Annotated in this window: 39 protein-coding genes (1 of these 39 running past the window's edge); 18 read left to right on the top strand and 21 right to left on the bottom strand. The window is 45.6% G+C overall.

What is annotated here, in order from left to right; all coding sequences use genetic code 11:
* From katG to ABDW33_RS27320, 6 genes are all read right to left on the bottom strand, one after another.
* Positions 1-1,868, bottom strand: the 5' portion of a protein-coding gene (katG, locus tag ABDW33_RS27345) for a catalase/peroxidase HPI (RefSeq protein WP_343693289.1). It extends 391 nt beyond the left edge of the window; only the first 1,868 of its 2,259 coding nucleotides appear in the window; it begins with the start codon at positions 1,866-1,868; the stop codon falls past the left edge of the window.
* Positions 1,869-2,297: 429 nt separating this feature from the next.
* Positions 2,298-3,569, bottom strand: a complete 1,272-nt coding sequence (locus ABDW33_RS27340; protein WP_343693288.1) for a vWA domain-containing protein — start codon at positions 3,567-3,569, stop codon at positions 2,298-2,300.
* Between the two features lie 57 nt (positions 3,570-3,626).
* Positions 3,627-4,658, bottom strand: coding sequence for a fatty acid desaturase (locus ABDW33_RS27335; RefSeq protein WP_343693287.1), 1,032 nt, complete (start codon positions 4,656-4,658; stop codon positions 3,627-3,629).
* A 41-nt stretch (positions 4,659-4,699) separates the two neighbouring features.
* The gene (locus ABDW33_RS27330; protein WP_343693286.1) at positions 4,700-5,602 is read right to left on the bottom strand and encodes a lysophospholipid acyltransferase family protein; all 903 of its coding nucleotides are present in this window, start codon (positions 5,600-5,602) and stop codon (positions 4,700-4,702) included.
* Between the two features lie 95 nt (positions 5,603-5,697).
* Positions 5,698-6,243: a YdeI/OmpD-associated family protein gene (locus ABDW33_RS27325; RefSeq protein ID WP_343693285.1), complete on the bottom strand. Its 546-nt coding sequence runs from the start codon at positions 6,241-6,243 to the stop codon at positions 5,698-5,700.
* Positions 6,243-6,440 (bottom strand): hypothetical protein, encoded by a 198-nt coding sequence (locus ABDW33_RS27320; RefSeq protein WP_343693284.1) that lies wholly within the window; start codon positions 6,438-6,440, stop codon positions 6,243-6,245. Before ABDW33_RS27320 ends, ABDW33_RS27325 begins: the two co-directional genes overlap by 1 nt.
* 302 nt (positions 6,441-6,742) lie before the next feature.
* Here ABDW33_RS27320 and ABDW33_RS27315 point away from each other — a divergent pair, with 302 nt between their 5' ends.
* Positions 6,743-7,783, top strand: coding sequence for an NAD(P)-dependent alcohol dehydrogenase (locus tag ABDW33_RS27315; protein WP_343693283.1), 1,041 nt, complete (start codon positions 6,743-6,745; stop codon positions 7,781-7,783).
* A gap of 61 nt (positions 7,784-7,844) precedes the next feature.
* Here the strand turns inward: ABDW33_RS27315 and ABDW33_RS27310 are convergent, their stop codons facing one another.
* Positions 7,845-9,296, bottom strand: coding sequence for an alpha/beta hydrolase-fold protein (locus ABDW33_RS27310; protein ID WP_343693282.1), 1,452 nt, complete (start codon positions 9,294-9,296; stop codon positions 7,845-7,847).
* A 71-nt stretch (positions 9,297-9,367) separates the two neighbouring features.
* On the opposite strand from ABDW33_RS27310, the gene ABDW33_RS27305 reads away from it, so the two are divergent.
* Positions 9,368-11,329, top strand: coding sequence for a hypothetical protein (locus tag ABDW33_RS27305; protein ID WP_343693281.1), 1,962 nt, complete (start codon positions 9,368-9,370; stop codon positions 11,327-11,329).
* Between the two features lie 120 nt (positions 11,330-11,449).
* On the opposite strand, the gene ABDW33_RS27300 is transcribed toward ABDW33_RS27305, so the two are convergent.
* A complete protein-coding gene (locus ABDW33_RS27300) occupies positions 11,450-12,460 on the bottom strand; it encodes an RNA ligase (ATP) (RefSeq protein WP_343693280.1) in 1,011 nt (336 codons plus the stop codon).
* A gap of 374 nt (positions 12,461-12,834) precedes the next feature.
* A complete protein-coding gene (locus ABDW33_RS27295) occupies positions 12,835-14,106 on the bottom strand; it encodes a hypothetical protein (RefSeq protein ID WP_343693279.1) in 1,272 nt (423 codons plus the stop codon).
* A 49-nt stretch (positions 14,107-14,155) separates the two neighbouring features.
* On the opposite strand from ABDW33_RS27295, the gene ABDW33_RS27290 reads away from it, so the two are divergent.
* Positions 14,156-16,606 (top strand): hypothetical protein, encoded by a 2,451-nt coding sequence (locus tag ABDW33_RS27290; protein ID WP_343693278.1) that lies wholly within the window; start codon positions 14,156-14,158, stop codon positions 16,604-16,606.
* A 108-nt stretch (positions 16,607-16,714) separates the two neighbouring features.
* On the opposite strand, the gene ABDW33_RS27285 is transcribed toward ABDW33_RS27290, so the two are convergent.
* The 5 genes from ABDW33_RS27285 to ABDW33_RS27265 all read right to left on the bottom strand — a co-directional run bounded on the left by ABDW33_RS27285 (position 16,715) and on the right by ABDW33_RS27265 (position 23,273).
* On the bottom strand, positions 16,715-17,092 hold the full coding sequence (locus tag ABDW33_RS27285) for a DoxX family protein (protein ID WP_343693277.1): 378 nt from the start codon (positions 17,090-17,092) through the stop codon (positions 16,715-16,717).
* Complete coding sequence (locus ABDW33_RS27280; RefSeq protein ID WP_343693276.1) at positions 17,089-18,045, bottom strand: SRPBCC domain-containing protein; 957 nt, start codon at positions 18,043-18,045, stop codon at positions 17,089-17,091. Before ABDW33_RS27280 ends, ABDW33_RS27285 begins: the two co-directional genes overlap by 4 nt.
* Complete coding sequence (locus tag ABDW33_RS27275) at positions 18,045-18,362, bottom strand: metalloregulator ArsR/SmtB family transcription factor (RefSeq protein ID WP_343693275.1); 318 nt, start codon at positions 18,360-18,362, stop codon at positions 18,045-18,047. The genes ABDW33_RS27280 and ABDW33_RS27275 overlap by 1 nt, the downstream gene beginning before the upstream one ends.
* Before the next feature lie 130 nt (positions 18,363-18,492).
* On the bottom strand, positions 18,493-20,253 hold the full coding sequence (locus tag ABDW33_RS27270; protein WP_343693274.1) for a RagB/SusD family nutrient uptake outer membrane protein: 1,761 nt from the start codon (positions 20,251-20,253) through the stop codon (positions 18,493-18,495).
* A 5-nt stretch (positions 20,254-20,258) separates the two neighbouring features.
* Complete coding sequence (locus ABDW33_RS27265; RefSeq protein ID WP_343693273.1) at positions 20,259-23,273, bottom strand: TonB-dependent receptor; 3,015 nt, start codon at positions 23,271-23,273, stop codon at positions 20,259-20,261.
* 834 nt (positions 23,274-24,107) lie between these two features.
* Here ABDW33_RS27265 and ABDW33_RS27260 point away from each other — a divergent pair.
* Positions 24,108-24,533 carry a hypothetical protein gene (locus ABDW33_RS27260; RefSeq protein WP_343693272.1) on the top strand — a complete coding sequence of 142 codons (426 nt, stop codon included), beginning with the start codon at positions 24,108-24,110 and terminating at the stop codon, positions 24,531-24,533.
* A 262-nt stretch (positions 24,534-24,795) separates the two neighbouring features.
* Here ABDW33_RS27260 and ABDW33_RS27255 read toward each other — a convergent pair whose 3' ends face one another.
* The 4 genes from ABDW33_RS27255 to ABDW33_RS27240 form a co-directional block, all read right to left on the bottom strand.
* The gene (locus ABDW33_RS27255) at positions 24,796-26,286 is read right to left on the bottom strand and encodes an RICIN domain-containing protein (RefSeq protein ID WP_343693271.1); all 1,491 of its coding nucleotides are present in this window, start codon (positions 26,284-26,286) and stop codon (positions 24,796-24,798) included.
* Between the two features lie 90 nt (positions 26,287-26,376).
* Complete coding sequence (locus ABDW33_RS27250) at positions 26,377-28,071, bottom strand: RICIN domain-containing protein (protein ID WP_343693270.1); 1,695 nt, start codon at positions 28,069-28,071, stop codon at positions 26,377-26,379.
* A 238-nt stretch (positions 28,072-28,309) separates the two neighbouring features.
* Entirely contained in the window at positions 28,310-28,894 is a 585-nt protein-coding gene (locus ABDW33_RS27245) for a Crp/Fnr family transcriptional regulator (protein WP_343693269.1), read from the bottom strand.
* Between the two features lie 8 nt (positions 28,895-28,902).
* Positions 28,903-29,913, bottom strand: a complete 1,011-nt coding sequence (locus tag ABDW33_RS27240; protein WP_343693268.1) for an NAD-dependent epimerase/dehydratase family protein — start codon at positions 29,911-29,913, stop codon at positions 28,903-28,905.
* A gap of 176 nt (positions 29,914-30,089) precedes the next feature.
* Here ABDW33_RS27240 and ABDW33_RS27235 point away from each other — a divergent pair, with 176 nt between their 5' ends.
* Genes ABDW33_RS27235 through ABDW33_RS27225 form a run of 3 tightly spaced genes read left to right on the top strand, consistent with a single transcriptional unit; the run spans position 30,090 to position 37,578 of the window.
* Positions 30,090-34,103: a hypothetical protein gene (locus ABDW33_RS27235; RefSeq protein WP_343693267.1), complete on the top strand. Its 4,014-nt coding sequence runs from the start codon at positions 30,090-30,092 to the stop codon at positions 34,101-34,103.
* 6 nt (positions 34,104-34,109) lie between these two features.
* The gene (locus ABDW33_RS27230; protein WP_343693266.1) at positions 34,110-36,101 is read left to right on the top strand and encodes a hypothetical protein; all 1,992 of its coding nucleotides are present in this window, start codon (positions 34,110-34,112) and stop codon (positions 36,099-36,101) included.
* Positions 36,102-36,105: 4 nt separating this feature from the next.
* The gene (locus ABDW33_RS27225) at positions 36,106-37,578 is read left to right on the top strand and encodes a hypothetical protein (RefSeq protein WP_343693265.1); all 1,473 of its coding nucleotides are present in this window, start codon (positions 36,106-36,108) and stop codon (positions 37,576-37,578) included.
* A gap of 29 nt (positions 37,579-37,607) precedes the next feature.
* Here the strand turns inward: ABDW33_RS27225 and ABDW33_RS27220 are convergent, their stop codons facing one another.
* On the bottom strand, positions 37,608-38,678 hold the full coding sequence (locus ABDW33_RS27220; RefSeq protein WP_343693264.1) for an acyltransferase: 1,071 nt from the start codon (positions 38,676-38,678) through the stop codon (positions 37,608-37,610).
* A 124-nt stretch (positions 38,679-38,802) separates the two neighbouring features.
* On the opposite strand from ABDW33_RS27220, the gene ABDW33_RS27215 reads away from it, so the two are divergent.
* The 9 genes from ABDW33_RS27215 to ABDW33_RS27175 all read left to right on the top strand — a co-directional run bounded on the left by ABDW33_RS27215 (position 38,803) and on the right by ABDW33_RS27175 (position 48,503).
* Positions 38,803-39,921: an acyltransferase gene (locus ABDW33_RS27215; protein WP_343693263.1), complete on the top strand. Its 1,119-nt coding sequence runs from the start codon at positions 38,803-38,805 to the stop codon at positions 39,919-39,921.
* Positions 39,921-40,760 carry a TIGR02452 family protein gene (locus ABDW33_RS27210; RefSeq protein WP_343693262.1) on the top strand — a complete coding sequence of 280 codons (840 nt, stop codon included), beginning with the start codon at positions 39,921-39,923 and terminating at the stop codon, positions 40,758-40,760. Before ABDW33_RS27215 ends, ABDW33_RS27210 begins: the two co-directional genes overlap by 1 nt.
* A gap of 96 nt (positions 40,761-40,856) precedes the next feature.
* Positions 40,857-43,931 carry an AsmA-like C-terminal region-containing protein gene (locus ABDW33_RS27205; RefSeq protein WP_343693261.1) on the top strand — a complete coding sequence of 1,025 codons (3,075 nt, stop codon included), beginning with the start codon at positions 40,857-40,859 and terminating at the stop codon, positions 43,929-43,931.
* Positions 43,932-44,015: 84 nt separating this feature from the next.
* On the top strand, positions 44,016-44,588 hold the full coding sequence (locus ABDW33_RS27200) for a TetR/AcrR family transcriptional regulator (protein ID WP_343693260.1): 573 nt from the start codon (positions 44,016-44,018) through the stop codon (positions 44,586-44,588).
* 64 nt (positions 44,589-44,652) lie between these two features.
* A complete protein-coding gene (locus tag ABDW33_RS27195; RefSeq protein WP_343693259.1) occupies positions 44,653-45,870 on the top strand; it encodes an MFS transporter in 1,218 nt (405 codons plus the stop codon).
* Complete coding sequence (locus ABDW33_RS27190; protein ID WP_343693258.1) at positions 45,867-46,415, top strand: isochorismatase family cysteine hydrolase; 549 nt, start codon at positions 45,867-45,869, stop codon at positions 46,413-46,415. The genes ABDW33_RS27195 and ABDW33_RS27190 overlap by 4 nt, the downstream gene beginning before the upstream one ends.
* Before the next feature lie 52 nt (positions 46,416-46,467).
* Positions 46,468-47,190 carry an AraC family transcriptional regulator gene (locus tag ABDW33_RS27185; protein ID WP_343693257.1) on the top strand — a complete coding sequence of 241 codons (723 nt, stop codon included), beginning with the start codon at positions 46,468-46,470 and terminating at the stop codon, positions 47,188-47,190.
* Between the two features lie 28 nt (positions 47,191-47,218).
* Complete coding sequence (locus tag ABDW33_RS27180) at positions 47,219-48,151, top strand: nitrilase family protein (RefSeq protein ID WP_343693256.1); 933 nt, start codon at positions 47,219-47,221, stop codon at positions 48,149-48,151.
* Positions 48,152-48,164: 13 nt separating this feature from the next.
* Positions 48,165-48,503, top strand: coding sequence for a TfoX/Sxy family protein (locus ABDW33_RS27175; protein ID WP_343693255.1), 339 nt, complete (start codon positions 48,165-48,167; stop codon positions 48,501-48,503).
* A gap of 74 nt (positions 48,504-48,577) precedes the next feature.
* Here the strand turns inward: ABDW33_RS27175 and ABDW33_RS27170 are convergent, their stop codons facing one another.
* Positions 48,578-49,594, bottom strand: a complete 1,017-nt coding sequence (locus ABDW33_RS27170) for an endo alpha-1,4 polygalactosaminidase (RefSeq protein ID WP_343693254.1) — start codon at positions 49,592-49,594, stop codon at positions 48,578-48,580.
* Between the two features lie 207 nt (positions 49,595-49,801).
* Positions 49,802-50,707, bottom strand: coding sequence for a helix-turn-helix transcriptional regulator (locus ABDW33_RS27165; protein WP_343693253.1), 906 nt, complete (start codon positions 50,705-50,707; stop codon positions 49,802-49,804).
* A 68-nt stretch (positions 50,708-50,775) separates the two neighbouring features.
* Between ABDW33_RS27165 and ABDW33_RS27160 the strand changes: the two genes are divergently transcribed.
* Positions 50,776-51,147, top strand: a complete 372-nt coding sequence (locus ABDW33_RS27160) for an STAS/SEC14 domain-containing protein (protein WP_343693252.1) — start codon at positions 50,776-50,778, stop codon at positions 51,145-51,147.
* A gap of 311 nt (positions 51,148-51,458) precedes the next feature.
* The coding region (locus ABDW33_RS27155) for an Ig-like domain-containing protein (RefSeq protein ID WP_343693251.1) at positions 51,459-57,671 on the top strand (6,213 nt) is incomplete at its 3' end.

Raw genomic sequence — 57,671 nt, 5'->3', positions numbered from 1 at the left:
TCGATTAGTAATGCTTCTGTGGAAGCGTTTGTCTTATGTTTACGATAGTTGCGGAAACCGTCAGCAATAGGTTCCAGGTAGCCAACAGATTCTACATCTGTCTGATCCTGGGTCGCATCTCCACGACCAGGGGTAAATGGAACGGTAATATCGTGTCCGGCATCTTTTGCTGCTTTTTCGATGGCTGCACTACCGGCCAGTACGATCAGGTCAGCAATAGAGACCGTTTTAGGGAATTCTTTGCGGATAGCTTCCAGTTTATCCAGCACTTTTTGTAACTGCGTAGGGTTATTTACCTTCCAGTAACGCTGTGGTGCCAGGCGGATACGTGCGCCATTAGCGCCGCCACGTTTGTCAGAACCGCGGAAAGTAGATGCAGAAGCCCATGCGGTAGACACCAGTTCAGAAACGGTGAGACCAGCAGCCAGTATTTTTTCTTTCAGTGCGGCAACGTCAGCGTCATTCACCAGTTCATGATCTACAGCCGGAATAGGATCCTGCCACAGCAGATCTTCCTGTGGTGCATCTGGCCCCAGGTAGAGTACCTTAGGTCCCATATCACGGTGGGTCAGTTTAAACCATGCCCTTGCAAAGGCATCAGCAAAGGCGTCCGGATTTTCCAGGAATTTTCTTGAGATCTTTTCATATGCCGGATCGAACCGCAGGGAGAGGTCAGTAGTCAGCATGGTAGGGCGGTGTTTCTTGCCACTATCATATGCATCCGGAATAATATTATCGGCATCTTTCGCTACCCACTGGTGAGCGCCTGCAGGGCTCTTGGTCAGTTCCCACTCGAATCCGAAAAGGTTTTCGAAGAAGTTATTGCTCCATTGGGTAGGTGTTTTTGTCCATATTACTTCAAGTCCGCTGGTGATGGTGTCGGCACCTTTTCCGGAGCCATAGCTGTTACTCCATCCCAGGCCCTGGGCTTCGATGCCTGCGGCTTCAGGTTCCTTCCCTACGTGTGTAGCAGGAGCAGCGCCATGGGTCTTACCGAAGCTGTGTCCGCCTGCGATGAGGGCAACGGTCTCTTCATCATTCATGGCCATACGACCAAAGGTATCGCGGATATCTTTAGCGGCTGCAACAGGATCAGGATTACCATCTGGTCCTTCAGGGTTTACATAGATCAAACCCATCTGTACAGCAGCCAATGGTTTATCGAGGTAGCGGGAGTGAATATCACCATCGGCATTGTCATCGGATACCAGTACACCGTGTTCTTTGGGCACCCCGTCAGAGCCGTGTGCATAGCGCACATCGCCCCCCAGCCAGGTGGTTTCAGAACCCCAATATACATCCTCTTCCGGTTCCCATTTATCTACACGTCCGCCTGCGAAGCCGAAGGTTTTGAAGCCCATGGATTCGAGTGCTATATTACCGGTCAGGATCAACAGATCTGCCCAGGAAATTTTGTTACCATATTTTTGTTTGATAGGCCAGAGCAGTCTGCGGGCTTTATCCAGACTAACGTTGTCAGGCCAGCTGTTGAGGGGCGCAAAACGTTGCTGTCCGGAGCCGGCGCCACCACGTCCATCAGTAACGCGGTAGGTACCTGCGCTATGCCATGCCATACGGATAAACAACGGGCCGTAATGGCCGAAGTCAGCGGGCCACCAGTCTTGAGAATCAGTCATGAGTGCATGCAGGTCTTTCTTTACAGCTTCGAGATCGAGGCTTTTGAAAGCTTCGGCATAGTTGAATTCGTCACCGAGAGGGTTAGATAACGGCGATTGCTGGCGAAGAATGTTGAGTTTAAGTTGGTCGGGCCACCAGTCACGATTTCTGGTGCCACCACCAGCAACTGTGTTTTTCATACTGCCATTGTGGAATGGACATTTGCTGATGTCGTTTGATTCTTTTCCCATTGTTTTTAGTTTATGGTATTAAATGAATGCTTACCTATTTGTTAACCAGGATGATAAAATTAGGACTTTAAGGATATAAACACGATTAATATATTCTATATTTTAATAGTTTATATCTATATGAGGGCATCTATTAATAACTAATGAAGGGACAAGTTTGTTCAAATCATGTGGTTTCAGATGGACATATCTTTTGATATTTTAGCTGAATTTAATATTAAGATAATAAAGGGAGAGAGACCGCCGGAACTGCCGCCTGCCTCTATTTTCCATAAATAGCGGTACTATCCGTCTGTCCCTGAATGATTACCTGCTGTGTTGGTATGGGAAAAAGGCTTTCAGACTTTTTCAAAAAAATAGCCCCGAAGTGTATACTTCAGGGCGTTTCAAAACCTAAAATTAAAATTCAAATCTTACATCTATCCTTTATTAATATTTTGCATCTGCTTTCAGGTATATTTTCTTTTTCTCTGTTTGCTGCTGTATGCTCTTGTAAATCTTGTTCGTAAATGAACTGTCCACGTCTTCTGCTTTTCTTCCCTTTAAATCTTTTTCTATATATGCTTGTCTCATTTTTACGTATTTCGCCAGCTCCCTGTTCAAACTATCTCTCTCAGCTACCTTCTTTTTCAAATACGCTTCCTTTTGAACCGTCGTCATTCCTTTCATCTCTGCAGGTAGCTCCTCATTTTTGATAGACTCGACCGTCACCGACCTGTCTCTATAATTCTCCAGCAACTCCTTCTTGCCATAATAAGCTCCCTTACCTGATTTCGTTGTGTTATACTCCGCCCGTTGTGCTTTCACATTTGCTGCGACATTCGAACTGATATATTTACTCTTTGACACCTTCTCCGCATACGCCGCCTTTTCTTCCTCGTTACCATAATACACCCTTGAATCATCCAACTGGTCTGACAACCGTGCTATCTGGTCATCATAAGGTGTGTTCACCTGTATATCATTGGCATCCATATTTACCTGCGTAAAACTCCCCTGATTACATTGTGCTATATCCTGCCATACCTTTTTCGCTTTGTAATTATCCCCCATCAATATTGTATTCAACACAATATCCTTCTGACTGGCCAGCTTACAACTGACCGGGTACTTTACGTCATCCCTGTAATCCATATGGGGCGGACAATCGCCTACCAGGAATATTGTTTTGTAGGTACTCGCTGCTGTATCCCATTTAAACTTCGTCACCGCCTCATTCAATGCCTGGTTCACACTCTCCGGACTGTCCCCGCCACCATCTGCCGTCATCTGCATGAGTTGCTCATATACATCATCCATATCACCAGACAAAGCTACCTTTCGTGTAATAAACTGATCTCCCCTGTCCCTGTAGAATATCAACCCGATCTCTACGACCGGTGTAGGCTCCGCCTGTGCGAGACTGCCCGCAATAGACCATATTTTTTCCCTGGCAGCACCAATTAATCCAGACATGCTGCCGGTGGCATCCAGTGCAAAAACTACCTGGATTTTTGCCTGTGGTGCATGGGGCGCGTCAATAATTTTAGAAGAAGCGTTGCCGGAAGAAGCGAAATCATTATCAAAGGGATAGCTGCTTTCAGGAGAAGTAGCAGTGGCCGGAGAATGGGGAACAATTGCGACAGAACGTTTTTTAACGGCGCCCATTAATAGCAGCGCACAGAAAAAGGTGCCAACAGGGATCAGGTACTTTGGACTCATGGAAAATGGATTTTCTTTCATGATTCCGTGAAAATCCATTTTCCATAAAGCCAAATGTTAAGAAAATCCTAAAGGTTGCGGACTGGCCACTTTATAAGCGGGTGTTTTCAGCTCTGTTATTTCTCTCAGGGTGATCATCCGCTTCAGTTGCGGGTCCCATACTTTTAACCGTAAACAGGCAATGATCTCCCTGATCCGCAGACTGGTTGTCTTTGCATGTTGTAACTCAGGTATGGCTGCCATCACCTGCGGCAACCGGTAAAAAGGTATACGTGCATTCAGGTGATGAATATGATGATAACCAATATTTGCCGTTACCCAGTTCATAAATGGTGACATCTCCATAAAGCTGGATGATAGTAATGCTGCTTCGTGGTAACACCAATCTTCATTATCATTGAAGGTGACCCCGGGAAAGTTATGCTGGGCATAAAACAGGTATGCCCCCATACAGCAGGCAATAGAAAATGGGATGACTATAAACAAGGCCCAGGCCTGCCACCCAAAGCAGCAGATCACCGCCGCACTACCGCAAAAGTGCAATACCAGCGCCAGCAGACTATCCATATGCTTTTTCGGACTACTCAGGAACGACTGCAGGCACATACCGATCATGAACATGGACAGGTATCCTGCCAGGATGGTGAGCGGATGCCTGGTAAAGAGATAGGATCTTCTTTCCTTACGGCTCATTTGCTCAAATTTCTGCCTGGTCGCAATCGGGTAGGAGCCGATACTCGCACTGAACAATTTTGAATTATGTTTATGATGATAGTCATGAGATCTCTTCCAGATACTGGCAGGTGCGAGAATATAAATGCCAAATACAGTAAAAATGGCATCTGCGAGCCTGGAATTGTGCAATATCGTATGGTGCTGGTGGTCATGATAGATCACGAAAGTCCGTACGATCAGTAATCCTGCAAAAATACTCGCAGCCAGTTTCGCAATAAAATAAGGCAATACCAGAGTGCCACTCAGTGCCAGTATCAACAGCCCCAAAGTTGTAATGAGTTGGTACCAGCTCCTGGACCTGATTTCATTGGCATATGGTTTCGTCGCCAGGATAAGGTCTTTCCCTTCGCGCATAGGATTTTAAATTTTAACGTTGTGGTGTGTGTAAATTGGAATTATATAGCCGGTACCGCTTCCTGTTGCGGTTGCGGTTGACGTTTGTGTTTCCATCTTCTGTGCGACCAAAGCCACGTGGATGGTTGTGCGATGATGTCCTGTTCCAGTTTTTGCGTATGGATATCTGTGATCACGCCTTCTGCTTCGCTGGTTGGATTTTCAATCAGCATAGAAGCTTCTACAGTATAGTATCCCCTTTTAATTTTGTTCACGGCAACATATACAATAGGATAGTTCATTTTCTGCGCAATCTTCTCGGTACCTTTAAAAACAGGCGTGTCCTGGTTCAAAAAGGTTGTCCAGTGTGCCGTGGCTGGTTGTGGTGACTGATCGGCTATAAAGGCGGTTGCGTTGATCTCTTTTCTGTTTTTTACCATTTCCCGGAAAGTATCCTGCATAGCATAAAGCCTGGTCCCAAAGCGGGTCCGCATTTTATACATCAGGGCATCCATCCCCTTGTTGGACAATGGATGGTAGATCACATATAATTGTTGCTGCAGGAGAATGCTGAACGAATTACCCGCCCATTCCCAGTTGCCCTTATGCCCCATGACGAGGATCACACTCTTCTTTTCATCGGCCAGCTGGTTAAAGAGCGCAATGGTCTCTGGTGTGAACGCACATCGTTTTACCATCGATGCTTTACTGATGGTCAGTGTCTTGAAAGTTTCCAGGAACATGTCACAAAGGTGGTGGTAGAAATCTTTACAGATCTTCTTTAGTTCCTGTTCCGACTTCTCCGGGAAAGAAGCCCGCAGGTTATTCATCACTACCTTTTTCCGGTAGGAAAGCACGTAATAAAGCAGCCCGTACATTACGTCAGATAGCAGGTATAATACGCGAAACGGTAAAAGTGCTACCCCGTATGCAACTAGTTGTAGGAGGTAATAGGTAAAGGACAATTTCTTCTAAAGTTTATGGAGTAAATGTATGTTAAAATAATAGTATTTAATAATTTCTGAGAATAAATATGAAAAGGGGAGCAAACTAATTTCGTTTACTCCCCTAAGTTGACTATTTCCTGAATCCTTTTTAAACGTGTTTCCGGTCGTTTAGCTAGTACCAGTTTTTGCAGGTAAATTTTTTGGGTTGATTTGCTTAAACGCTTGAAATGAGCCTTTGAGCCCCGTTTCTCTTTAAAAGCTTTCTCCAGGTCTTTGGGTATCTTCAGGTCTTCGACGTCATCCAGTATGGACCAGCTACCATTTTTTCGGGCCAGGTCAATGCATTTTTTGCCTGCCGCTGTCATTAATCCGGCAGCCGTGAGGCGTTTTATTTTTTCTTTGTTGATCCTGGACCAGACACTGTTGGCTTTTCTCCGGGTGAAAAACTGCATGAATCTCTCTTCGTCAATGGTGCGGGCAGTACTGTCGATCCAGCCAAAGCAAAGGGCTTCATCTACAGCGTCACTCCAGGTAATGGTGGGGCGGTTTGCCTGCTTTTTGTAATATACCAGCCAGACTGATTGTGCGCTGTCATGGTTTTCCTGCAGCCACTGCCGCCATTCCTGCCTGTTCGAAGGACAAAAGGTAACTGCTTCCATTATTCTATGTCTATTAAGTTCACAAGGATATTCAGGATGCCGGCAAGGGGATAGGTACGACTGATACTGCCATAGCAGGTAGGGCGGGAGGTGGCCGGGCCAATGATGAAATCAGGTTTGTTGGGTAGGGTTGTATTCCCGTTGCCGGAAGAGGAGGTTACGCATATCCGGTTTAAGTGTGCGAATGGAGTGATCATGTAATTTAACGTTAAAGTTTATAGTTTATACCACAAAGCTATCGGGGTGATATGACAACAGTATGTCAGGGGTGGTTGAAAATATTCTCAGGAAAGGAAAAGAATGCGTATATCAAATTGAAAATCAATGAAATGAAATAAAAAAAATGGTAGCAGTTGCATTCAAGATGAAAGTCAGCACCCTTCCCTCTTACCGGAAGAAATAAGCTACATTGAATTCTTTGAAACTTATAATTTTCACTTTGAATCCGTTAATTTCCCCCGACCCCCTCCCTGTACCTTTGGCACATCAAACAAATAACATGATCACTACCAAAGGATACGCCGCTTTACAAACCGGCACTGAACTCTCTCCCTGGACCTTCGAAAGAAGATCCCTCACCTCCCACGACGTCCTCATCGAAATCACCTACTGTGGTGTTTGTCATACCGACCTTCACATGATCAGGAACGACTGGTTTCCCGGTATTTTTCCCATGGTACCCGGTCATGAAATCGTCGGAAAGATCATTGAAACCGGTGACCATGTTACCAAATTCAAAGTTGGCGACCTCGCTGGTGTGGGTGTAATGGTGGATGCCTGTATGGAATGTGAAGACTGCCGCCATGAACAGGAACAATTCTGCCAGGTGAGCCCGGTGCAGACATATGGTAGCATTCAAAAAGATGGTACGCCGGCTTATGGCGGTTATTCCAAACTGATAGTCGTGCGTGAAGAATTCGTTCACCGCATTGCCAATACACTTCCTGTAGCAGGCGTAGCCCCACTCTTATGCGCTGGTATCACCACCTACTCTCCAATCCGTAATTGGCAGATAGGCAAAGGTCATAAAGTAGCGATAGTCGGTTTAGGAGGCTTAGGCCACATGGCCGTGAAATTTGCCGTAGCTTTCGGCGCGGAAGTGACTGTACTCAGTACCTCCGCCAGGAAAAAAGAGGCCGCCTTACAACTGGGTGCACATCATTTTGTAGTGACTACCGATGAAGAACAATTCAAATCAGTACAACGTTCTTTCCATTTCATTATAGACACCGTTGCCGCTGATCATGATATCAATCCTTACATCGCATCCTTAAAAACAAATGGTGTTTACATCAATGTGGGCATGCCAGCAAAACCATGGTCTATTCCTTCCTTCAGTCTGGCAGCAGGCAATAAGGTGGTCGCTGGTTCAGGTGCCGGTGGCCTTGCACAAACCCAGGAGATGCTGGACTTCTGTGCGGAACATAATATTGTTGCTGATGTGGAAGTGATTAAAATGCAGGATATTCATACCGCCTTTGACCGTTTGGAAAAAGGAGATGTACTGTACCGTTTTGTCATCGATATGAGTACCTTATAAAAAATGAAAGGGTTGAATCATATTTTGAAACAACCCTTTCATTCATATTTATAGCGTCAACTTATTTTTTCAACCAGTCTATATATCTTTTTTCAAAAAATTCATTCCCGTCCCTGATCCACTGGGGCGTTTGCACCGTAAAATGATCCCCGGGATAATACACAAACTCAATATCCGCTTTCAATGGCTTCATCTTCGCTTCCATCATCCTGATCGGATAATTCAACAGAAAATTATCCTGATTCCCCACCGTGATCCTGATCTTACCATTCAATTGCCCACCAATCTTATCCCAGTTCCCTGTCAAATACCGCGTGATATCATACTTCTTCCAGTGATTAAACACCGCTGTATCTACTTCCCCCGTTTTCAGATTCACAATCCGCAAGGGCATACTATCGGGGCCTTTCGGCCCAAACACCGCATCAAAAGAACGCATCTGCTCTCCTCTGTCAATCACCGCTTCGATCTGATATGCATTCCGCAAATAAATCCATGGTACCCGTCCCGCAATAGTACCCAGCGGGCGTAGTGTACTATCCTTATCATAAAACAAATTCTCATGCGCATACAGATCCACCTTTATAAAACTATGAAAATCCACGGGGTCAGGAGAACTGGACCAACACGCCGTAAACTGATCCGGGTACTGCGTTTGTAACCACAACACGGACCATCCTCCACTACTATGCCCATGCAGGAAGCGCGCCCCATTACAACGATACATCTTTTCCAGCTGCGGAATAAATTCTTTGATCAACGCATCTGACCAGGGACCGTTATTATCACTATTCGCATACACACTATGCCCCAAAGGACAATTGCCATCCAGGTACACGCCAATACAGGGAATCGTATCTATCGGTTCCATGGGATCCGGATACCCGGAGAGGTAGTGATAGTTACCAGTAAATCCAAAGATGACAAACTTCACAGGGTACTTTCGAGTAGGGTTCGTAAAATAATCTTTCGGCAACCTGATGGCTGCATTCACGAAACAGGGCGTGTGGTGAAATGCACTCAACAACGCCGACTGCACCTTCAGCTCCTTTGTGTATTCGCTCTCTTTGAAAGTATATGCCGGAATCACTTTGTCAGCTACTATCTTAACAGACTGCTGATGCTCCCGCCGGAGAACGATCTGCCGGGGAGAACTATATAAATTTCCGGGCGACTGACCAATGAACTGTCCGCCCAGGTTACGATCCCATACTACCTGTACCGTATACTCCCCCTGTTCCAGATCCTGCGCCGGCACAGGATAGGTCAACCCTGATTTAAGCATCACTAACTCTCCCGGCTTTACATTCTTCACATCAATTCTTGTACAAGGTGAATTATCCAGCAGAGACGAGGCAGTTCTTGGTTCTTTTGAAGTCTTGGAGAGGTAAATCAGAATGCTGCCGCTAAAGGGGGTGGAAAGCAGGCTATCAGGGAAACTGACGCTGATCTTTTGGGCAAACGATTGAATGCAAAAGAGCATTGAGCAAACAAAAACGGCAATTGATTTCATAATCAGAAGTGTGTCTTATACCCAAATTAAAGAGAATTTTTATATCTTTTGCAATATTTAAAGAGGATGATATGAGACTTGCAGTCATAGACATGGGGACCAATACATTTCATTTGCTGATAGCGGAAGGAGTAGATAAAATACTTTATAAAACTACTGTACCGGTATTGTTAGGACAGGGGAGGATCAACCAGCACATGATCATTCCTGAAGCCATGGAAAGGGGAATTCGTACTTTGATACAATTTAAATCAATCATCGATACCTATCAGGTAGATGTCATCAAAGCGGTAGCTACATCTGCGGTACGCAGTGCAGATAATGGGCATGAGTTTGTAGCTAAAGCTGCTGCGATAGGGATTAATATAGAAGTGATCACAGGAGAAGCAGAAGCAGATTATATTTTCAATGGTGTCATGGCGACAGGCCTGATCCGGCAAACGACCCTGGTTATGGATATTGGTGGCGGTAGTACAGAATTTATTATCTGCCATCCGCAAGGTGCCCTCTGGAAGAAAAGCTATAATATTGGTGCTGCCCGGCTCATGCAGGCTTATTTTCATTCAGATCCAATGAGTGAATCTGAACATCAGGCAATCATCGATCACCTCGACAATACTTTAGCAGATTTAAAAACAGCCAGCGCGCAGTATAAGCCTGCTTTGTTAGTGGGATCCGCTGGTGCATTTGAATCTTTTGCGGCCTTGTTAAATGATGGGAATGAAATAGGTGATGTTGCTTCAGCTACGCTGGATGTACAAAAATACAAAGCAATATCTAAACGCTTAATCGCTTCTACACACGCAGAAAGAGCCCGGATGAAGGGGTTGATCTCGTTGCGGGTAGATATGATTGTCATTGCGGCCATCATTACGGATTATGTTTTGGAGCGATTGAATTTGCAGCAGCTAAGCCTGTCTGCTTACGATCTGAAGATGGGGGTGCTGGCTAAAATAGAAAATTATCAGCATTTGCACGACGCTGCTGTTCAACTGGCAGCAGCGATAGATCTTACTGATGCGGCCGGGATTGAAAGGGATGCAACACAGGTGATTGCTTATATCGATGCGCTGCTGGACTTAGGGGGAGATCCCCTCACGCTGAATGATCGTAAGTTCACATTATGGAACTATATTGCCAGCTTTGCGGCAGATAAACAGATCATCGCAAAATATAAATCACTTGCACTGGCGCAGGCCAAAAAGTGCATTGATGAATACCTCACAGCTGATAAAAGGGCTCATCTGGCCGATATATTTACGCTGCAAGCAAACCAGATCGGGAGGTTCGCTTTGGAGGATGAGGAGGATAAAGCCCAACAGTTAACTGCTAATGCATATATGACCCGGGTAGCCCACCTGGCTGACTGGGGCCATCATACATATTTTAAAAACACGCATGCCCACTTATTACTGAAAATCGGTTATGCAGAAGAAGCATATCTGATCATAGCCGCAGCTCCTGCATCAGATGCTGGTTTTAATGAACTCAGAAGACATCGGGAGATCAGGTACATCGTCGAGAAGAAAAAACTGGTATATGATGAAGAAAAACAACACCTTGTTCAATTTAAGTATCCGGCTCATCCTTTAGTCAGGGAGCATGCTGAAAGCATTATTGCGATCAGGCACCGTATGATCGTACTTGAACCCGGACAGGTACTAAAAACATATACACCTGATGATATTGAATCATTTGAAAAACAGTCAGGAATGTCACTGCCGGACGAATTTAAAGTGTACCTGATGGAACTTGGGAGTGGGGGTAAAGGAGGATATTTTATAAGTAATATTCCCGGGTTGGAAGAAATAATACCTTCAGAAGACAAAGAAAAGATCTTCATTGGTATGTCAATTCATGAAACCGAAGTATTCCTGTTGAAGAATGGGGAAGTATGGGCTGACCTTTCGCCATGGGAGATGGTAATAGGAGATCCTTTTCAACCTGCTACAGTTCCAACGTTGAATTTCCTGGCATTTATAGCAGGAAGTCTGAATAACAAGGATTGGCTCACATTTGATAATTGGCTTTAAATAACATCAGGATAAAGATAAAAAACTCCGGTAGAATAATTAGTCACTCATTGTATGTTTTAAAACTAACTTTAAAACGGAAACAAGTCACTAATCATTTACCGGAGCCGGCATTAAAAACTATTCACCATACTTTAGCAGGAACTCAGGATTGATCGCTTTGAACGTAACCCTGTTATGAACAAAGTGATTGTTGTACAATTCTATCTTTTCCTTTACAGGCCGGATCACGATACCCTCAGCCCAGGCATCAGCACAGATCGTACTTTTCATCGTCGCCTTTTTTACCAGTGCTTCGATATCATTTTCCAATGCGTAGTCAGTCGCTAATACAGGCACGGTGTGCAGTTCCAATGACGCCATCAGCTCCGTGAACTGATCGAAATCGAGGTATGCGGAGTTGTCAATATCAAATGCATTGAAGAACCGGATATGCTGGCCTCTCAGCTTCATCTTATTGCTCTGAATACCTTCACCGATCATTTCACCCTGCAGGGCAAAGTTACCATTCAGTGATCTTAACTTGCCTTCTATATCCAGTTCCCTGGCTACTTTCCACAAGCTGTTCTCTGTATCTTCCAGCAGCTCCAGGTTCCTGCTACATACGCCAAACTCACCGTTGCTCAGGAAGTAAGTAGTAGAGCTACCATCCAGCTTTTCCGTGATGTAGCACGTTTCACCTACATATTTATCAAGCACATCCTGCAGTACCTGTACCCTTGTTTCATCCGTTTTGGGAATGAAGCCGGGAAAGGCGCCTTTTGCGATGCCGTTCAGACAGGCAGGCATAGGAGGTTCATATTTTGTAATGCCCAGTGCATCTGTGCAGTCAGCGCCTTCTTCCACTTCAAATCCTGCAGGCAGGAAGGAGAGAGGGAATGCAATACCCTGGGAGATCTGGCCTCTCAGTCTTGCGGTCTTAATACGCATGCCTCTGGGACGTAAAAATTCAAATTCAGGTTTTGCGGGCATTAAGCAATCAATCTCGCAGTAGATGCAGAGATCTCCGGGTTGAAATTCATTTTTCTTTACGACTAACTGCCAGCCAAGCACATAGGCTTTCTCTATGGCATCAGCACCTTCGATAGGTTCCAGTTTTTTGATCCTTTGGATACTTGCTAGTTTTCTCATTGGTTCTACAGGGTTGGGATTAAAAAAGAAAAGCCCCGCAATTGCTTGCGGGGCTTGTGTTATACAGAATAAGGTAATCCTTTATTTATCAGTACAATAAGCCCTGCAAATCATCCACGGACGATATACGTCTGCGATGATTATTTGTGCTATTTGTTGTACTTGTTTCATTTTGGCTTGTTATAAGTTTTGCGGATGCAAAGCTAGAACTTTTTTTTAATACGAAACAAACTATTTTGTAAAACTTAGTAAATCGAACTGAATCAAATTGAATCAAATTCTGCTGGCAGCATATAATTCCTCACAGTGTTACCATTGAAAAGTTTGCGGGGACCTGGCTTTTTTGGAAATAAAAATGAAATTAAATTGATTCACTACTTTATAAAATCCGCCTTTATATTTTGAAACTCCGGCTGTTGTTCAAAACGTTTTCTATCTTTAAATCCATTTTTTACTGCCTGCTTCAACTCTTTCTGTGCATCCTCCACATCTCCCGCACGTGCATACAGGATAGCAGAAAAATAGTTGGCCTCACTATTCGTGGGATCTGCCAGTTCATAAAGATCTACAAAATGTCTTGCCACGTCATTTACATTACTCGCCAGGTAATGATTGCTTACAGAATAAAACATTAAAGACAGATAAGCCAGCAAGCGCTGATTCATGGGGCCTTCAGCCGTGGTAAGTTTTGTGCCGGCATTAAGTGCACGGATTGTAGCTGGCCAGTAAGCAGTATCTTTTGTTCCCAGGTTGGCATTATAGGCTTCTTTCGTCTGCTGCTCTTTTAGGAGTACGGCCATCTGTTCCTGTGACTGTGTTTTATATGCCGGGTTGCTGGTGATGAAGTCCAGCTGGTTTTTAAAGAATGCATCATTGGGCATATAGCTGAGGAGTAACCGGCATTCCATCTCTGCTTTCAGGAACTGATTCGCCTGTACTGCCATTTCCATCCTTGTCCTGGTTTTAGGCATGAAGTCTGGCGGTGCGGCCCCTTCATCCGCTTTTATACCGGCAAATGCCACATCCATCGAAGTAGCTGGTGCCCACTCATGTTTACCGTCATACGAAATGAGGTGATGTTTCGTCGTCGTTTTATCCAATGCCATATGATATGCCAGCAGGTCTGTGAGATTCAGGTCTCCCTGTCCCGCCAGCGTAGTATAAGTAAACGGAAAGTTCCCCGGAGGTGTGCCATCCGGCAACCCGGCACCATTGACAATCACGGATTTAATACCCGGATGATTCAACGCCACATAACCTGCCACCTTTGCTCCACCCGAAAATCCCAGTGTATAGACATGTTGGTTATCAATGGGCAACCGCTCACGGGTATCTTTTTCCAGCACCTGCCAGATGTTTTCCGTTGTGCTCCAGTCGTTTCCGTTCTTTGAGTTATTGCTACCCACCAAAATATAGCCGTACTTATCTGCCAGGTCCTTATAATTCTTCAAAGGCAATGCCCCTGCACCATGTGCATCAAAGCAATAGACGACCGCCCCTTTGGTATTGGCGGGTACGTACACAGCATATGACTGTGATGGATCAGCCTTACAGGCTACGGTGTCAACGATTTTCCCGGTGGGAAAAGATTCATGACTACTGCAGGCACTCACCTGTAGCAAAAAAAGGAGCAATAAACATCTCATGGCATAAATTTAAAACATATTATCTTCACAGTCTATAAAAACCATTATTGTGAGCTTCAAAACCTTGCCACTCAGGCGTGCCCTTCAAACCGATATGCTAGACGCCCTGTCAACTGACTATGACCTGTTCAAAGAACAATGGGATACTTTACAAGTCAGGATTTACGAAGGAGATACTGTACTGAACGAATTTTTAGACCTGCATGACCTGTACTATGAACAAAATATTGCCGGTATTATTGTAAACGGGCACCTTACCGTTAATGCACCCATTATCGATTTTGAACTGGATACCTACAGTTCTTTTCTGCTTGTAAACGGCTCTCTGCAATGTAAAGGCCTTGCAGCCGGTTGTGCGGAGATCATCGTTGACGGCGACGTTACCGTTGCTGATGTAATGGTTGCCTATTACAACCATGGTAATATAGTCGTATCCGGTGACCTGCATGGGGAGTTGCTGATCATTGACGACCATGGTGCCACTATTAAAGGAAAGATCAACGCAGCGACGTATTGCCGGGGATGGCAGATTCCGGCAGCTGACTATACCGACTGGAAAAAGATCCTCTTACCGGAAGTGGCTGCGCAACTGCTGGATGAGGACAACTACCTCTTTGCGGGGGATGTTCGCTTCCTGCAGCTATTACAGGGAGATGCACCTGTGTTCAGACCTTTCTTAAAGCAGATCTCTGCGGAGAATAATCCACCGGAGCAAATTGTAGGCTTTCAGGACATTAAGCCATTGGTACAGCACTTACCTGCCCGGTATGAAGACTACCCAATGGCAATGGCGGAAAAGATGCCGGAGCGGGATGAACTGAAATTTCTCTTTTACAATGGTACAACCGTACTCGAAGAGCTGGACCTGGACGATCCCGATTACTTTGCCATTGTAGTAGCAGGAGACCTGATTGTAAAAGGTAACATCCTCAACGAAAATACGGATGGGGCCTGCTCACTCATCGTGTTGGGCAACCTGAAGGCGAAGAATATCATCGTAGGCGGACAGCTCGTATATGTAACGGGGTACGTTGCGGTACAGGAGTTGCTGATGGGGATCTATAACCACGGCGAGTTTACCAGTCAGTCATACGTTTGGGCACCGGTTGTTATTGCAGATGACTACCGTTTCCAGTTTGACGATTTTGCCAACGTAAAAGTGCTGGATTTTAATGATGATGATGACAAGGAAATCATTAAAGAAAAAGTAATTGACGAACTGTTTGATCAGGAAGACTGGTTTATTTATTACAGTGTGGTAAAGGAAGGCCGGCCCCTGTTGAAACCAATTATCCACCGCCTTGTTATTACCACGGAAGACTTCCAGACCCTGCTGGATGTACCTTTATTCGGACCTGATCAGACACGCATCGCCATCAATGAAGATGGCTGGCATTTTGCCCTGAACAGGGGTGGTGAGATCGATGAAGACGGAGATGAGGTCCCCGCTTCAATCACCGCTATCCATACCGAAAAGGAAAAGAACTTCTTTTGGTACCTCACGGAAGACAACACTGTTGGAACGCTGACAGAAAGTGAGAACGGACGTTGGGTAAGTGCACCTGCCGATATGCAGGAAGAAGGGCTGAAAACCTTTTCCATTATGGAAACGTACGTAAACAGGAAGGTTACCTGGAATAATAAACTCATCAAAACTATAGACAAAGATAAACTCTGGAAACTGATCTGGATGTTCCGTAATACACCAGATGAAACGATCTTCCAGGGAATGGCAATAACTGTTTTCAACAGGGTATTGTATGCAGCGGCACATCCATATGCCTATATCTTTGCAAAGTACCGTGATGAAAGTGAACACCGGGGATTGGCGGAGAGCCCCTATTGGCTCACGGGTGCGGCATTGCTGGATGGATTGATCCTGGTAGGCCTGGCACAGGAGATCACAAGATCGGTGCCCTTGTCAGCCCGGGTGGACGAGTTAAATGACATCCTGGTTTATTATTGGGGAGTAAATATGCAGTTGCACGAACGGTTTGTAAATGACCCGATAGACAAATCCTTTATGTGCGGACTGAATGGTATGTTACTGGAAATGCAGGGTGCGTTGTTAAGACTGGATGTGGGTGTTGGCTCATTTATCATCGCAGGTATGCATATCAAAGATATCGACATTTTGAATGAACTGATGCATCCGTTTGGTGTGTATCCTAAATACTTTACAGATGCAGACGAAGAAGAGGAAGCGGCGCTGAAAGAGATCGCAGAGGAATTAAAGAAAGCAGATCTTACACAGATGCATGCTGCCCGTGTACATATGCCAAAGTTGTGGGATTATGTATACAATGAAAGGGGAGATGTAAAGTACTGGCAGGAATGGATCGATGATTTACAACATCAGATTGAAATAGCAGCCGGATCTGCTGCATTGTTCAGAGGAGAAGAGGATGCACCGTCTATGGAGCCGGAACTGGACTATTGGTTGACCTGGTGTGAAAAATATGAAGCAATTAGTGAGGAGTGTAATATCATAATGGAATGAGAATAGTATAGCTACGCCGTAGTCAGGAGCCAATTACAGCAGGCAAAACGGGTATCTCTCAATGGATGTTGGAGATACCCGTTTATAGTTTATAATTTAAGCAGGATCTTACCTGATCATTGGCAGGTATTTCTTCCAATTCTCAATGATGATCCACAACAATATTGCCCAGATCACCCCCACCATCGGCAATCCGCTGGGTGCCACCGTTGCATGTGTGAGCGCTACACCCACCATTACAGGAAATATAACGATCGCACCGAGCGCCCTTGTCCTTGGAATAATGATCAGGATCCCTCCCAGGATTTCTGCTACAGCAATCAGCGGCATCAGCCAGGAGATCTCCATAAATGCGGCATTATCGGCCACTAACGCTGGAGGAAGATCTTTAGGTTCAGGCATATAGTGAAAGAACTTGGCGAATCCGCCATTAAGGAGCAACAGCCCGAACAGTACAGATAGAATGTTAAAGATTATTTTCTTCATATATTTTGGTGGTTTATCATCCAGTTGATACCAAATTTGTCGGTAAGGCTACCGTAGTAAGCACCAAAGAACATATCCTGCAATGGCATCGTTACATTTCCACCTTCGGACAATTCATTGAACAATCGGGCTGCTTCTTCTCTGGTAGCAGGTTCCACACTGATATGCATATTATTGCCCTGCGTCAGGGTGAATCCCATTTCTTTGGGTGCATCTGTACCCATCAGGATATGGCCGCCCACCAGTGGCAATTCCACATGAAGGACCATTTTCTTAACATCCTCGCTTAAATTTTCCTGACCTGGTACCTCACCCAAACGCTGTATACCATTTACGAATTCTGTCTTGAAAATGGATCTGTAAAAGTTAAATGCTTCTTCCGTATTACCTGGGAAATTTACATAAGAACATACCCTTGCACGGTTATCCGGTTTCTTTTGTTTACGCAGGTAGAACTGTGCACTGATGTACTGATCCAGGTTCTGTAAGCCCATGGTGAAGCCTTCTTTGAAGCCCATCTTCACTAATGCCTCCAGGTCTTCCAGTGCCTTGAATTGCAGCTCGCAGGTCACTACCGTGGAATCTTCCTGCCCGGCATTGAAATTATTTGTCCAGTGTGTACGTGGAAAGGAAGTATTCACCACACCATTTTCATCGCAGAATGCATCGATGCCTGCATACTGTTTTTCCGGTTGAATGGTTTCATAGTCGAAAATGCACCAGTGTTTTTCATTTTCAGGGCTCACCATGGCGTAGTGCCATCTGCCACCTTCCCTGAAGTCCATAGATTTCGTCTCTACCCGGTAAGGTTTTGGAGCCCACCACTGGTCCAGGATGTCTGCTTCTGTCCATGCTGCCCATACGAGGTCTATAGGGGCATCAAAAGACCGCTCTACCCTGATCTTTTTGTTAGCCTTGTCTACATCGAAGTTAAAGAGGATTGCCTTATTCATTACTTTTTCTTTTTGAGGTTTGCTAATAGGTTATCTAGTTGCTCAAAACGTGTTTCCCACAGCTTGCGGAACTGTTCGAGCCATTTGTCAATTTCTTTCATTCGTTCGATTTCAAGGTGATAATAAATCTCCCGGCCCTGATACTCCTGCTTTACTACCTCGCATTCCGTTAATACCCGCAGGTGCTTCGACACTGCCTGACGTGAGGTCTGAAAGTGTTCTGCAATGCCGTTCGGCGTCATTGCCTGCAATGCCAGTAATCCTATAATAGCCCTTCTGGTCGGGTCTGCAATGGCCTGGAATATGTCTCTTCTCATGAGTTAGGTTGTTTGTGAAACCATATGGTTGCAAATATATGTGAAACCAATCGGTTTCGCAAAATAAATTACAAAAAAAATAGCCCACCAGTGATGGCGGGCTATTGTATAGCATGATTAAACCTGGTAATTAGTAACCCTGGTTCTGCTTGAATGCGTTGCTGGCATCCATGGCAGACTGTGGGATGGGATACACCCTTCTGTAAGGCTGAGAAGCAGGTTTTGCACTACCTGGATCTGCTGCTTCGAACTTACCGAAGCGGATCGCTGATTTTCTTCTCCATTGTTCCCAATACATTTCAAATGCAATCTCATTGTACAGGGTGTTTGCATCCAGCGAAGTGATAGCAGTACCCGGTGTACTGTTATAATATTCTTCACGTGTCCTGCTTGTACGCAGTTTGTTGATGTCTGCCATTGCCAGGCCGGTCTGACCGTTACGGAAATAAGCTTCTGCACGCATACAGTATATACCACCCAGGCGGTATAATGGAATATCTACATTGCTGGAGCTGTTATCTTTTTCAGGATCGAACTCAAACTTGAAGATACGTACACCACGATTGATCTCTGCCTGTGTGAATACAGATTGTGCAGGGTTATCAAAGTCCAGCGCCGGCGTAAAGTCCATCGGCAGGGAGGTGTTTTTTTCACAATACAGTTTCTCTACTGCAATTCTGCCGTCGCTGGTCGTTTTCAGGGAACCACTTGCCAGCAGGATCGGACCATACTGCTGACCAGCCAGGAAACCACGGTTAAAGTGGAACCATGGCAAATTGCTGTTCGCTACCAGGCTGGTGGCAGGTACGCTCACATCGGTACCATCGTTTTTGAACCAGGTACCGTCAGCATACTGGTACTTGCGGGAGAAACGAGGATCGTCATGGTTGTTGTCCCAGGTGGCATAGAACGTAGGTGTAGTACAGGTTGCATTTGTACCCCTGTTTTTGGCGGAAGGCTTTTGGTTCCTTTCCATTGGCATGTAGGCAATGCTGTTACTGCTGCTACGCAGGTTATTGATGCTCTGCGAAACCACGAAGATTAATTCCGGACGGCCATTGTTATCGATATCAAAGTTCTTGAAATAGTTTGTTTCCAGAGAGAACATGTTGTTATCGATCAGCTGTGTCGTATAATAGATCACTTTGTCCATATCTGTTCCGTTACCATCCACAGCAGCTTCAGTGAAGGAAAAACTGTTACCATAACGGTTTTTAAACACAGCACGGTTCATGTACATATCTGCCAGCAGGGCATAAGCTGCCTGTTTGGTGAAACGGCCATTGTGTGTGCGTTGTTCTTTCAGGTTGGCGAGGTCTGGAATGATCGCTTCTACTTCCCTGATCAGACCATCGATCGCAGTATCTGCGGTTTTCACTTCCAGTGGTGCATTGGCCACATATGGGTTTCTATATGGTGCCTGACCGTACAGATCCAGGGTATGGAAGGTATAGAATGCGAGCAAACCTCTTGCTTCGGCGAGGAACAGTTTCTGATTTGCATTACCATTTGCCTGGTAGGCACTGGTAATAGCAGTCAGTGATTTGGTAATACCGCTGTTCAGGTTATTCCAGCCATTTCCTACGAGGGAGTTATCAGGTCCCCAGGTAAATTCGTGAATAGCACGATAGATACCACCATCACCCCAGTCACTACCACGGGTAGGCAGCAGGGCCTCGTCTGTAGGGTACTCCTGTAAACCCCAGACGTTGTTATGGTCTGTAAAGGTGGAGCTACCCAGCTGGCCATAAGCAGCAGCTATGGCATTTTCAGGATTTGAGTTGTTGGAACCCAGCACCTCATCAATCACTTTTTCTTTCAGGTCAGTACAGCTTACCATCGCTACAGTAAGCGCAATACCCATAAATGTATATAACGATTTCTTTCTCATTTTTCTTAGAATTTAACGGTTGCACCTAACAGGAATGTCTTAGCGGCAGGATAAGTAGTGTAATCAATACCGAGGGACTGGTTACCGCCTACGGTTTTGGTTGTATTCACCAACGGATCGTAACCGGAGTAGCCACTGATGGTCCACAGGTTCTGTGCACTTACATAGAGGTTGAGTGACTTCAGCCAATCCTGGTGAGGAATAGTCAGTGTATAACCCAGGCGCAGGTTTGCCAGGCGAACGAAATCTGATTTTTCCAGGTACAGGCTTGACAACTGAACGGGGTTCGTTGTGCTGGCGCCTGCATCATAGAATTTTCTCAGTACGTTACGGTCAGATGCAAGGCTGTTGATATTCAGATCCAGTGCAGTATTGTTGACCAGTAAACCACCTGTCTGGCCTATGAAGTTGAAGCCGAGATCAAATGCTTTGTAACGCAGGTTACTGTTCAGACCAAAGTTGAAATTAGGCAGCGCACCCTGGAAGATTTCCCTGTCATCAGAATTGATAACGCCATCTTTGTTCCGGTCTTCGAAAATGTCTTTACCATCTTTGTCGTATCCCAGGTGTTTCAGCATAAAGAAAGAACCTGCTTCATAACCATTCTTATAGATGTTTGCATTTACACCAGACAGACCAGGACCGGAGATGCTGCCGGAGTAGAGTTCAGATACAGGCAGATCTTTGATGGTGTTACTCAGGGTAGAACCGTTTACATCCATTGTCCAGCTGAAATCTCTGGTGCGTACCAGCTGGGTACCCAGTGAGAATTCGAAGCCTTTGTTCACGATACTTGCATCAACGTTTTTCCATACTGTCGTGGTCGGGCTGAGCGGACCAGAAGGAATGTTCAGGATTGGATCTTTCGTTGTCTTGTTGTAATACTCGAGTGAACCATACAGTTTGCCTTTGAAGAGGGTGAAGTCCAGACCGATGTTCAGCTGTTCAACCATTTCCCATTTCAGGTCCGGGTTAGCAGTACGGTTCACCGTTACACCATTTACCAGGTTCAGGTCATTGTAGAGGTAATAACCAGATCCGGCAGAGAGGGAGTAGCTCGCCTGTGTAATTTTGTTAGTCACCTCCTGGTTACCCGTCTGACCCCAGCTGGCACGGAGTTTCAGATCCTGTACCTGGCTGATGTCTTTCATGAAGTTTTCCTGGGAGATGGTCCAGCCCAATGCGAAAGATGGGAAGTAACCGTATTTGTTATTGTTACCAAAGCGGGTAGAACCGTCTGCACGTAAAGAAGCGGTGAACATATAGCGGCTGTCGTAGTTGTAGTTGATACGACCAAAGCCGGACTGCAATTCATTCTCCTGTGCATAACCGCTAGGTGTGGTGGAAGTACCGGAATAGCCGGGGTTGTACTCAGGCGCAATACCTACACCCTGAGCTGCGATACCCTGCAGGCCATAAGTGGTACCAGAGAAAGTGAATTTCTGGTAAGAGAAACCGCCCAGTAATTCGAGGTTGTGTTTGTTGAACGATTTGTTGTAAGTCAGGTAATGCTCAACCAGTGTAGTCAGGGACTTCAGGTTGTTCTGCTGGTAAGCACCACTTGGTTGTCTGTCGGTATAGTTAGGGTAAATAGTTGTGTTACGCTCAGAAGTAGATTTGTCTACACCATAGTTAAAGCGGTAGTTCAACCCTGGCAGGATCCTGAAGGCTGCTTCGATGTTACCCAGTACACGGAAGGTGTTGGTATGATCGTCCCAGATGCTCAGCAGGTACGCAGGGTTGTAGTGTGCGTTCATGTTGAAGTTGGTATAAGCTCCTGTGGAGTCGCGCAGGGAACGGGTAGGGTTCGCCATCAGTGCGTGAATGATGAGCTGTCCATCGGAACCTGCGGTGTTACCATTAGGGATACCTGTTTCATTGATATCGCTCGCAGTCAGGTTCATCTTTACCGTCAGCCGTTTGTCGTCGAGGAAAGATTCTTCTGCATTCAGTCTTGCAGTGGTTCTCTTGAAGCTGCTTTTTTGAACGATACCATCCTGTGACATGCGGGACAGGGAAGCGAGGTAGCTACCGCTGTTAGATGTTTTACCGAAAGAGACGTTGTGGTTCTGGAGGAACCCGTTGCGATAAATTACATCCTGCCAGTCGGTATTCCCTTTGTGATCGTAGGCCGGAGATACCAGTGCTTTGCGGTATTCCGCGGCATTGAGTACATCCAGTTTTTTGATCACTTTAGAGTTCCCTACATACATATCATAAGTGAGGGTAGGAGCGCCTTTGCTACCGTGTTTGGTAGTGATCAGCACGACACCGTTAGAACCTCTTGCACCGTAGATAGCTGCAGCAGAGGCATCTTTCAGGATGGTCATGGTTTCGATATCGCTGGTGTTCAGGAAGTTCAGCGGGTTCTTCGGTTCGGAGGAACCGAGACCGAAATCAGGACCGCCTGCACTCACGTTATCGTTACTCAATGGTACACCGTCCACAACGAAGAGCGGTGTACTACCACTACGGATAGACCCCACACCACGGATAAATACATCCACACCAGCACCTGGTTCACCGCTGGACTGAGCGATACGTACACCGGATACTTTACCCTGCAGCATATTGTCTACAGAGATAGGAGCACCCTGCCTTATATTATCAGCTTTCAACTGGGTCACAGCGCCAGTTACATCAGCTTTCGTCTGGCTGCCATAACCTACTACGACTACCTCACCCAGCTGGCTATTGCTGCTGGCTAAAGTCACTTTCATAGATCCGCTGGTAGCTGGAATAGTTTGTTGAGTGTAGCCAATAAAGGTGAATACAAGTTGATCTCCTGGATTGGCGTCGATAGTGAATTCTCCCCGGTCGTTGGTTGTTGTCCCTTTGTTGGATGCTACGGATTTGATAGATACACCTGGAAGTGGTGTGCCGTCTGGTCCTACTACGATCCCTTTTACAGGTGTCTGGCGAATAGCCTGTTCATAGATACTGTGGGTGCCCGTAGCTGCCATGGCGGGGCTTGCGGCCGAAAGCCATACGGCTAGCATTAAAAGTAATTGATTGTTCATTGCAATCTGCTATTATGCTTGATGTTAAAAGACATAGAAAGTCCTGGCCCGGTGGGCAGTGATTAGTTTTTTATCAGGTTGTATGAATGCGTAAAGTGGTATGCTACCAGACGATACACGCTAAAGAAACCCTATTGAAAATACCACAATCAGAACGCAAAGGTGCGCAAGCGCAAAATTCAAATAATCATATAGGCAATTACCTTTTTAAGGTTCATCTAGGCGACTACTCGTTTAAAGTTCATATAGGCGACTACCTTTTTTAAAACAGTGTGTAATGATAGTGCGCTTTCGGGAATTTGTTGTTAATTCAAAGTTAAGGTTACTTTAATTTAAAGTATTTAAGATTGCCGGGCAACTTTATTTGATGAGTATTGGTACTACTTTTTGACTGCCGGCGGAAAAAGGGGACGGTGTTTAAGTGTTGATTCAGTGCGTGTTTTAGCTATTTTATGGTCTTGATAAGTGAGCCGTACTTGCTGTGGTTTTGAGCATTTTTGTGTGAGGGGGATTTGGGGGCATCTTTTCTTTAAATCAGGATGGAAGGCGGCTTTTTTTGTGATGTGGTGAAATTTTCTAATGGGACAGCCGGGGTGAAAATTATCCGGCTTCTATTATAATATATACTTGCAGGGAAAGGGCATAGTTTCCAGCTCCGGTAGCAAAGGGGGCTTTTGGGGAGTTGATATTTATTGGGATACCGGTATGATAATAAAAATCTTATCTGCCAAATTCCAAATGTGTTCTAAATTTACCAGGTACTTATTTTTATATATAAGATGGCTTTTAGCTTAAGCCTGAAGTTACCAGATTTGCAAACAAGAACTCTAAATTATGGTACGGTTCAAGGGCCTAACCTTTCTGATAGTGGCTATTACCAGCCTGAAAAGCCTTAATTATTACGGCAGTAACGGGATCATTATCGAACAGCACGAAACTGCAATGACAGCAAAAGGAAGTCAGATGAGGGCAGATGATACGTTGTTGTTGTCAATTAAGGATTACAAAGTTGTATCGCTGGAAGAGCATGTACTGGACATCGAGGTGATAAATAATCAATTGGTTGATTTGATTAAAAATGTAAAATATACTATAATAAAAATTGAGCTTCCCGAGGGGAATAGAATTGCAAAAGGGAATGATTTGCTGAGCTCTTCTATTCCTAAAGCGTGTGATTATTTTTATCCTTTGGTCAAAGGGTATGTAAGTTTTGTAAATAACAGGATTAATTTTCGAAAAGTACCTGGTAAAATCACGTGAAGTTGCAGGAGGAGAGTTGGATCTACTACCACTTACACACAGTTGCATTCTTATAGATCATATCCTGGCTGGTCGGTTAGACGAAGCAACCGGTCATAAACAGTTAGCAATAATAATTCAGTACTGAAAAGAGGTTGTATCAAAATTAAAATTTCCGGATTTAATTCGGATACCTGATGGAGAGGAATTTTGAATACTGAATTCTCAATGTCTTCAAATTACTTTTGGTACAACCTCTTTTCAGTAGATGAGCGCCGCCAGTTTATTTAAACGACCATAATTGATTGCTTCCTCCATTATTCTCATACTGCGCGACCGCAGTACCTGGTGTTACAGAAAGTGCGGGTATTTCCAGTACTTTGCCGCTTTGTACACCAGTAATAGTATAATAGCCATCTGCATTTTTAGTAATGATCCACTGCTGGTTGTCTCCACCATTGTAATCATACAATTGCAGCGCGGCACCATTGGCAAGGGATTGCCCTTTTATATCCATTGATTTTCCGCTCTGTACACCGACGATTTTATACCGGTTATTCCCTATGCCCGTTACCTGCCAGTGCTGATTTGCTCCTCCATTATCTGTGTATTGTTGTATCGCAATACCACTGGCCGTGCCCTGCCCGGCTGCATCCATTACAAGCCCACTGTTCTTGTTGACGATGGTGTAAACACCATCTGGAATCACCTTTGTCCCTTTTACATACGGGGCTAATACCGCTTGTAATAACCCGGCAATTTTGAGATGTCCTGATTCACTTGGGTGCAGGTTATCTTCGAGGTAATCAGCTGTGTTTTGCGAAATCCAGCCTTCCGTATTTACATAATGGATCTTCTTATCACCTGCCGCAATACGCGCCGCTACAGCCGCGGCAGTAGGTTGTGAGCGAATACCGAGGAATGTGCGCAATACAAAGATCTCAGCCTGTGGGAACTTTGTTCTGATTCCACTTAACAGATACTCATATACTGCCTGGAAAGTAGCATCTGAATCCTCATAATCACTGTCATTTGTACCCAGATTAAGCACAATGGCCCTGGGCGTGTACCTGGAGAAATCCCATGCTACACGGGGCATGTAGTTCGGTGGTTGTAATTTGAAGTACTGGCTATCCATCGCAACCCCATGCCTTGGGCTGCTTACCAGTGCAATACCGGGATACGCAATCTGCGTATGTTCAGCACCCAGGGCTTCAGAACAGATCCATGCGTAGTCTGATACATTGGCCTGCTCATCAAGGTAACCGGCAGTTATAGAATCGCCGATATATTCAATGAGATAGTCGGAAGCAGCTGGTTTGCTGGTGGTGGCTCCCGCGTCCAGGATCAGTCCCTGGAAACTAAAGAGGTAATCGTAATCTTTACCCTGTGCGATGCTAAGGGTGTGATTGCCAGCTGACAGTGGGGTAGCCGTAAGGTCGATAATGCCACCTATGTCCTTATAAGACACCCATGGACCACCATCTATGCTTGCGTAAAAGTTACTTTTGTTGGCGGTCTGCAGCTTTACAGTAGTACCTGTAAAGTTGACCCTGATATATGCGCCTCCCCAGTAGGCGTTGAATTTCGTGCTGTCGCTGAAATCCCACCTGCCGAAGTAGAGGATGTTGGTGTCTTTGAGGCTGCCGTAACCAGCAGCGGGAGCTGAGAATGCCAGTTGGTTTGCTTTGAGCATATTGTCATCATTTACGCCTTTCCGTGTGCAGGCACCAAGGAAGAGAATGAGCAATATTAGGATATAATTGCGTAGCATGAAATGTGTTATTTTGAAGTGGGCTATTGTAACATTTTGTAAGAAGCAAAAGATCGCTTCTCTGTTGTCAGGAAGCGATCTTTTGTGTGTTTATAATTTTGTAATAATCCACTGTTGGTTGGCACCATTATTCGCCTGGTACTGCTCAATCTTAGTACCTGCGGCAGTGGAGAACGCCGGTACTTCCAGCAGCTTACCACTCTGTACCCCCTGGATCGTAAAAGTACCACCTGTAGCAGGCGAAATGATGAACTGCTGGTTCGCGCCACCATTGTAGTCATACAATTGCAGTGCAGCACCGTCTAACAGCGATTGCCCTTTAATGTCCAGTGCCTTGCCGCTCTGTACACCGATGATCTTGTAATGGTCACTACCCAGGCCCGTGATGGTCCATTGCTGGTTCGCTGCACCACTGTAGCTATATTGCTGGATAGCCGTTTCATTGGCAGTGCCCTGACCGGTGGCGTCGAGTGACAGGTTACTGTTTTTGTTAATGATCTTGTACGTGCCATCGGCAAGCGGCCCACTGCCACCAATGATGTGTTGTGTAGGATGCGTAGCCTGGTAAGGAATTTCTCCTTTGATCATCCTGCCTGCATCATGTACAAGCCTGAGGTAGAAATCAGCAGAGACAGCAACGCCATCCTGATCAAGGTTCACAAATGTGCTGTTGACAGGTGTCTGAGAGGCATTCTCTGCCACCTTGAAAATAGCCGTTCCTTCATTCACTTCATCGAACATCGCGATATACAGGCTATGTACGCCTACCTGTTTCATTACGGCTACCTGTGCCCAGAGGAAGTCACCGTGATTACGGGGTACTTCATTCAGCGGACTGCTGGCATTGGAATTATGGAAAGAGAAGCCCGGATAAGCAATTGGCTGATAATCCATACCATGTGCCGTACAATAGTCAAAGTCGCCCTGGATCCATGGCTGGTAAGTAGGTCCGACCTGTGCCGCCACAGCCCATGGAGCGAGCATGTTGAATGAACTGTAGACAGTCGCAAAGTTGCTGCGGGAGAAGACATTGGGTATACGCCAGTCCATCGGTACGCTACCAATTACATAGTAGCCCTGATTTTTGAACCAGTTGATCACGTCCAGACATTGTGCAGAATCGCCGGGCCCGGGAGCAGGCGCGCCCTGGTAACCCATACCGAAAATGCAGATGACAGGTTTACCATTTTGTTTGGCATAAGCAGGAGAAGAGAGCAGATTTAGAGAGCCTAAAATGGTATTGGTAAAATCGGATTTTAAACGTTCCTGCATGTTGACATCGCCCGAAACATCGTACATGATATAGAACTTACGGCCGGTGGCTTCGGCGGCAGCTCTTACTTTTTGCGCCATGCCATCCCGCATGGACTTAAATGCCGGATCGGCCAGTTCTCCGGAAAAACGCTGGAGTGCAGCGGCATCAATACCGTTTTCCTGCATCCATCTGAAGTGGGTGTTTACGGTCGACTGATCATAGGAGGAGAACATCTTCGCAGTGTCTCCATTGGCCAGCTTTGGGAAAGTGCTGGCATAGGTGATTTCGTATTCACGCATATCCGGCCACATGTCCAGGTTCTGGTGTGTCCACCTGTTTACGGCAGAGCCATCGCCGGGTGCATTAAACCATCCCTGGTAGCCTACGGTTACTTTGCCGACTACGTCTCCGGCAGGGGAGATGGCAGCAGTTGTTGCGGCGACAGTAGTAGCTTTTTCCTGAAGGTCTTTTTTGGTACAGCCAGATAATAGGGCAAGCAGTAGCCCTGAGGCGAGAAAGGTTTTCATCATAAGAATATTGGTTATTTCTGGAAGCGGGTTGGCGAATACTATGCCACTTTAGCAATGTTTTGCGAATGAGGTGATTGTGAAAATTGGATAGGCAGGAACATTACGGTATTTCGTGAATCTGATGGGAGGATTGTATGATATTTTATGAGAGGGATAAGGTGATGGTTGCTGGATGAGCATGCCTGGATATATAATATGTTTGAATGAAATAAGCAGGTACGTGGAATGATGTGCTTAATCATTTATGTTCATTCATCAGCTTCCTTCGGATACGGCTCAGGCTTTCTGGCTTCATCCCCAGGAAAGAGGCAATATATTGCACCGGTACATTATGCAAAATATCCGGGTAGTGAGTGATCAGGTTCATGTATCGCTGTTCAGCAGTCAATGTGGCCAGTTCTTTAGATCTGTTTTCATTGTAGGTTATAGATTGCTGAAATACATGGATACTGAAATCTTTCATGACATCACTTTCTGCGGTCAGCTGATCCAGGTCTTCTTTCGTAATGCGCAGCAATTCACAGTCCGTTATACATTCTACATTTTCCTCTGCCCGTGTCTGGTTGATGAAATTAAAATAGGAAGTAAAGAAACCGGGAGGGCAATTGATATGCGTCGTGACTTCATCGCCGTTTTCGTTGTAGTGAAAGAGGCGCAGGTAACCGGATACGATATAGTAAAGGTAGACAGGTACTTTACCTGCTTCTTCCAGGATACGGTTTTTAGGATATAGCACTGGTTCGAAATATTTCTCTATCGGTGCCATATCCTTTTTCTGCAATGTTATCGTAGCAGCGATATATTCCAGCAGTTTTTTATGCATACACAAAGTTACAATAATTCTCTATGTTCCATAAGGTAAGCCAGCGCTTCGGTAACAGCCTGTTTAGGGGGCGTAGGATGGAAGCCTAATTCTTTTCTTGCTTTGGAGATATCGAAGTTCTGCTGTAAGCCGGAGAACATGGCGATGTCTTTTCTTGTGAGCAGGGGGGCTTTGTTGCGAATGCGGGCGGAGAATTCCATGATACCTGCGATGGCGAAGAGCATGAACCGTGGTACCGTGCCGGGGATTTTTATTTTCAGTTCAGGATATAGTTGCTGTGCGAGTTTAGTAGTATCTGTAATGGTCATGCATTCTTCATTCGCCAGGATATAACGCTCACCTGGTTTTCCTTTCAGGGCTGCGAGGTAGCAACCTTCTGCCACGTCTTTTACGTCTACCCAGTTCAGGGTAATGCGCGTATCCATCGGGATCTGCCTGTTGAGGATAAGTTTTAGCACACCATAGGATACATTTAATGGCAGGAATGCTTCGCTGCCGATCATGGCAGAAGGCATCACAGACACGAGCTCAATACCCAATTCTTTGGCCAGTTTGAATGCCAGTATTTCCCCGTCATTTTTTGAGTTGTAATACATATCCCGGCGATCAGGATTGTAGCCGTTACTTTCTTTGGCAGGCAGTTGGGTGTAGTTCAGTGCAGCGATGGAGCTGACGTACACAATGCGTTTCACGCCTGCAGCGGCAGCTGCTTCGATGGTGTTGCGGGTGCCATTCATGTTGACATCGTAGATCTCTTTTTCAGGATCTTTTGCCCAGAGTTTAAAGGAGGCGCCTACGGCATAGAATGTATCAACACCCTGCAGGGCTTTGACAAAAGAGGCCTTGTCGGTAATGTCCGCCTGTACCACTTCGCAGTCCAGACCGTGGAAAGGAGTTTTGTGATGGAGGTTCCTGACTGTGGCACGTACAGGAACACCTTTTTTAATCAGCAGTCTTACAAGGTTGTTGCCCAGATGTCCGTTTGCGCCAGACACCAGTGCTAAGTTCTTTTGCGGCATTGTGTGTATTTTTGATAACACAAATTTCAGCGCTGCAACAATGAATCCACTTGACTTTTGTTAGTTAATCCCCGTTTTATTCCATCTTGCACCATAGGATATTTGTAGAAATAATTAAATATTTTCTTATGAAAAAATAGTTATATATTCAGATGATTGTTTGAAACCTGATAATAATGAAGTTTAATCGTAACCCTATACCTGTACTACAGCAATTGTGGCTGGTTATCCTATGTCTGTTTTACCCGGCCTGGTCACTGGCAGGTTCCGCACCGGATACAAACTATGTAGCAGGTATATTCAAAGAAATACAGGATAGCGGGCATTATGTAAGTGCCCTTGGCGCCCGGGATATGGACCATTTACCAGTAGGTCTGGTGAGGGAGATCAACGGCAGAACATATGTCATTGCTATCGACAGTGCACGGTTTACACCTACAGGTGCTTATCTGAACGCCTATTTCAAATTTACATTTCCGGGTACAACGCGGGAGCTGATCTTTGGCGGAAAGAATATTGCTTTCACTCCCGCAGGGATAGGCGCGGCAGGTACCACAAGGCTGGTATTGTTAAAAGATCAGCTTATTGCCCTGAACGAGCACGTTAATGTCGTTTTTCCAGGGGATGGGAGGACTTATGTTGATTGGGATTGTAACGGCTTTAAAGGGGCTAATTTAAGCGGGGTATTTGAATTTGATTCCCAATGGCTCACACCCGCCGACACTGGCGTGAGCCAGCTGAAAACAACCTTGCAGGTATATGTATCTGACTTCAATGATATTATTGCCGGGATAGATCTGCCGGCGTTTCATATCGCAGGACTGAAGGACTTCAGTTTTAAGGTGAGGCATGCGGTGGTGGACCTGAGCGACCTGGTGAACCCTGAGGGGCTTTTAGAACCGGATGTGTTATGGAGAGGGTTTTATTTACAGGAGCTGGAAGTAGCGCTACCCGCGCAGTTGGGTCGCCCTGTGGTGAAGGTAAGTGACTTTGTGATAGATGATGAAGGGCTTAGTGGAACGGTGGTGGCGAAGGATGTCATTCAACTGGGTGATGCAGGGTTGAGTGGATGGCCGATATCGATCAGCCAACTGGGGATCAGCTTCAGTAGGAACAGATTAAATGGAGGTACTTTCGGCGGGCAGTTGCAGATTGATTTTTTGGGGAAAACACCGTTGGACTATGAGGCAGCTGTGAATATGAGAGGACAGGAGCCTTACTATTCATTTGCGCTGGCGATATCGGAAGATCGGAAGTATGAGTGTTTTGCCGGTGAGCTGCTTTTAGATAAAAATTCACGCATAGAAGTAACAGATTTTGTGCCGGTTGCTACGCTGCATGGGCGGTTGAATATCAATAAAGGCGTCTTGAACATACAGGGCATTGGTTTCCAGCACCTGGTGCTTTCTACACAACCGCCTTATGTGCATAGCGGGGTTTTCTCCCTGAGTGGGAATAGCAGTAAAATGGCGGCATTCCCGGTTTCATTTGATGATATTCAATTAGGTATTGCAGAAGGGAAAGTTGCAATTGGTGCAGATGTGAAACTGAACTTCATGAACGCGGCTGATAAGGGGTTTAGCGGGTCCACTTCGTTTTTGGTAACAGACGGGAAGGTGAGTATCAGTGATATTCATCTTTCAGTGGCAGTGATGGCGTTTAAGTTGGACGGAATACTGACGCTTTTTGATAAGCATCCGGTTTATGGCAACGGTTTCAGGGGCTATTTAAAATTTGGATTGCCGGGTCCTGTTCCCGAAGCGAAGGCAACGGCGTACTTTGGGTCAAAGGACGATTACAGGTATTATCACGTAGATGCTTATGTGGGTACGAATATTCCTATACCTCCTATGTTAAACCTGACCGGGTTAATGGGCGGGCTATCTTATCATATGGAAAGGCCGGGCAACTTTGATGCGTATGGCGCAAGAAATAGGGTGGACCAGCAGGGAGGTCTGAAGGAGCAGGATGAGATCTTCCAATATATTCCTTCGAAAGAGGCTGGCCTGGGTTTTATGGGAGGAGTGTCGCTGGCCCTGGTAAAAGAAATGATCGTGAATGTGAATGCATCGCTGGAGGTGCAGTTCAGCACAGATGGGGGCTTTCGATACGCACAGTTTGACGGGGACGGGTATGTATTGCATGTACCGGTAAAAGCGCCTGCAAAGGATGATGGTGCACCGGTCCGCATTACATTGAAAATGCGGTACGACAATGTGAATAATACATTCGATGCGATCGCAAAGACTTACATCGATTGTTTTATGAAGGGCAACGGGGAGAGTGCTTTTCATACCGGACCTGATGGCTGGTACTTTTATATAGGCAGACCTTCGCAGATGTTTAACCTGGATATTGCCGGGTTAGCGCATGCAAAAGCTTATTTTATGACCGGGTCTATGGTAGAAGATATGCCGCCGTTGCCTAAAGAGGTCAGTGAGGTATTGGATGGCTACAATACAGCATCGTTCCCGTTGAAGTCTGGAGGAGGATTGGCTTTTGGCACACATTTTTCTATGGGATTCAGCTTTGATTATGGGGTGTATGGAGACTTTAATGTAGGAGCAGGTGCTGATATTTGTTTGCGTGATTATGGAGATGCCCGTTGTAAAGGCAGTAATGAAGTAATAGGGATCAATGGTTGGTATGCGTCAGGACAGGCATATGCTTACCTGAATGGAGAAGTCGGGATACGCGTGAAGGTGCTGGGCAAAAAGAGAGGATTTCCTATCGCTAAGTTAGCTGCAGCTGTGTTACTGCAGGCAAAAATGCCGAATCCCTCCTGGATGAAAGGAATGGTAGGAGTGAAGTATGCGGTATTGGGTGGCATGGTAAAAGGGACGGCCAGTATCAAAGTGGAGCTTGGTTCGCAGTGCGGGATGGTAGATGCGAAGGAACTGGATCTTGCAATTATTAGTGACATCAGGCCAGATCCAAAGTCAGCTGAGGTGAGTGTATTTGCTGTACCCCAGGTGGCTTTCAATGTACCTGTTATGAAACCGTTTTCAATGTTGAACAATTTTGATGAAGTGGAGACATATCGGGTACAGGTAGATGGAATCACTTTATTCAATGATAAAACAATCCTCGCCGGTACAACCGACATTGCTGCTGATGGTACAACAGCGACACTGAATCTGAGAGATATCCTGCCGGCGGTTACAGCGCTCAATGCCACGGCCAGGGTACATATAGAACGGCAGGAGGGCGGTAGCTGGATCGCTTTGGAAGATAGCGAGATCAAAACAACTTCATTCACGACCGGGCCTGCGCCTGATTATATTCCATGGGAGAATGTGGCTTATGAATACCCGATAAAAGGGCAGGCGCATTTTTTACCAAAGGAAACGACAAATGGATATATTAAACTGAAACGCGGACAGCCTTATTTGTTCTCAGACCAGATAACTGTGAAAATGGTGGCTGAAAACGGGCAGCCATTGCATACAAACTTTACTTATGATTCAGGAATGGCACAATTGAATTTTGCCATTCCGTCCGGGATGATGAAGGAAACTGTTTACAGCCTGCGTGTCTTGAAAGAAAGTACAGCCACCAGCGATAATATGGTGGCTGGTTCCCGTATAGCGATTGCTTCGGCTGGAGATACTACCCATGTTACCGAGAATACCCTGAAGGGCGATGCGATGGGTACAGGTAGTAAAGAACTGTTGAGTTATGGATTCCGGACGAGCATGTATAGCACTTTTGTCGACAAAATGAGTGGTGCGGCTCATCCACGTGATTTCTTTGATGTAGGTGCCGGGTATATCAGTGTGATAGGACAACGATGGGATATGGCGGAGACCTTTGATTCCTTTGAATTAAGTGAGCTTGTATCGCTGAAAGCAAATACAAATAATAGCTGGTGGCAGCAGCAGATCATACCATTGATCTACAACAATACCATTCTTCCATTATCATTGCCATCAGCTGCTGTCTGCCTGGCCAATGATGATGTTACAACCGGTAGAGCCCGAATGGTCTACTATGTTTCCTGTGAGGCCAACAAAGACTATCATACACTCCTGAATAAAACCGCACGCGTTCAGCCTTCATCGCCACTGCTGAATAGTCTGTATCCTGATTTGCAGCGGAATATCTATTACCCTGTAGATATTGCATATCAGTTACCCGGCACAAATCATATTACATCATCCATCACCAAAAGTATTTTTTACAAACTGTAAATATCCATGTACCGAATCTTATTGTTTTTGCTGCTCTCTCACCAATGGGTGTCAGGGCAGGACCACCGCGTAGCTGCTGTGGCAGATGTAAAACCGGGATTGATCAGACTGCGATGGGCGCCTTCCAGTATGGTGGGATGGGAGATGGGCATCAGATACGGTTATAATGTAGAGCGGATCACTGTAGACCGGACACCAGCTGAAGCCGTGTTATTAACGCCACTGCCCATCAGGCCGTATCCGCTGGACAAGATGGAGGCTGATAATGACAAAGTCGCTATTGTAGCAGAAGTCATTTATGGAGAGAAATTGGTCCCCGGGAAAGGGTTTGGCGCATTTTACGAAACACAGAATAAGTATGAATGGAGAATGGCCATGGCTTTGTTAGCCTGTGATCTTTCAATGCAGGCGGCCAGAAGCGCGGGGTTGTATTTTGAAGATAGAGATATCCGGGACGGGCGCCGCTATATATACCGCATCTCGGTAGCGCAGCAGCCTAAGAATATGCTTATAGACACGGCAGTAGTGATAGCGGCACCTCAGCTTTTGAGCAGGCCCCGGGAGCTGACGATCATTTGTGGAGATAAGACGGCTGATCTTGCCTGGAAACAGGATAACTATTCAGCGTATATAGTAGAGCGGGCACAGAATGGAAAGAACGAGCGTGATTTTCACCCGGTATCAGGTCTGCCCGTAGTTGCTCCTCATTTCAAAGATACGCTCCCTGATAATGACCATAGATATTCTTACAGAGTCAAAGGGATTACACCATTTGGCGACTACGGACCATACTCGGAAATCATAACCGGCATGGGCATTACAGCGGTCGCCTACAGACCAGAACTGGATACGATGATCATACAGGATAATAAATACGTTGAAATCCGCTGGTCCCTTCCGGGTGATCTGAAGGACCAGTTATCAAAGATTATGATTACCAGGGGCAGTAGTAGTAAAGGTCCATTTACCACGATCGGTACGCTAAACAGGATAAACAAGGCAGTGAATTCCTTTACAGACCATCATCCTGATGCCACGAACTATTATCGTATCAAAGGAATTACAAAACAAGGCACAGCTATATATTCATTCCCTTATTTTGCCCAGCTTACTGATACGATCCCACCTACGACGCCTGTAGGGCTGGAAGGAACAGTAGATAGTACGGGTATTGTCAGGTTGAAATGGAGGTCGAATACAGAACCTGATTTGTTGGGTTACAGGGTATTTCGTGCCAATCATCTCAAGGAGGAATTTAGCGAGGTAACAAGATCGATCTTATCAAAACGCCCCTGTAATGAGACACTTTCATTTATTGATACCATTACATTGCATACACTCACTTCAGACATTTATTATAAAATAATTGCTGTTGACAGAAACTATAATACCTCTCCCTATACCATCCCCATACAGCTACAACGCCCGGACACCATCCCTCCCTCCGCTCCCCTGTTTACTAAATCCATCAGTAATGATAGTGCCATAGTGCTTGCATGGCACAATAGTACCAGCAAAGATGTAGTGCGGTATTCACTTTTCAGCATCAATACACGAGATAGCATTCGAAAGCAGGTAGGTAGTTGGGATTCGGCTCACCTGCAAACTACATTCCATGATACCGCTGTCCGGCCAGGCAATACTTACTTCTATGAGCTACGCGTTTGGGATGCTGCAGGGAATTCCATTTGTGAAACCAGCAGCGATATCTATTTTGAACCGGGCATCCGGCCGCCGGTAAGTATCTGGAAGGCAGAGAAACAAAATAATCATATACTGTTGCGCTGGCAGTACGATGTACCGGATGTAAAGCAATATCGCATTTACCGTGCTAAAAATAATGATCCGTTTACCCTCTACGCTATACAAGACGGAGGTACAAATGAATTTCCCGACAATACCCTTTTCCTGGGCAACGTATACAAATATAAAATTTCCGCTGTGCTTCGTGGTGGTGTAAAATCTGCTATGAGTAAAGTTATTGAAGTCATTTATTAAACCTATGAAGTACTTAATTGTCTCTGTTTTGTTTGTTCAACAAGCCTATGCGCAGGCGCTCGACCAGTTAGCCATCAGGAAAGGTATCACCCTGAACGGCAGCATTCATGCCAGTACCACCGCTTACAAAGCTTTTGGCATGGAACAACGTCGTGACCCACTTACCTGGTACCTGAATGGGAATATCAATATTAATTTCTTTGGTTACGGCATGCCTTTCTCATTCAGCTATAGTAACCAGGGCACCCAATATTCGCAGCCATTTAACCAATACCGGTTCGCGCCTTCCTATAAGTGGGCCAGACTATACCTGGGTACCAGCAGCATGCAATTCTCCAATTATACATTGGCTGGTCATGTATTCAACGGGGTAGGGGTGGAGCTAACCCCCGGTAAATGGCGCATTGCAGCCATGTATGGCTCCCTGAATAAGGATATGAGACGAAATGGATATGGCGGTAAGGTAGGGTACGAGAACAACGGTAACTATTATAGTATGGCTTTCTTCAGTGCAAATGATATTTCGAATACAAATCAGACAGCTACATTTGCGCTAAAACAACGTATCACCCGGCGCATTTTCGCAGAAGCAGCATATTCTATTTCGGTACTGAACAATATCTACTACGACGCTATACAGGCAGGTATCGGCTACACAGCAGGTACCTGCGCCATCCAGCTCCGCTATGAACGTGTAGCACCAGACTATAAGACATTGGGTGCTTATGCTGTAGTCGATGATATGCGGAACATCACCGTCGCCCCAACTATGCAGCTGGCAAAAGGGAGAATAACACTCACCGCCAACGCCGGCATGCAGGTCAACAACCTCCACCACAGTAAAATGAGTGATACGCGTCGATGGGTTGCCAGTATCAACACTTCTGTTGTTCCTGATGACCATTGGGTAATCACCACGGGCTATTCGAATTTCAGCACTTTCACCCGCGTACGCCCACTTGTCGATCCTTATTTCACTAACCCGCTCGACACGTTGGATTACTACCAGGTTAACACTACTTATAACAACCTGTTAATGTATAAGATAAAAAAGAGCGCCATCACACTCAATACTTCTTTCCAGCACGCCAGCGATAAAAGTGATGCAAATGATAACCTGAGTAGTTTTCTGACAGCCAATCTGAGCTATACCTATCTGTTAGACAAACAAAACCTGTCCATCACGACCGCGTTTAATTATTACTATAACACGTCCACGGGATTAAACACTCAATTCTTCGGCCCTCATATCAACATCAGTAAACAGTTCTTTAATAAAGTCTGCAAGGCTGCACTACTTGTCACTTACAATATCACAAAGGCGGCTGCCACTCAGTCTACCCTTTTCAATACGGGTTGCACCTTTGGCTACACACCCAGGGGAAAGAAACATAACCTGGGCAGCTCACTGCTGTACCTTCAGAAAGGCGCTGTCAATGAATGGACCAGTAGCATGAACTATACGTATTCGTTTTAGGGTCGCAGGTGCCTGATAAAAATACCTAACTAGAAATCCTTTCGTAGTTTGGTCAGGTATTTCCTTACGGGTATATCATACAATGCCATTACCAGCCAGGCAAATGTAATAAGCAAGAGCAGTCCAATGACCACAATCCATGTTATATGGGTATTGTCCGGCTTATATTTACTAAGATAGTTGGCGAATGCAAACATGACCACGTAATGTGTCATATACAAAGGATAGGAGATCTTTCCCGCAAAGTTGCAGAAGGCTTTCGTTGTTGAATGCATGCCCGCACCGGCACCTAATGCTATCAGGAATGGGAAATATACCAACACTACCAGCGCTTCTGCAAGCCAGTTATATGTAAAATGCGGCATCATCAATGCTGCCAATAGCAACACAGATAGCCCTGAAAAGCCTAGCTTATTGCGGATGATCATGTTATACCGGAATACGATCATGCCAGCCAGAAAACTATATGCGATTCTGGCACCGCCCTGCCAGAAAGTTGGGCCACTCCAGCCACCCATCAGGTTACCTGCTTTGAAACTCACATAAATTATACCTGCCGCCGCCGGTATGAGCAAGGCTGCCAATAAGCGCCTGCTTAGTTTCCATAACACTACCCCATATAGGATATTCGCTATATACTCCCAAAACAAAGACCAGGAGGGCGCATTCAGGTTGAACAGGTTAAAATACCGCTCTGCCACTACAGGATAAGGGATCATTAGTATTGAACTCACAAAAAGCAGTGTCAGCTTCCAGCCATCATATGCAGCGGGCAGGGCCATAAACGGATCAAAGAGAAATGCCAGCAGGCCCAATACGGTACCTAGTATCACCAATGGATGTAAACGTATAATCCTGGAGGTAAAGAATGCTTGCAGGCCCATGTCCGCTATACGATTATCATAGGCATAGGCCATCACGAAACCGCTGAGACAGAAAAAGAAATCTACTGCCAGGAACCCATGCCCGATAAAGTTCCTGCTATAATCTGCAATGATGATCTCCATAAAGTGAAAGGTTACAACGGCAATAGCTGCCACACCTCTCAGACCGTCCAGTATTTCATAATGCTGCCTGGATTTAAGTAGATTCCCGTTCATAGCTGCCGAAAATAGGCATCCGGAATTAAAAATACAAGTTATAAATTTGCAGAATAAATGATTTGTATGCCCTTTGTTTTTATCCCAAAATTATTACCTTACCAGACTTTTATCTGAATCCGTTATGAATGCAAATGTACTCCCGTCCAAACCACACTATCAGATCCTTGATGGCCTAAGAGGTGTAGCTGCCCTGATCGTAGTTACCTTTCACATTTTTGAAGCCCATGCTACGAGTCATCTGAACCAGATCATTAATCATGGATACCTGGCTGTTGACTTCTTCTTCCTGCTTTCGGGATATGTGATCTCATATGCTTATGACGACCGCTGGCATAAAATGACCATTGGCAATTTCTTCCGCCGTCGGCTCGAAAGACTGCAACCTATGGTGATCATGGGAATGATGATCGGTGCGGCCTGTTTTTATTTCAGCGATTCACCGGCCCTGTTTCCGCAGATCCATACAGTACCTGTATGGAAACTGCTGTTAACCATGCTTATAGGATTTACCTTGCTGCCTGTTCCCGTGTCAATGGATATCAGGGGCTGGCAGGAACTGCATCCGCTGGATGGCCCGGGCTGGTCTTTATTCTATGAGTACATTGCCAATATCTTATATGCTGTAGGTGTCCGGAAATTTTCGAAAGGGCTGTTAACAGCATTGGTTATTCTTTCTGGCGCCGCGTTGATGCACTATACCGTTACCAGTCAGTCAGGTGATATTATCGGTGGCTGGTCACTCACGCCGGAGCAGATCAAAATTGGTTTTATCAGAATGATGTTCCCTTTTTTCGGAGGTCTGTTGCTCGCAAGGGTTACCAAACCTGTCCACATAAAAAATGCATTCCTTTGGTCAAGTCTGTTACTGGCGGTGATCCTGTTTATGCCAAGAATTGGCGGTGCTGCGCATTTGTGGGCGAATGGTTTATACGAAGCACTGGCTATTATCTTTATATTCCCCCTCGTGGTTTACCTTGGTGCCGGTGGGCAAACCCACAGTACAAAAGAATATAAAATATGCAAATTCCTGGGAGACATCTCTTACCCGATTTATATCACCCATTATCCATTTATTTACATTTACACAGGATGGGTCTACGACAACAGGCAGGCATCTCCGTCATTAGCTATTGGCTACGGACTGCTCACATTTGTTGTTTCCGTTCTTGTGGGCTATGCCTGTCTTAAGCTATATGACGAACCCGTGCGGGCATGGCTAAAAAAGAAATCCATTACATAATGAAGAAAACAACACGGGCAGAAAAGGCCCAGGAGACCCTGCAGATCATTGAACAGGGTTATTATCGTGTGAAAGATGAGGTGGTCAATATCAAGTCTTCCATTGCCACTATGCTCGAAGAAAGCAAATTGTATACCCCTGACGACTTCAGCTCCTTTATGCCGGCGGTAGCCGAAAAAGCTGCTTTGGCGAATGAAGTAACTTCATTCGAAGTAGTAAACACGACGGTGTTGGATGCAGCCACCACCATGATCCGTCAAAACAAAAAGATCGGTTGCCTCAATTTTGCCTCTGCGAAGAACCCCGGAGGCGGCTTTCTTGGTGGTGCCGTCGCACAGGAGGAAAGCCTGGCCATGTCATCAGCCCTATATGCCTCACTCTCAAAACATTTTGAGATGTATGAGTATAACCGGGCCAGACCTACACTACTTTATTCGGATCATATGATCTGGAGTCCGGATGTCGCCGTGTTTCGCAACGACAATGGCGAACTGCTGCCAGATCCCTATCCTGTCTCGTTCATCACCAGCCCGGCAGTGAACATAGGTGCCATCATGAATAATCGACCACACGAAAAAGCACAGGCCGGGGAGGTGATGTTACGAAGAATGGACAGGGTATTAGGTGTTTTCGTCCAACATAACATCCGGCATCTCTTACTTGGTGCCTGGGGGTGTGGGGTATTCCGAAACGATCCTAAAGATATTGCACGATACTTCGGATCTTATTTATTGGGGGATGGAAAGTACAGTAGATGCTTTAAATCAGTCGTTTTTGCAGTACTCGATAAAAGTGCCGCCACACCTAATCTGAAAGCATTTCAGGAAATTTTTACCTGAAAACAGGGAGTGTTAAAATTATTTGAAAAACAGGTGCAGGAATCTCTATCTTTGCGCCCGCAAGCGAAAACCTAATTTAACGCTCCTATACCTTTTATGCTAAGTGCCAGATTCAAGAAGTTCTCCTTGACAGCATTGAAAGTAATTTCTTTGTCTTTCGGTGGGGTAATCGTGCTACTATTCATCCTGCCTTTGCTTTTCCCAAAGGCTGTTTCAAACAAGATCAAGACCTGGGCCAACAATAGCATCACCAGTGAACTGAATTTCTCAAAGGCCAGATTATCCTTCTTTAATCATTTCCCGTCTTTAACACTTACCCTTTATGACTTTAGTCTGAAGGGATCTACACCTTTTGAACAGGATACACTCATGGTTGCTTCCGAAGTGTCATTAGGTGTAGACTTGTCTACCGTATTTTCGAAAACCATCAGGATCAATGAGATCTATCTGACAAAGGGAAATGTACATGTACAGGTAGATACAGATGGCCGGCCTAACTACAATATCTATCAATCTACAGCGCCTTCCAAAAACACGAAGGACGATACCAGTGGCGCTGCTCTACATATAGACCGCATCCAGCTGGAACATTGCCGGATCATTTACAACGACCGTTCGCTGGCATTGAATATTAAGGCAAACGATGTGAACTATGTAGGAAAAGGTGACCTTACCTCCAATAAGTTCGATCTTTATTCCGACATAGGCATTAATTCATTTGATCTCTCGTATGGAGGAGTGCCTTATATACAGTCCAAGAAACTGAAAGGTAACCTGATCACAAGAATTAATACAAAGTCGCTCGACCTTGTATTTGAAAAGAATGATCTGAAAATTAACCAGTTGCCCGTACAGTTCCAGGGGTCTTTCAGTTTCCTTCGGAACGGGTATGAGATGGACTTTCAGCTGGGGTCCGGGGCATCTACACTTGCAGCCCTGTTCAGTGCATTGCCGGCCAGGTATCTCTCCTGGATGGAGCATACCGATATTGATGGAGATGCAGAGCTCTCTGCTTCGCTGAAAGGAAAGTACATGGCAAAGGCGAACAGGATGCCTGATTTTACTTTTAAGATCAAGGTTAGAGATGGAGAGATTGCCAGTTCCGGCGCTTCCAGCAAGATTGAGAAATTAAGGCTGGACTTCATTACCCGCGTACCACAGCTAAATCCCGATCGACTTAATATTAGTTTAGACTCGTTATCATTTCAGCTGGGGCAAGGTCATCTGCTTGCAGATCTTGATATCACCAGTCTGACAAAGCCACTTGTAAAAGCCCGGATGGATGCTGATATTGATCTGGAGCAATGGACGAAAGCGATTGGCTATGATAAATTTAAACTGAAAGGGCATCTTGTGGCAACACTCAAAGCAGATGGCCGATATGTACCCAATGTAAGTGTACCTACTTTTGATTTTAAGTCTACTTTCAGTGATGGTGCATTGCAATTCGAAGATGTGCCGGAGCCGGTGAAAAACATTGGATTTGTAGTAGAGGCATACAGCCGGGATAACAGCTATACCAATGTACACCTCGACATAAGCCGCATTCATGCGCAGGCATTAAATAATTACATCCGGGGAAATGTACAGGTGAATAATGCTTACTCCCCAAATATTGATGCGAACCTGGCAGGATTGCTGCACCTGGAGGAATTGAAAAAATTCTATCCGCTTGATGGGGTCGACCTGCATGGAGATTTGAACATAAATATCAGCAGTAAAGGCACCTGGCTACCTGCACAGAAGTTGTTTCCTGTTACTATTGCCTCACTAAAAATGAACAATGGTGCGATCAGGACGAAGTACTATCCCAACCCGATCGGGAAAATCAATATAGATGCGATGCTGACTGACACCGCCGGTAATTTCAATGCGTTGAAGTTTGATATCAAACCAGTAGCTTTTGAATTTGAGGGACAGACTTTTAACCTCAAGGCAGCTGTAGATAATTTTAATGATCCGCATTATGATATCACCGCGAACGGTTCGATCGATCTGGGTAAGATCTACAAAGTACTGGGTAAGGAGGGGTATGATGTAAATGGGATGATCAAAGCAGATCTGTCCCTGCACGGTAAGCAAAGTGATGCGATGGCCGGCCAGTACGCGAAACTGAATAATAAGGGGAGTCTTACGGTGAAAGATGTGACCGTAAGGGCAAACATCTTCCCGTTGCCATTTCACATCAATGATGGTGTTTTTCGTTTCGCAGATGATAAAATGTGGTTTGATAGGTTCGACGTACACTATGGGAAGTCAGATATGCACCTCGATGGGTATCTATATAACCTGATCGGGTATATGACACAGAAAGACCAGCCCTTACAGGGGCAAATGGATCTGAAGAGTCATTATATACAGGTGGATGAGTTAGCTGCTTACACGGGTAATAATGATCCGGCTGATGCAGGGGCGGGAATGCCCGGTGTGGTAGTCATTCCCGGCAATGTAGCGTTGACGGTTAATGCGGCAGCTGACCGGGTGAATTATAGTAGCATAGACCTGCATCGTTTTCATGGAACATTGGCGATAGCAAATGGTACGCTGACTATGAGCAATACCGGTTTCAATATAATAGATGCCGCGGTGGTCATGGATGCACAGTATACAAGCCTGAGTCCCAAACGCGCACAATTCGATTTCAGGATCAATGCGAAGGAGTTTGATATCAGGCGGGCATATAAGGAAATTAAGCTGTTCCACGATATGGCTACATCTGCGTCGTCAGCCAGTGGGGTGGTCGGATTAGCGTATCACGTCAATGGACGCCTGGATGAAAATATGAAGGTATCGTATCCTTCCCTGACAGGTGAAGGCGTGCTGACATTGAAAAAGATTAAGCTGAAAGGGTTTAAGTTGTTGAATACAGTCGGTAGTAAGACGGGCCGGGAGGATTTGAAAGATCCCGGACTTTCTGAAGTTAACATCCGTAGTTCAATTGCTAACAATATTATTACGATTGAGCGGACAAAGCTGCGTATAGCAGGCATGCGCCCGCGCTTTGAAGGGCAGGTGAGCTTTGATGGGCGTTTGAACCTGAAGGGGCGTGTAGGATTGCCGCCGCTGGGGATCTGGGGGATACCATTCAATGTGACAGGTACACAGCATAATCCCGTTGTGAGGTTAGGAAAGAACAAAGACATGGATTTACAGGAAGGAAAAGAAGAGTAATTCAGTCTTATGACAGTTGGTGACTAAATGTTATTTTGGACATTTATTGTCTAAATGTCGAAAATAACATTACCTTTGTATCATATGCCGGAAGATATAATACAACAACAGATTCTGCAGGCGGCCCTGCAGCTATTTCAAAAACATGGTTATCAGAAGGTAACCATGGATGATGTAGCGAAGGCCATTGGCAAGGGGAGGAGCTCGTTGTATTATTATTATAAGAACAAGGATGAGGTGTTTGATGCCGTGATGAGCGCGCAGGTAGATGAGATCATAGGTGAGATCACCCGGGTGGTCGACAGGGAGCAGACAGTGGAGGGCAAGTTACGTGCCTATGGCGTTACCAAAATAAAGATCGGTCGTAAGCGGGGTTCCTTCTTTGATGCATTGGAAACAGGGATGAATGCAGATGAGATTTCGGTTTACACGCAACGCAAGCGGGTCATTCAGAAGAAGATCCGGAAAGATGAGGCGACCTTACTGAACCGCATTCTTGCAGCCTATGACTCCGTGGAGAAGGAAACAGTCATTTTTGTATTTACAAGTAGTTTACGCGGCATCAGGCGTGAATTCTCTTTAGATAATAGTTATGCACGTATGGAACCAGCTATCGATATGCTGGTACGTATGACAATGCTGGCCCTGAAAGGCTAGCTTTTTTTTTCTCTTATTTTCGACACTTTGCCGAATTGTGTCGAAAGGTCAATGTTTTTTACGTATGTTACAGGCTGGAAAAGGCAACGCGTTCAGGGCATTTCGCAATAGGAATTATGCTTTGTTTTTTTATGGTCAGTCGATCTCTCAGATTGGTACCTGGATGCAAAGGACCGCTGTGAGCTGGGTAGTGTATGCGATGACCCACTCCGCTTACATGTTGGGGCTGGCGGTGTTTATGCAGCAGTTTCCCTCGTTTTTGTTTTCATTGGTGGGAGGCATTGCATCGGATAGGTACAGTCGCCGGAAAATTTTGCTCATCACGCAGACGGCTTCATTGATTCAGTCAGCTTTGCTGGCAATACTCACTTTCAGCGGCCATTACCAGGTATGGCAGATCCTGGCATTGAGTGTCGTACTTGGCATTGTGAATGCATTTGATACGCCTGCCAGGCAACCGATGGTACATGAGCTGGTCAATAATAAGGAAGATATCACCAATGCACTGGCCCTGAATTCGGCCATGGTAAATATTGCGCGGTTAATAGGGCCGGCATTGTCGGGAATTGTATTGCAGGCATATGGTGCACATACCTGTTTTGCGGTGAATGCTTTCAGTTTTCTGGCGGTGATAGGTTCTTTGCTACTGATGCATTTACCGCCATTTGTCGTGCCTTTGCACAAAAAGGATGCGCTGACGGAATTGTCAGAAGGGTTTGCGTATCTCCGGCAGACTCCTCGCATCGGGGTCATTATTATCCTGATCCTGTGTATGGCTTTTTGGGTCCTGCCTTACGATACATTGATGCCTGTATTTGCAAAAGTGATCTTTTCGGGTAATGCCCGCACTTTTGGATATATCGCCAGTGCAGTAGGAGCTGGTTCTATTGCCGGAAGTTTATTCCTGGCGTCGTTGAAGAAAGGGGAGCAACTGGCGGCCATATTGCTGGTGAGCATTGTGATATTGGGGATTGGATTAATCGGTTTTTCCCGCTGCACTTCTTTTTATGCAGGTATGCCATTTGCCGTGATTATCGGGTTGGCATCGCTCGTGCCGATGACGGCCAGTATCACGATTATACAGGTAGAGGCTGCCGCCCATATGCGGGGTAGGGTCATGAGCTATGTGGCGATGGCATATTTTGGTATGCTGCCGTTAGGAAGTTTATTGGCGGGCACCGTTTCACAAAAGATATCAGCGCCGCTGACCATGTTGATACAGGGAGGCATTGCGCTTGTCATTGCATTCATATTTTCAAACTATCTCAAATTTAAGAAATGAGTAACACTGCTTTATTAGTAATGGACATGCAGTCTGCCATGCTCAGCACATTAGGTATGGGTGCTGCGGTAACTGCCAATGTAGCAAAGGCGATCGCCAGCGCACGGAGTAAAGGCATTCCGGTCATATATGTAGTAGTAGGTTTCAGACCTGGTGCGCCAGAGATCAGTGACAGGAACAAGGGCTTTAGTGCAGCAAAACAGATGTTCGGGAACATCGCTCCCGCTGATTTTATGAAAATACATCCCGATGTGGAACCACTGGAGAATGAAGTCGTGGTGGTAAAACGTCGTGTAAGTGCATTTACCGGTAGTGATCTGGAGGTTGTGCTGCGGGCCTTTAACATTCAACATCTGGTATTGACAGGCATTGCGACCGGCGGAGTTGTATTGTCTACCCTAAGGGAAGCGGCAGATAAAGATTTCGAGATTTCTGTGTTGGCCGATGCCTGTGCTGACCGGGAAGAAGAGGTGCATGAATTCCTGACGGCAAAGATCTTTCCAAGACAGGCTGAGGTGCTGACTGTGGCAGAGTGGAGTAAGTAACGCCGAAAGAGGCTACCTGGCACAGGTAGTCTCTTTTTGTTATATTTACAGTATGCAGGTGTTGCCTTCCATATCGCTCCGCCCATTTATCCGGCATTATCTTTTTATAGAGAATGCTGTGCGCACGCCTATTCGTTTCTTTTCTGACGGTAATCCGGGTATTGTATTTTGCAACGGAGAGATCATCCTGGACCAGGAATATTTACCTGCTGCATTTGCTTACGGGCAGATCACCCGGTACAAAGATCTGTATTATTCCGGTTCCCTGTTGATCGTGGTATTCCGGCCATATGGACTGCACGCGTTGACAGGGATTCCAGCTACAGAGCTGAACGATCAGTTTGTAGACCTGTCGCTCATTTTTAAGCAACCGCCTACAAGGGAAACGGTCGATGCATTCTTTACCTCCCTGCAACAGCATACCTGTTCCCTTACACAGGCCACTATTGACTATATCGATCAGCAGAGAGGGCAGTTGTCTATGGTACAGTTGCAGCATTTCACCGGTTATCAGGAACGGCAGCTGGAGCGGCGGTTTAAAGCCAGTGTGGGGATCAGTCCTACCAGGTACTGCAAGATTGTAAGAACGCATACTTTTCTGAAATCGCTGAAGAAGGAAGAAAAGATCACCCCGGTTGTATTTGAAAATGGATATTGTGATCAGTCGCATGCCATCAAGGATTTTAAGAAACTCACCGGCCTCACGCCCCGACATTATCTGCATCATAATTTTCCACTGGCCAGCAATTTTCTAAGTCGGAATTGTACAATTTAATGTTCTGCTCTCCGGGTACCTTCGTCCCATGAAAGTCACTACCGTACAATTCGAACATCGCAGCGGAGATAAAAGCTATAACCTCTCTGTGATTGAGCAACACGCTGCTGCAGCGGGGTCGGATCTCATCGTATTTCATGAGTGCGCAGTTACCGGCTATACATTTGCCCGCCATTTATCCAGGGAGCAGCTCTGGGAGCTGGCAGAGCCGATTCCTTCAGGAACGTCCGTCAGGGCACTGACAGAGATAGCGGGGAAATATAATATTGCTATAGCGGCCGGATTATTTGAAAGAGAGAACGATCGTATCTATAAAGCATATGTGTGCGTAGATAAAACCGGGCTGCTGGCAAAGTTCAGGAAACTACATCCCTTTATTAATCCGCACCTCACACCCGGCAATGAATACTGTGTATTCGATCTGTACGGCTGGAAGGTTGGTATACTGATCTGTTACGACAATAATATCATTGAAAATGTAAGAGCGACCCGCCTGTTGGGGGCAGAAATTATATTGATGCCGCATGTTACAATGGGTACACCATCCACACGCCCGGGAGCAGGTTTTATAAACCCGGAATTGTGGGCAAACAGGGTGGTTGATCCTACCAGTCTCCGGATAGAATTCGATGGCTTAAAGGGGCGGAAATGGCTCATGAAATGGTTGCCCGCCAGGGCCTATGACAATGGTATATATTGTGTATTTGCAAACCCTATAGGGATGGATGATGATCAGCTCAGGAATGGATGTGCTATGATCATCGATCCCTTTGGAGATGTTATTGCGGAATGCAGGGCGCTTGGCAATGATATGGCGACTGCTGTGCTGACCAGGGAGAAGTTAGTACAGGCTGGCGGACACCGTTACATAGCAGCCAGAAGGCCTGAATTATACAGGGAGATTATTGGTGCTGCGCATATCTCTTCACAGCAGGTGGTATGGTTGCCGCCGGGAAAATAGTTACCTTCCATGCATGGATAATGAATTACTTGCAAACCGTATTCGCGAACGGCTGGAAGATCTCTCCAATCTGAAGGAAATCCGTATGATGGGTGGGTTAGCCTTCCTGTATAATGATAAAATCCTGGTGGGTGTTTACAAGGGTGATATGATGGTGCGTATAGATCCTGCTCAACAGGATGAAGTGTTGGAACGGAATGGATGCCGGCCAATGGAATTGGGCCGTCCTATGAAAGGGTACGTGCTGGTTGATGAGACGGGGATGAGAACGAAGGCAGACTTCGATTACTGGATCCAATTGGCACTGGCTTATCATCCATTGGCAAAATCAGCAAAGAAGAAAAAAAAATAAGAGACCAGCTTTGTCGTAAGCGGTCTCTTATTTTTTGTATGCCTGAAGTCTTCTCAGGAATTCAGGCGTGCGAGTTACTTTTCGTAGTATTCAAACGCATCGATAATGTCGAGATATACCCCATCAAATCCGGCATCCAATATCTTTTGGGTATAAGAACTATCATTGCCATAGATGATCTTCTGCCAGTCGCTATACCAGTACTTCACTTTATAATTTCCCGGCCAGTCGGGATTTACGGCGTCTAACCAGGCTGGTTTGGTACTGGTCCATTTTGTTTGCCAATAATACCTGTAGTCTTCTGCTTCACCGATAGACATGTAAGATATGACAAGCCTGGTACCTCCATTGGCTTTCATTTTAAGTGCCGCAAGTTCCGCAGCGGTAAAGGCAGTTTTATCAAAATACAGATCGGTGATCAGCAGGTCATAGTTCGTTGCTTTTACCGCATTGATAAAAGCGGTTTTAGAACTAAACTTACCGGCGGGATCTATGAGGTAGAGGAAATTCTTAACCTGGTCCATGCTGGTGACAGCGGTGGTATTCTCCGCGTAAATGGGAGACGGGAAAGCAGGAATATCGTCCAGTCCGCGGGAATCGGCGGCAAAGCTGATATATCCCTGTGCATGATTCTTTGTATAAGAATCCGTCATCCTGGAATGTGTAGCGCAATAGTCTGTAACGAGGATGGTATTACCTGCATTTTTTGAGATCTTCAGGAGTGGATTCAGGTAGTTGATGGTTGAAGTAGGTGTAGCTACATCATCGTCATCATATCCATAATAAAGGTCTTCCTGGCCGTTGGCATCAATCGCGTTCAGGTAGGCGGTATCCGGAGTGCCGGTGCTCTCGCCGTTTTTCGTCACCAGCTCAATGCCGTTTTGTGGTACTACAATAAATCCTGCATGGGCGGCTTTTGCATATTTACTGATGCCAATGACAAAGTTACGCATAGCTTGTTTGTAATCGCTGGTAGCAGTATCGACAGCTGCACTGTCTTTGTTGGATCCTGTGTTTGTATCAGTATCATTGTTCTTGCTACATGCGCTTAAGGCGAAAAGCGCAAATGGAATCAACAGTATAGGTTTCATAAAAATATGGTGATGGTGATCCGGTAAAATTAGCCGAAATTTTTCTATCCAAAATAGGGGCGGGGGATTTAACAAAACATTGGGAGCATGCTGCTGATGATTGTCAACGACTTGAGTTGAAATAAATAGTGTTTTCACGGAAGATTCCCTGCGTGATTCTGTCGCAGGTTGCAAAATTCAAATCTTATACTGATAGAAAATGGCTTGTCACGCTCTGAAGGCGATGGGGGACAGGCTGGTTTGTTTTCTGAAGAAATTGGAGAAATGGGCAACTTCTTCAAAACCCAGGCAATACCCGATTTCCGAGATGGTCCAGCTGGTTTGCCTGAGGAGGATCTTAGCTTCCTGTGTAATCCGGCTGCTAATGAGGTCAGTAGTTGTTCTGCCGGTCTGTTCTTTTAGTACTTTGTTGAGGTGGTTCACATGGATGGCGAGTCGGTCTGCATAGTCTTTAGGAGTGCGTAACTGTAATTGCTGCCGGGTAGATTCAATGGGAAATTGTCTTTCCAGCAGTTCCACAAAGAGGGATGACACCCTGGAACCGGCATTATGCGTAGGATAAAGGGCTGTGGTAGGCTGTAACTTCTGTCCGTAGTGAATCAGTTCAATGATATAATTACGGAGCAGGTCATATTTATAAGCGTAGTTGGATGACATTTCTTTGATCATCTTTTTGAAAATGGTCAGTATTTCGTCTTTTTCTTCTGCTGTGACTTCGAATACCGGGTAGCCGCCTGATTTGAAAATGGGTAGATCTTCCAGTATGAGCCCTGTTTTGGAGGGTGTCATGAACTCTTCGGTAAAGATGCAGAAATTACCAGCCTGCGCGGAGTCCTGCGGGATCCAGTTGTAAGGGATCTTAGGCGTGGAAAAGATCAGCGCACTCTTTTCAATATCGATCACCTTATCAGCATATTCTGCCCGGTTGCGGCCGATAATGAGATTGATCTTATAAAAGGCCCTTCTGTTGTAGGGCATGGTGGCTGTTCTTTTATGGATGGCTAAAACCTCCGCTACATCAAATACGTTGAAATGACCTATCTCCCTGCTGATTGTATCAGGCAGGGGCATATTTTTATCTTCGTAGAATTCGGCGACAGAAATAATCTTCATGGTTGTAAAATTCAAATATACAATAAATGTAGGCAAGACTTTTGTACCAGTGCCTGTAAAAGAAACTGATGATTGAGATTCTTCCATCCATGCCCAATAATATGGTCGGCTTCAGAGCCACCGGCGAAGTAACGCAGGATAACTTTTTGAATATAGTAGACCCTGTGGTAAGGGAGCTGGTAGCCCGTACAGGAGAGTTGAACTACCTGATGATCATAGAGACCCCGTTAAAAAACTGGACCATGGGTGCATGGTTGCAGGATGCATTACTGGGGGTAATGGAAATATCCAAATGGAACCGGGTAGCGATTGTGTCCGGATCGGATCTGCTGAATAAATTTACGGATGTGTTCAGCATTTTTGTACCCGGTACGTTCAGAGGCTTTCCTGCGGAAGACTTCAGTAGTGCGGTACAATGGGTGGCTACCGGGCAGGAATAACCTTACGGCCTGCAAATCAATTCAAGCACCAAATTATTTTTTAAATATATACGACAAATATTTATATATTTGCCCTTTAGGTAATTGTTAAGCCTGTAATCTGTACGAAATATTACGGGTTAGCTTTACACAAAAACGCATTGTTCAGTAAAAATTCGCATTGTTCGTGATGTCATCTTCATCACCCGTATTTTCTTTGGGCCAAGGTATGTCCTGACCACATCTATGGTACAACAACATCACCTGAAATCTATGAAATTTACTGGCTTCACGTTCGCGCACTTTTTCGCATACCTATGAAAGAAAATTTCATGAAAGTAGCGTTAAGCATTTGTTTCTGCTTAATAGCGTTCCCATTTCTGGCAAAGGGCCAGTTACCTTTTAGTCCGTGTAGTCCCAGCGGAGGTAAAAGGGCCGATGTATTGGGGGTTGAAACCAAATACAGAGCGCCCGGTGGCGCGGCGCCTACATTTACAATTCCTACAGGTACCAAGTCCATCGCGGTATATGTTTCCTCCGAAACAGGTATTACTTCCGGTGTTTCCGATTACGATCAGGGAGATGAGGACTTTATCACTATCAATGCCATCATTGATGTGGGCAACAGAACTTCTTCCGGCTATGTAAACTATGCGAAGAACACCAATACTGACGGTTCTGGTACAAACGTATATGGATGGAAGAATGCTGCGCTCGGTGATACCATTCCCCAGGCAAGTAAGATAGGGGATGCGTTACCTTACCTCAATAACGTGAAATTTTCTATCTCAGGCAATACACTGACGATCGCAGAAAATGCAAACGGTATCCATTCCTCTTATTATGTGGAATACCTTTCTCCTTATAATAACTCTTTAAGTCCCCTGGACCCTCAGATCAGAGCATTGTTGCACGGTACCACCACAACAAACACTGATCTGAGTATTCCCATTCCTACGGGTGCTGAAATTGTGTTCATTTCTGCAAAGGGTACGAACTCCAGCTATACAGATCTGAATACAACATCTGGTACGGAAGAGGGGTATGCAAATATGCGTTTTGGTATTGACCTGACAGCGGGTACGCTGAATGGTTTTGTGACATTGGCGAATGGTGGTTCTGTTACAAGAAGATCTACTTATGTGGTGAGCAACAAAGCCGTGACGTCTACAAGTGACATGGTGTCTTCCGGCAAAATTACAGGTGATTATACCGGCAAGCTTACGACCGATGGAGCGGTGGGTTTATATAATCCTAAAATTTATGTATCTGGCAACAACCTGATAATAAAAAGAGATGCAAATTATGCTCGGGATTTTGATGATGCATATGTGGTCGAGTTTTATTCACGGGTAGGACTGGGTATGAGCACGGAGTTCATCGATTCTGATATCGCAGCCATTCTTGACGGTAGTTATACCTGGGGAGCAAAGCGCACCTTTACCATTCCTTCCGGTACGAACTTTATATATTTTAATGAAACGGGTAATGCGGTAAATACAGATAGGGAAAGTAATGAAAACTCCCTGGCAGCGTACGGCTATATTGATCTGACGGCTGCTACCGTGACAGGTTACTTTTACCAGCAGGTGGGATTGAGTGGTACTACCCGAAGAGATGACAACTATGCGTTTAAGAATGTTCCACTAGATAGTACCAGTACGCGTAACGCTTCTGGTACAGTTGGTTTTAAAAACACGGGGGCAGTATATGATATCAGCTTCTTCCTCTCTGCCGATAAGAGTCAGCTGACAGTGATCAATAAAACAGGTCTGGCGAATCCAAGTTACCAGTTCCTGTTGTCATGTGATTATTACGGATCGCGTCCGGATGTGGCATTTAGTACAACATCGGGGATCAGCTTTGCCAAAGGCGGTTCCTGTAACATTGTAAAGGCTACTGTGAATGTATGTAATCCCGGTTCGGGTAACAGTAGTGGTGGTATGCCGGTATCATTTTATTCCGGAGACCCGACTACAGATCCTTCTTCTATATTATTATATACAGGTACGTTCAACCAGGATATCCCACAGGGAGAGTGCCGTACATTTACGTTTAATCTGGACCTGAGCAGTTTTAGCAATGTGAATATTCCGCTGTCAATGGTACTGAATGACAATGGCTCATTTGTATCTGGTGGGGTAGGCCATGTAGTAGGTACGCCTTTCACACTGGCAAGTCTGGCGAATCAGAACAGTAAATATAAAGAGTGTTATTACGACAACAACCTGATCTCTGCACAAATTGCAGTGAACAATTGTCCTGTCGTAAATCTTGATCTTGATAGCAGTTCGGGTGCGACTAAGCGGAACTTTATTAATTATTTCTCAGCGGGTAGTGCTACCGGTGCGAATATCGCGGATAATGATGTGACGGTGTCCGATCCGGATGGAGATAATATTTCCAGTGCAAAGATCGTACTGACGAATGATCAGGATGGTGCCAGTGAGTACCTGATCCTGAATGGTACGTTGCCTTCCGGTATTACCATTACCGGTGCAAATACAGATACCATTCGTCTGACAGGTGTGGCCAGTGCCGCGGCATATGCGAACGCATTGAAGCTGATCCAGTATATGAATACGAAAGGAACACCGAACACCACGACCCGTACGATCACTGTTGAGGTGAATGATGGGAAGGAAACCGGTCCGGCTTCTACGACCAGTATTTATATATTGACGTCACCGAGAGTGAATGTAACGGGTAATGGTTCTTCCATTGCAGATAATAAAACGACCACATCGACCACAGATGGTACTAATTATGGTGTGTTGACGTCTACGGGTGGGGCAGTGAATGCGACTTTTATTGTGCAGAACATTGGAACCGGTACGATCACCCTTACTGGTACACCCAGGGTAGCGATCAGTGGAGATGCCGGGTTTAGCGTAACGGCACAGCCTTCAGGAACCAGTATTACAAGTGGGTCGGGTTTGAATTTTGTAGTGACATTTAATCCGGCATCACATGCGATTGGTACTTATACGGCGGTCGTTACTATTAAGAATAATGATAGTAATACGGATCGTGCTTCGTATTCCTTTACAGTATCTGCGGTAGTGAATAATCTGCCGACGGTATCAGACAATAGTGTGTCAGGACCGGAAGATAATGCGCTGACATTTACTGCGGCAAATTTCACCAGTGTTTATACGGATCCTGATGGCACAGCGTTGTCGAAGATCAGGATCGTGAGTTTGCCATTGAATGGTAGTTTCAAGTTGAATGGAACGAATATTACATTAGGGCAGGAGATCGTGGCGGCAGATCTGGCTAGTATTGTATTTACACCGACGGCGAACTGGAATGGAACAACTTCTTTCCAGTGGAATGGTTCGGATGGAACGTCTTATGCTACTGCTCCGGCTACTATGACGATAAATATCACACCGGTAAATGATGCACCTACTATGTCATTGCCAACAGGTTTGGCAGTAACAGAGGATATACCGGCTTCATTGAAGGACGTATCTTTTGCAGATGTGGATGCAGGAACCGGATCGGTGTCGGCGACATTTACAGTGCCTACGGGGTGGTTCAATGCGGCTACAGTAGCGGGTGTTACGGTTACCGGTGCGGGTACTAACAATGTTACCCTGTCAGGAACTTTGTCTGCTATAAATAGTTATATCTCAGGAGGCAACCTGACTTATGCTGCCTCACATACACCTCCGGCGACAGAGACTATTACGGTAGTAATCTCTGATAATGGCAATACAGGCGCGGGAGGTATTAAAACGGCGACTGGTACGATATCGTTGGGAATAACAGCGGTGAATGATGCACCGACTGGTCCTGATACAAATGAGGAGGTGAATCAGGATACGGAGTTAGATAGTAAAGTGACAGCGACGGACCTGGATGGTGATGCGATGACTTTTGCGAAGGCCGGCAATCCATCTCATGGAACGGTGACAGTGAATAGTGACGGTACATATCAATATATGCCGGCTGCGGGCTATGTGGGTACAGATAAGTTTACTGTGACGGTGAGTGATGGACATGGCGGTTCTTCGGTGATCACGGTGAATATTACAGTAAAGAAATTGAATCATGCACCGGTGGCGGTAAATGATAATTATACATTGGCTGAGGATGTACCTTATACAGGTAATGTGTTAACCAATGATACTGATGTAGATGGGGATGCATTGACGGCTTCGTTAATAGTTGCACCGGTGAAGGGTACGGTCGTGTTGAATGCGGATGGCAGTTTTACTTATACGCCTGACGCGGATTATAATGGTTTGGATAGCCTGAAGTACCGCGTGTGTGATAATGGGTCGCCGGGTATGTGTGATACTGGTACGGTTATCTTTACAGTGACAGCTGTGAACGATGCTCCGGTAGCAGTGAATGATGCCGTGACGGTTACAGAAGATACACCTGCGACAGGTAATGTACTGACTAATGATACGGATGTAGAAGGCGATGCATTGACCGCTTCATTGTTGGTTGCGCCAGTAAACGGTACAGTTGTATTGAATGCAGATGGTAGCTTTACTTATACGCCTAACGCGGATTATAATGGTTTGGATAGCTTGAAGTACCGCGTGTGCGATAATGGGTCGCCGAGTATGTGTGATACTGGTACTGTTATCTTTACGGTAACAGCTGTGAATGATAATCCATCAGGATCAAATACAACAGAAACAACAAATGAGGATACGCCACTGAACAGTCATGTAACTGCAACCGATGTAGATGGGGATGTAATGACTTACAGCAAGGGCACTGATCCAGCCCATGGTACAGTAGTAGTAAACAGCGACGGTACATATACCTATACACCAGCTGCTGACTACAATGGTCCGGACAGCTTCACCATTGCCCTGAGTGATGGCAAAGGCGGAACAGGTAGTATCACTGTAAACATCACAGTGAATCCTGTGAATGACAATCCAACAGGACCAAATACAACAGAAACAACCAATGAGGACACCCCACTGAACAGTCACGTAACTGCAACCGATGTTGATGGCGATGTGGTGACGTATTCAAAAGGCACAGATCCAGCCCATGGTACAGTAGTAGTAAACAGCGATGGTACATATACCTATACCCCAGCTGCTGACTACAATGGTCCGGACAGCTTCACAGTGGCGTTGAGTGATGGCAAAGGCGGAACAGGCAGCATCACTGTAAACATCACAGTGAATCCTGTAAATGACAATCCAACAGGACCAAATACAACAGAAACAACCAATGAGGATACCCCACTGAATAGTCACGTAACTGCAACCGATGTAGATGGAGATGTAGTGACCTATTCTAAAGGCACTGATCCTGCTCATGGTACAGTAGTAGTAAACAGCGACGGTACATATACCTATACCCCAGCTGCTAACTACAATGGTCCGGATAGCTTCACTGTTGCGCTGAGCGATGGTAAAGGTGGAACAGGCATTATCACTGTAAACATCACAGTGAATCCTGTGAATGACAATCCAACAGGCTCAAATACAACAGAAGTCACCAATGAGGATACCCCGCTGAACAGTCATGTAACTGCAACCGATGTAGATGGAGATGTAGTGACCTATTCTAAAGGCACTGATCCTGCTCATGGTACAGTAGTAGTAAACAGCGACGGTACATATACCTATACCCCAGCTGCTAACTACAATGGTCCGGATAGCTTCACTGTTGCGCTGAGCGATGGTAAAGGTGGAACAGGCATTATCACTGTAAACATCACAGTGAATCCTGTGAATGACAATCCAACAGGCTCAAATACAACAGAAGTCACCAATGAGGATACCCCGCTGAACAGTCATGTAACTGCAACAGATGTAGATGGTGATGTGGTGACTTATTCTAAAGGCACAGATCCAGCACATGGTACAGTAGTAGTAAACAGTGACGGTACATATACCTATACCCCAGCTGCTGACTATAATGGTCCGGACAGCTTCACTGTTGCGCTGAGTGATGGTAAGGGCGGAACAGGCAGCATCACTGTAAACATCACAGTGAACCCTGTAAACGACAATCCAACAGGACCAAATACAACGGAAGTCACCAATGAGGATACCCCGCTGAACAGTCACGTAAGTGCAACCGATGTAGATGGTGATGTGGTGACCTATTCTAAAGGTACCGATCCAGCACATGGTACAGTAGTAGTAAACAGCGATGGTACATATACCTATACACCAGCTGCTGACTATAATGGTCCGGATAGCTTCACAGTTGCATTGAGCGATGGTAAGGGCGGAACCGGCAGCATCACTGTAAACATCACAGTGAATCCTGTAAACGATAATCCGACAGGACCAAATACAACAGAAACAACCAATGAGGATACGCCACTGAATAGTCACGTAACTGCAACCGATGTTGATGGCGATGTGGTGACGTATTCTAAAGGCACAGATCCTGCCCATGGTACAGTAGTAGTAAACAGCGACGGTACATATACCTACACCCCAGCTGCTGACTATAATGGTCCGGACAGCTTCACAGTGGCGTTGAGTGATGGCAAAGGCGGAACAGGCAGCATCACTGTAAACATCACAGTGAATCCTGTAAATGACAATCCA

Origin of the sequence: Chitinophaga sp. (assembly GCF_039596155.1) — a bacterium.
Classification (GTDB): domain Bacteria; phylum Bacteroidota; class Bacteroidia; order Chitinophagales; family Chitinophagaceae; genus Chitinophaga.
This window is presented reverse-complemented; position numbering and strand designations above follow the sequence as displayed.

Coding starts and splice junctions, on each gene's coding strand:
- ABDW33_RS27335 (WP_343693287.1), bottom strand. CDS start 4,658: ATGCGCGAAGGGAAAGACCTTATCCTGGCGACGAAACCATATGCCAAT.
- ABDW33_RS27275 (WP_343693275.1), bottom strand. CDS start 18,362: ATGAGAAGAGACATATTCCAGGCCATTGCAGACCCGACCAGAAGGGCT.
- ABDW33_RS27175 (WP_343693255.1), top strand. CDS start 48,165: ATGGATAATGAATTACTTGCAAACCGTATTCGCGAACGGCTGGAAGAT.
- ABDW33_RS27310 (WP_343693282.1), bottom strand. CDS start 9,296: ATGAAATCAATTGCCGTTTTTGTTTGCTCAATGCTCTTTTGCATTCAA.
- ABDW33_RS27225 (WP_343693265.1), top strand. CDS start 36,106: ATGAAGTACTTAATTGTCTCTGTTTTGTTTGTTCAACAAGCCTATGCG.
- ABDW33_RS27195 (WP_343693259.1), top strand. CDS start 44,653: ATGTTACAGGCTGGAAAAGGCAACGCGTTCAGGGCATTTCGCAATAGG.
- ABDW33_RS27165 (WP_343693253.1), bottom strand. CDS start 50,707: ATGAAGATTATTTCTGTCGCCGAATTCTACGAAGATAAAAATATGCCC.
- ABDW33_RS27265 (WP_343693273.1), bottom strand. CDS start 23,273: ATGAACAATCAATTACTTTTAATGCTAGCCGTATGGCTTTCGGCCGCA.
- ABDW33_RS27325 (WP_343693285.1), bottom strand. CDS start 6,243: ATGGAAGCAGTTACCTTTTGTCCTTCGAACAGGCAGGAATGGCGGCAG.
- ABDW33_RS27245 (WP_343693269.1), bottom strand. CDS start 28,894: ATGCATAAAAAACTGCTGGAATATATCGCTGCTACGATAACATTGCAG.
- ABDW33_RS27295 (WP_343693279.1), bottom strand. CDS start 14,106: ATGAGATGTTTATTGCTCCTTTTTTTGCTACAGGTGAGTGCCTGCAGT.
- ABDW33_RS27300 (WP_343693280.1), bottom strand. CDS start 12,460: ATGAGAAAACTAGCAAGTATCCAAAGGATCAAAAAACTGGAACCTATC.
- ABDW33_RS27285 (WP_343693277.1), bottom strand. CDS start 17,092: ATGAAGAAAATAATCTTTAACATTCTATCTGTACTGTTCGGGCTGTTG.
- ABDW33_RS27250 (WP_343693270.1), bottom strand. CDS start 28,071: ATGATGAAAACCTTTCTCGCCTCAGGGCTACTGCTTGCCCTATTATCT.
- ABDW33_RS27305 (WP_343693281.1), top strand. CDS start 9,368: ATGAGACTTGCAGTCATAGACATGGGGACCAATACATTTCATTTGCTG.
- ABDW33_RS27180 (WP_343693256.1), top strand. CDS start 47,219: ATGAAAGTCACTACCGTACAATTCGAACATCGCAGCGGAGATAAAAGC.
- ABDW33_RS27270 (WP_343693274.1), bottom strand. CDS start 20,253: ATGAGAAAGAAATCGTTATATACATTTATGGGTATTGCGCTTACTGTA.
- ABDW33_RS27205 (WP_343693261.1), top strand. CDS start 40,857: ATGCTAAGTGCCAGATTCAAGAAGTTCTCCTTGACAGCATTGAAAGTA.
- ABDW33_RS27190 (WP_343693258.1), top strand. CDS start 45,867: ATGAGTAACACTGCTTTATTAGTAATGGACATGCAGTCTGCCATGCTC.
- ABDW33_RS27185 (WP_343693257.1), top strand. CDS start 46,468: ATGCAGGTGTTGCCTTCCATATCGCTCCGCCCATTTATCCGGCATTAT.
- ABDW33_RS27210 (WP_343693262.1), top strand. CDS start 39,921: ATGAAGAAAACAACACGGGCAGAAAAGGCCCAGGAGACCCTGCAGATC.
- ABDW33_RS27230 (WP_343693266.1), top strand. CDS start 34,110: ATGTACCGAATCTTATTGTTTTTGCTGCTCTCTCACCAATGGGTGTCA.
- ABDW33_RS27340 (WP_343693288.1), bottom strand. CDS start 3,569: ATGAGTCCAAAGTACCTGATCCCTGTTGGCACCTTTTTCTGTGCGCTG.
- ABDW33_RS27160 (WP_343693252.1), top strand. CDS start 50,776: ATGATTGAGATTCTTCCATCCATGCCCAATAATATGGTCGGCTTCAGA.
- ABDW33_RS27240 (WP_343693268.1), bottom strand. CDS start 29,913: ATGCCGCAAAAGAACTTAGCACTGGTGTCTGGCGCAAACGGACATCTG.
- ABDW33_RS27235 (WP_343693267.1), top strand. CDS start 30,090: ATGAAGTTTAATCGTAACCCTATACCTGTACTACAGCAATTGTGGCTG.
- ABDW33_RS27220 (WP_343693264.1), bottom strand. CDS start 38,678: ATGAACGGGAATCTACTTAAATCCAGGCAGCATTATGAAATACTGGAC.
- ABDW33_RS27170 (WP_343693254.1), bottom strand. CDS start 49,594: ATGAAACCTATACTGTTGATTCCATTTGCGCTTTTCGCCTTAAGCGCA.
- ABDW33_RS27200 (WP_343693260.1), top strand. CDS start 44,016: ATGCCGGAAGATATAATACAACAACAGATTCTGCAGGCGGCCCTGCAG.
- ABDW33_RS27215 (WP_343693263.1), top strand. CDS start 38,803: ATGAATGCAAATGTACTCCCGTCCAAACCACACTATCAGATCCTTGAT.
- ABDW33_RS27280 (WP_343693276.1), bottom strand. CDS start 18,045: ATGAATAAGGCAATCCTCTTTAACTTCGATGTAGACAAGGCTAACAAA.
- ABDW33_RS27255 (WP_343693271.1), bottom strand. CDS start 26,286: ATGCTACGCAATTATATCCTAATATTGCTCATTCTCTTCCTTGGTGCC.
- ABDW33_RS27260 (WP_343693272.1), top strand. CDS start 24,108: ATGGTACGGTTCAAGGGCCTAACCTTTCTGATAGTGGCTATTACCAGC.
- ABDW33_RS27320 (WP_343693284.1), bottom strand. CDS start 6,440: ATGATCACTCCATTCGCACACTTAAACCGGATATGCGTAACCTCCTCT.
- ABDW33_RS27315 (WP_343693283.1), top strand. CDS start 6,743: ATGATCACTACCAAAGGATACGCCGCTTTACAAACCGGCACTGAACTC.